The organism is Sporosalibacterium faouarense (assembly GCF_016765695.1).
GTDB classification, from domain to species: Bacteria; Bacillota; Clostridia; order Tissierellales; family VENL01; genus Sporosalibacterium; species Sporosalibacterium faouarense.
On sequence record NZ_JAETGO010000089.1, the window covers coordinates 57,672 to 115,342 of the forward strand.

A 57,671-nucleotide genomic window follows, 5' to 3' on the forward strand; every position below is an offset into this window, starting at 1 on the left:
AATTGCAATTCAAAGTAGAAGTATCGTTTCATTAGAAGATAGTGAGGGAGTTAATCAATTATCCTATGATGGAAATGATAAAATAGAACTAGGAGAGATAGCTTTTGACTTTGAATATATTGATGATGAAACAGATAATGAATCTATAAGGGATGAAAGCTTTAGATTGGACTTAGATAATAGAGTTTTAATCCATGATGGGAAGGAAGTAGGTAGATACATAAACAATGTTAAAGTTAATCCAATCCCAAGTGGTACTGAGTTTTCTAAGGCAAGGGGATTAAATATTGTTATAGAAATGTCTGAGGATAATAATACAAAACGTATTGAGAGTCAGGTATATTTTAGAAATTATGAAGAGTAAAGGAGGATGGTGCAAATGTTTAGCAATCTAAAAAAGTACAAGCTATTACCTATAATTGCTCTAGTATTCATGCTTTTATTATCACAAATTAATATTAACACAGTAATGGCAACTAGCAGTTCACAAGGAGAAGATAATAAGACTGAGGAAGCTATATTAAAACCTCTAAGACAAGCAATTGGACTTCAAGAAAAAGATGGAGAGTTAATAGAAGTAGAAAAAAATGAATTTAAAGAAGGAGAGGAATTTATACTAGATTATAAAATACAGCCAAGGGATATACAATTAGATGAAGTATCTGAGGATGACACTTCTATTGATAAAGAAATTGTATTGGTTATGGATGTCTCTGGTAGTATGGCCGATGAAATAGAGTTTACATTTAATGAGGATAATGATTCAGAAGAAAACGAATTTACCGGATTTTATGAAGGGAACAGTGTTAAAAATCTAGAAATACTATTAAAAGGGAATCAGCATGGAAATAGAATCACTGATTTTAAAGTAGACTTTGATAAACCAGATGATATGAGTAGAGGAATGTCATACTTTATTTGTTATTCAAAACAGGATCCTGAAACTGTAAAAGATGAGCTATATAGATATAATGGTTATTTTAGTTATCTATCACCCTATAGAGGAAAAATTGTAAACAGAAATACTAAAACATATCAATTTTCTAATATGACAACGCTATTCGGAAATTATTTCCATGAAAATAATGATTATAATGTTTATATTGCAACTTTAAATAGAAGAGATGAGATAGTAGGACTTGCTATGTCCTCTTCAACATCTCAAGCTAATCATGACAGACACTCTAATAATGAAAGAAATGAGTATAGTAAGTTAGAAGTAATGAAAATAGTTTCAAAGAATTTTATTGACAAATTAAAAGGTGACTCTACTGTAAAGGTATCTGTAATTCCTTATAGTAATAGGGCAACCACTGAAAAATATAGTGGGAATAGCTTTGCTAGACCAATTGTGAACAGTCAGTATGATGAAATAATTAATCAGATAGATGGATTTAATGCTGATGGCGGTACAAACATAGGTGATGGACTTAGAAGGGCCTTATATACTTTAAGTAATGAAAGCACAAGTAAATATGTAATTCTAATGACCGATGGTGTACCTACTGCGTTTTCTTTTGATGATTTAGATTATTCTGACTATTGGTTTTACTCCGCAATAGGATTAGTTTATCATGGAAATAATTATGGAACGGCTACCCATATTGATAATGCAGATTTTCTATTAGGAGATGGAAGAGCAGAAGATTATTTCGTAAATTATGGTAGTGAAGATGAGCATAGTTATTCAAAAAATTATTCAAAAGAAATCGCAGCTATGTTGAAAGAGTCAAATAAGGATATAAAGACCTTTATGATAGGATTTAGTAATGGAGCAGATCCAAGTAAGCTTAATGAAATTGCCAATTCTGCCGATGGATATTATAAGGAAGCAAAAAATGGTAACGCTTTAGACGAAGTATATCAACAACTTGCAGATGCAATAAGTGCTAGCTTCTCAATACCAGAGATAGAATTTGAAGAGACTATTCCAAAAGGAATGACAGTAGTAGATACTGAGGGACTTACAGATGTGAAAATCAATAAAGATTCTCAGGATAACACAGTTGTAAGAGGAAAGGCTCCAAGTGTGGCTTTTAATCTAGTAGAAAAAGTAGATCAAGCAACAGGAGAGATTATTAGATATTATCATGCAAAACCCACTGGTTTTAGAATAAAATTAAAGGCTGATGCAGGTAAATATACTTTAAGTCAAGACAATCTTAAGTCCTATATTGAGTATGAAGATATTGATGACTCAGGACTTAGAAGAGAAAATATATCGAAACAAGAAATCAATGTATACAATGAAGAACCTGCAATGGTATCAGTGTCATTAATTGAGAATGAAGATGGAAGCTATGACTTAAGTGTAACAATAGATAATCCCGTAAACTTTACTATAAAAGATGATAAAGAAAATGAATTAATGAAGAAAGATACCTTTGACGAATCACATCAAGGTCAATACGAGACCTATGATGAGCCTAAAACATTTACAAAGAAATTTACTATTAGTGGAGAAAATCTAGCTGAATTAATAAATGAATCTTCAAAGTTGTTCTTTACTGGTACTGATACATCGGGTAATCTAATTGAACAACCAATTTCACTTATAAATACTGAGATTTCAGAGGCAAAGGATTATATCCATGATGATAATATGAGACCAGTGACTCTTAAAATAGCAACCGATGAAGGAGCTGTTGTTGAAGATTTAATAATTAACGGTTTATCAGACAGTGACTTTATTGAACAAATAACTGATAAGGGTGTATATAAACATAATAATGCATTCTTAAAAGATGGTGATAATGATATTGAAGTTACAATTAGAAATAGCTATGGTAATGTCACTACTCAAAGATTTACCTTAGATTTGGATGCAGAATCTCCTTTAGTGGATTCCTCTTTTGACTATGATAAGAGTAATGATAAAATAGAATTGAAGTTAAGTTTTAATGAGAGGGTCAATGAAGTATCTTTGATTGAGTATGTGGAAAAAGGCGATGGAAGTGGTGAGCTAGAAGAAAGAATTTTATCTCAAAAGACTATTGAGGATATGGGAGAAGAAGGATCTCTTACTTCTACTATTTTACTAGATGAAGAAAGGTATGAAAAAGAACTATATATTAAGGCTAGAGATATAGCTGGAAATATAAGAATTTCTTCTATTCCAAATCCTGATACGGCTCAATTAAATTCAAGTAATCTTATAAGTCATAGTATCTATACTGGATATGATTTAGAAGAAGGCGAAGAATTAAATATTGTAAGTGGTTTCAAAACTAAGTTTAGAGTGAGTATGGTGCTATCAGATATCGAAACTAATTTAAAAATAAAACTTAATAGTGAAAACAATGAAAATATTTCAGAAATCAAAAGCGTCAAGTTTTCTCTATATAGGGCAGATGATATGGATCTGATAGAAGATAGTTTAAATGTAATAGTTGATGAAAATAACGATAACTATTATAACTTAGAGATAAGTCTTAATGAAAGTTTGACTGATGAAAATTTAATTCTTGAGTATGAATTTGTTCCAGTCTTAAGTAATGAAGTGGATGACGCCGAAAAAGTAGAGCTTATTAATAGTGTTGGTTTTGAAAATTCTGCAGATGAATTAGAGGGTAAGGTTAATGTGGTTCCTTTGCCAATTATAGACTAAAAAACAACTGGGAGTGATGCCTGTGAAACTTCATAATTATATGGAAAATACTGTTTTTCATGTACTTAATAACTTATTGTTAAAACGTAATGATATATGCACCTGTGAGAAGTGTAGAATGGATATTGCTGCTATTGCTTTAAACAATCTTCCTACTAGATATGTTGTGACTGAAAAAGGAGAGCTTTATACTAAGCTCAATGAAATGGAAATACAGTTTGAAGCAGATATAATTAAAGAATTAGTTAGGGCAATAGAGAAGGTTTCTAGGGCTACTAAACATGATGTGGAATAAGAGGATATTATGAGTAAAAATGTAGTTCTAATTGGATTTATGGGAACTGGTAAGACTACTATAGGCAAGATAATTGCTCAAAAAATTAACTATGATTTTATAGATACTGATAGATATATTGAAGAAAAATTCAATATATCTATCAAGGGTATCTTTGAAAGTTATGGAGAAGAGTATTTTAGAGAGCTTGAGAAAAGAGCTATTGAAGAGATTTCTTCTAGAGAATTTAGTGTGATTTCAACTGGTGGAGGAGTAATACTAAATAATGATAACATAATTAATTTAAAAGAAAAGGGAATAATTTTTTTATTAAATGGGAGTGTTGAAACAATAGTCAATAATTTAAGTAACTCTAGAAACAAGCGTCCTCTTTTATCAGAGAATAATTGGACTGAGAAGCTAGTATGCTTGTTAGAGAAACGTAAGAATATGTATATTAGTAGTGCAGATTATATAATTGATATTAATGATAAAAGCTTAAATATGTTGGCACAGGAAATAATAAACCATTTTAATTGATTTAGTTATTAAAAAGACTTCCATTAGGGAACAATATACTGGAAGTCTTTTATTGTATAAGTTTGTCTATTCAAATAATAAAAAATATGTTATTATATACTAGGAATAATGCCGGAAAGATTTAGTTTAATTGGAAAATATGTAAATTAATTATATTTGAGGAGGTAAAATAATGATTTCAGCAGGAGATTTTAAAAAAGGCATAACCTTTATGATGGATGGAGAGCTATGCCAAGTAATTGATTTTCAGCACGTTAAGCCAGGAAAAGGAGCAGCATTTGTAAGAACTAAAGTTAAAAATGTTAAGACTGGAGCTATTAGAGAAACAGCCTTTAACCCTAACGATAAATTCCCTAAGGCTTTTATTGAAACAAAGGAAATGCAGTATTTATATAGTGATGGTCAACTTTATTATTTTATGGATAATGAAACATATGAGCAAATACCTTTAAATTATGAACAAGTTGAAGAAGCAATTACATATATAAAAGAAAATGAGCATGCAATTATTAGATTCCATGAAGGAAAACCTTTTGATGTTCAGGCTCCTAATTTCGTTGAGCTAGATGTTACTCATACTGAGCCAGGAGTGAAAGGTGATACTGCAACTGGAGCAACAAAACCAGCTACAGTTGAAACAGGTGCCACTGTAAATGTGCCACTATTTGTTAATATTGGTGATAAAATTAAAATTGATACAAGAACAGGTGAGTATTTATCTAGAGTTTAGGCAATAATATAAAAGTATTTAAAAAAATTAAAAGGAGGGGCTTTTAATGGAACATTTATATGAAAGAATTTCTTATCTACAAGGTTTAGCTGAAGGCCTAGGAATAGAGGAAAATAGTAAAGAAGGAAAGTTATTACTACATATTATTGATGCATTAGAAGACTTTGCAGATGCAATAGATGACCTAAGTTTTGAACAAGAGGAACTAGGTGAATATGTAGAATATATTGATGAAGACTTAACAGATGTTGAAGACGAAGTGTTTGGTGAATGCGATTATGAAGATGACCTCGAAGATTATGATGAGTATGAATTTGAAGATGACATTGATTATGTAGAACTAGAATGTCCACATTGTCAAGAAACATTATATATTGAAGAAGATTTACTTCATGAAGATGCAACTTGTCCAAACTGCTTAGAATCTATAGTTTGCTGTGAAGAGGAAGAAGAATAATAAGAAAAAAATATTTGAAGATTAAAGACCCAAAATCAAAAAATGATTTTGGGTCTTTTTTTTATTTATATAGCATATTATTCATATAATGACAATAGTTATATATAAAGGAGGGACATGTTATGGAGAAACAAATGAGTAATAATTTTATTAGAAAAAGGATAGAAAACAAATCCAGTACTTTTAATAAGGTGTTGAATTATTTAGACCCTAACATTTCATCTATATTAAATAGGATACCTGAAGATATTAAAGATAGGATAGAGGAAATAAGAATTAGATCAGGTAAACCATTAATGATATGTATGGAAGGGTCTGACTTTTTTATAAATAGAGTTGGTAAACCTGAAATAAATAGCAATAACGTATATATCACTACAGAAGAAAATGTTGCTAAATCATTTCAAATTATAAGTAACTATTCTGTCTATGCAATAGAGGACGAGTTAAAGAATGGCTTTATAACTATTAAAGGTGGTCATAGAGTAGGAGTTTCTGGTAAGGTGGTATATGGGAAAAATGGCTTAGAGACTATAAAGAATATTTCTTCTTTAAACGTCAGAATCGCTAGAGAAAAAATTGGTGTTTCTAATACAATAATGCAGGATATTATAAAAGAATTGAATACAATACATCATACTTTGATAGTCTCACCTCCTCAATGTGGTAAGACGACATTGCTTAGAGATATAATTAGAAATCTTAGTAATGGTATGCCTAATTATAACTTTAGAGGTATAAAGGTAGGTCTAGTTGATGAGAGGTCTGAAATTGCTTCTTTATATAATGGACAACCACAGAATAATATTGGAGTCAGAACAGATGTATTAGATGGCTGTAAAAAATATGATGGAATGATTTTGCTTATAAGATCAATGTCACCCCATGTTATAGCAACAGATGAGTTAGGGGATGAGAAGGACATTAAAGCAATTCATGAAGCTTTAAAAGCAGGTGTTAAGGTTATAGCTACAGCTCACGGTGAAGGGATTGAAGATATAAAAACTAAACCAAATTTAAAGGAGATAATAGAAGAGAAAATTTTCGAACGAATTTTCATATTAGATAACTCTAATGGAGTAGGAACAATTAGACATATTTTAGATGGAAAAACGTTTAAACCTATTAGTAGGGGAGAGAGGAAGAACTATGTTTCTATTAAAAATACTAGGAAGCTTAATAGTAATAACTTCTTCTAGTCTTATAGGGTTCACCTATGGAAGCTACTATTCCAAAAGACTAAAGAATCTAATGCTTTTATCAAATAGTATTCAATTACTTGAAACAGAGGTTATGTTTACTGCAACCCCAATTCCTGAAGCATTAGAGAATGTATATAAAAAAGGGAATAAAAGAGTATCATATATTTTTTTAGACATTAAGAAGCATTTAAATAAAAGCTTTAGTACTAATGATAGTTTTAATTCAGTAATACCTACTTTAAAACAAGATCTTAATCTAAATGAAGAAGATATAGAGATTTTCTTATCGTTGGGTAAAGTTTTAGGTAAATCAGATAGACAAGATCAGCAGAAGCATTTCAAAACTGTTATTACACAATTAGATAGGCAACAAAAAGATGCTGAAGATAGTAAGAATAAGAACGAGAAGATGTGTAAAAGTCTAGGAGTACTAGGGGGTATTCTTATAACCATAATACTTTTTTAGAAAGGAGAAAACTAATGAGCGTAGATTTAATATTTAAAATTGCTGGTATAGGGATATTAGTGGCAGTTTTGAATCAAGTATTAGACAGATCTGGTAAAGGGGAATATGCAACAATGGTAACCCTAGCAGGAGTAGTTATAGTTCTAATGATGGTTATAAACATGATAAGTAAGCTGTTTGATAGTGTAAAAACAATTTTTCAGCTTTACTAATAGATAAGGGTGTATATTATGGAGATTATGCAAATAGCTGGAATTGGTATAATAGCCACTATTCTAGCAGTTATATTAAAAGAACAAAAGCAAGAAATAGCATTACAAATTAGTATTGTAGCAGGATTAGTAATTTTTCTATTTGTAATAACAAAGTTAGAGTATGTAGTAGAAGTTTTAAGTACTTTAGCAGATCGAGTTGATTTAGATTTTATATATTTTTCTACAATATTAAAGGTAATTGGAATTGCATACATAGCAGAATTTGCAGCGCAAGTATCGAGAGATGCTGGTGAAGGAGCAATAGCTTCTAAAATTGAACTAGGAGGCAAAGTTCTTATTATGGTTGTTTCAATGCCTATTTTAATGGGTTTACTAGACTTAATTATGAAAATAATGCCTTAGGTTGTGATATACATTATGAAAAAAGTATTTTTGATTATAGTTATAGTGCTTATATTCCTTCAGAATTTTATTATATTTGCAGATGATGGAGGAATAAATAGTCCAATAGATCAAGAGGAGATTGCTGAGAAGCAACTTGAATATCTAAAAGTTGAAGAACTACAAAGGTTAATCAATAAAATAAATGAAGATTCCGATGAATATCTTCCCAAAATTGATTTTAGAGGATATATTATAGCTTTGATAAAGGGAGAAGAAGTAATAGAAGGTGAAAATATAGTCAATGGATTAATGAAAATAATCTTTAAAGAAGTAATAGCAAACTCAACATTATTATTACAAATACTAGTATTAGCAGTTATATGTGCTGTTTTAACCAATTTGCAAAGTGCTTTTGAAAATGATTCAGTTGGACAATTGGCCTTTTATGCGTGTTATTTAATATTAATAACAATTTCCATTAAGGCCTTTGCTATTACTGTAGAAGTAGGTAGACAAGCAATTAACGATATGGTGATTTTTATTCAAGCTCTATTACCGACATTAGTAACTCTCCTTTTAGCTATGGGAGGATTTGTTTCATCAGCATTATTTCAATCTCTGATATTAGGAGCAGTTAGCGTTATAAGTACTTTAATAAAAGATATTTTATTTCCACTTATATTCTTTTCTGCAGTTATTGGTATTGTTAGTAAAATATCTGATAAAGTTCAAATCTCAAAGATTTCTAGTTTACTAAGACAGATTGCAGTGGGAATATTAGGGGTCACTTTAACAATTTTTATTGGTATAATTTCAATTCAAGGAATTACTGCTGCAAAAGTTGATGGTATAACACTAAAGACGGCTAAGTTTGCAGTAGATAAGTTTGTACCAATAGTTGGTAAGTTCTTATCTGATGCAATGGATACTGTAGTAGGATGTTCAATGCTACTAAAAAATGCAGTAGGTGTTATTGGGTTAATAGCTTTATTTATTATTTGTGTTATGCCAGTAATAAAAATCACCTCAATAATTTTAATTTTTAAAGTAACCAGTGCAATCATAGAACCAATTTCTAATAGTAGAATTGTAGATTGTTTGAATGAAATTAGTAAATCTCTCATATTTATAGTAGGAACAGTCTTAGCAGTAGGAATGATGTTCTTTATAGCTATAACTATAGTGGTTAATGCCGGTAACATGACCGTCATGTTAAGGTAGGTGAAAATTTTGATTGATTTTTTAAGGAGTTGGGTCATAAATATAGTAGTATTAGTAATATTTTTATCATTCCTAGATATGATACTACCAAAAAGTAATATGAAAAGGTATATCAATATGATAGCTGGATTACTGATTATAATAGTACTCATAAATCCTTTCATAAACTTATTAACTAAAGATATAGACATAGAAAGAGAAGTTTTTTCAAATATTATTGAATCAAATAATATTGGTGAAAACACTAATGAAAATATATCTAAAATACAAGATCAACAAGTCATTGAAATCTATAAAGGAACTCTAAAAAAAGAAATAAGTGAGCTAATAAACACTAAAACTGAATATGTACTATCAGATATAAGTATAGATATAGAAGAAGATAAAGAGGCTGAAAGTTTTGGGAAAATTAAGAAAGTAAGTCTAATATTAAGTAACAATAAGAGATCTCAATCAGATGAAGATATCAAGGTCAAGGTTGATAGCATCAAAGATGTTTCAGTAAACGTTGACACCAAAAAAATGTCTGATACATCAAGCTCTTCAAAGGAGTTTGAAGAGGTGCGGAAAATAATATCAGACTCCTATAGCATACCACAGGATCAAATTTTAGTAGGAAAAAACTAAGTAAGAGGGTGAGGAGGGAGTAAGGTGAACATACAAGAAAAATTAATGGAATTTTTTAAGAAGGAGAATTCGAAAAAATTCTTAACTAATTTAGTTATAATTTTAATTATTGGAGTCATGATTTTAATAGCAGCTAGTACGTTTATGGATAGCGATAAGGAGAAAAACGTAACTACAGGAAATAATAATAATGAAACAACTTCTGATAAACAAAGTACTGCCTTAATTGATGATTATGCTAATAATATTGAGAAGAAATTAAAAAATATACTAGGTATGATAAATGGTATCGGAGAAGTTGAAGTTATGGTGACACTGGAAGATACTGCTGAGAAGATACCAGCTATAGATACTACTGAGAGTAAAGAAACTACAAATGAAAAGGATGCTCAAGGTGGTACAAGGGAAGTGATAAAAGATGACTTAACAAAAAAGATTGTAACTAGTAACGGTAATGGTGAGGAATCACTAGTTGTAATTAAAGAAATAAAACCATCAGTAAAGGGTGTAATCGTTGTAGCTAATGGAGCTAACGACCCTGTACTGAAAGAAAAAATATATAGAGCTGTAAAAACTGTACTTGGAATTCCAGGTAACAGAGTTGAAGTGTTTTCTAGTAATTAGGTTTAAAGGGGGAAAATAATATGATGGTTATTAAGAAAAAAACACTTTTATTAACTGGGTTAGTATTTTTATTGGTAGTAGTTGGTTATGCAAATCATAGATTAAATAAGCAAGCACTTCTTGAAGCATCAAATGAATATGAAAAATATGAAGAAGACCAAATGGCGAAAATGAATGAAAAGGACACCGATGATTCTATAGCAACAAATTCAGAAGGAATGAATCAAGCATTGGCTAGCAGTTTAAGTATAGTTGATAGTAAAACTGATATAATAGATCAATTAACACAATTAACTAATAGTAATATTGAAAAAAAGATGGAAAATGAAGAGAGTGTTGAAACCACTAACTATTTTGTTGAATATAGATTATCTAGGGATCAGCTTAGGTCTGAATTAATAGAGAGATTGAATGGAATTATAAATAATGAACAAACTACTAATGAAGTAAGATCTTTAGCGCAAAAAGAAATCCTAAGAATGGGTAATATTTCCGAGGATGAATTATATTTGGAAGGATTGATAAAAGGTAAAGGTTTCGAAGATGCCATAGTTTTTCTAAAAGAAGATAGTGCAAGGATAATAGTTGACACTCAACAATTGACTGAACAAGATCAAATGAAAATATTCGAAATTGTAAAAAATGAAACTAATGTTGAGCCAGTTAATATAAAAATCATGAAAAAATATTAGTTTTATTGTAAATAAATAAGTCATTTGATATAATGTCCTTATAAGTGAGGAAATTCATGGGAGGTGATTTCATGTCAGAGGATATTAAAAGAGAAGAAATGGTAGAATCAGGCCAAATAAAAATAGCTGATGAAGTTGTAGGTATAATTGCAGGATTAGCTGCCACAGATGTGAAAGGTGTAGCAGGAATGAGTGGAGGAATCGCAGGAGGAATTGCTGAGATTCTTGGTAGGAAAAACCTTTCAAAGGGAGTTAAGGTTCAAGTTGGAGAATCAGATGCTGCAATAGATTTATATATTATTGTTGAGTATGGTGCAAAAATACCAGATGTATCTTGGAAGGTACAAGAGAGTGTTAAAGATGCCGTCGAAACAATGACTGGTTTGAATGTGCTTGAGGTTAACATACATATTCAAGGTGTCAATATCCAGAAAGAAAAAGAAGTGGATAGTAAAGAAGAATAGCTTTGATAAAGGTTAACCCTCTGAATTCAGAGGGTTAACTTTAGGTTTTTTTGACTTAAATCCATACATATATTGTTTGATTAAAAGAAACAATAATAAGCATAAGGAGGAGAAAGATGGGTAGAAAAATAGCAAGGGAAGATACAATGAAATTATTGTTTCAAATGGACATAACTGAAGATTATAGCGAGGAAAAAATTAAGAAATATCTAGAGGAAAATAGCCATAATCCAGAAGAAGATAGTTACATTTATGAAGCATCTAGTTATATAGTAACAAATAAGGATGATATAGATAATAAAATTGAAAAATATGCAAGGGGTTGGAAAACAAAAAGATTTGCAAAGGTTGATTTAGCTGTGTTGAGAATAGCAATTTATGAAATAGTAAATAGGGATGATATTCCGATTGAGGTTTCTATAAATGAAGCTTTAGAAATTAGTAAAAAGTATAGTACAGGAGAATCAAGTAAGTTTATAAATGGAATTTTAGGAAGCCTAGTAAGAGGAATGAATAAATAAATGGAAAAACTGTTTATTGGTTTTGATACTAGTGCTTATACTACTTCAATCGGAGTAGTTGATCAATTTGGAAACGAAGTATTAAATTTAAGAGAAATTCTTAAAGTAAAGAAAGGTAATAGAGGATTAAGACAGCAAGAGGCAGTTTTTCAGCATATAAATAATTTGCCTAAAATGATAGAAGAATTGACAACTAAGATTGACATAAAAAATGTGGAGGCAATATCAGCCAGTGGATCACCGCGAAATATAATAGGTTCCTATATGCCTGTTTTTAAAGCTGGAAAAGGACAGGCTTTTATATTGTCTAGTATACTTGATAAAAGGTATTTTGAATTTAGTCATCAAGAAGGACATATTGGGTCATATTTTATAAATAATAAGAAGATTAATTCAAATGAATTTTTAGCTTTACATATATCTGGTGGAACCACTGAGTTATTGAAGGTTGCAAAAGAAAGTAATGGTTTGGATATAGAAATTATTGGTGGTACAAAGGACATTAGCGCAGGTCAATTAATAGATAGAATAGGGATTAAATTAGGCTTAAATTTTCCTTGTGGAAAAGAAATTGATGAATTATCTAGTACTGGTGAAAGGCTAGATAGAAATATTCCTATAAGTACTAAAGAAACTTGGATAAATTTTTCAGGAACTGAGACTTATTTTCAGCGTCTAATTGATAATATGAATTACGATAACAGTAATATTTCTAAAAGCTTGCTTTATGCTGTAACTAAATCCATTGGAAATATAATATCGGAAGGACTTGAAGAATATAAAATTGATAATGTTTTAATAACCGGTGGAGTAGCATCAAATTCATATATAAGGAATAACCTTGCTAACTATATAAAGAATAATAGTAATATAAAAATTCATTTTCCAAATATAGAGCATTGTACTGATAATGGTGTAGGAATTGCTTATCTTGGCAGCCAAGAATGGATTGGAGGCATATAAATGAAATTAAAAGCCTTAAAGGTTTGTGAAGTAAATCAATATATTAAGAGAATACTTGTCAGTGACCCTATACTGTATAATATTAATGTAGAAGGGGAAATCTCAAATTTTAAGCATCATTATAACGGACATATGTATTTTACTTTAAAGGATGAAAGTAGTAAAATTAGGTGTGTTATGTTTAATGGAGATAATAGAAATATAGACTTTTCTCCTAAAGAAGGTATGAAAGTAATAATCACAGGTTATATTTCTGTTTATGAGAGAGATGGGAGCTACCAGCTATATGCAAAAAAAATAAAGCAAAAGGGAGTAGGAGATTTATATGCTGCCTTTGAAAAATTGAAGAAAAGACTTGAAGCAGAAGGTATGTTTGATAATGTCTTTAAAAAGAAACTACCATATTTACCGAAAAAAATAGGTGTTGTAACTTCTTCTACTGGAGCAGCAATTAAGGATATAATTACAGTCATACAAAGAAGATTTTCATCTGTAAATATAGTGATTTATCCAGTTCATGTTCAAGGGGAAAAAGCCCCTATGGAAATTGTTGAAGCCTTGAGATATTTTAATACTAGAGATGATATTGATCTTATTATAACTGGTAGAGGTGGAGGTTCAATAGAAGAACTGTGGGCATTTAATGACGAAGAAGTGGCAAGAACTATTTTTAAATTAAAAATCCCTATCATTTCAGCTGTAGGGCATGAAACAGATTTTACTATTGCAGATTTCGTTGCAGATTTAAGGGCACCAACTCCTTCAGCTGCTGGTGAATTAGCTACTCCTATTTTACATGAATTAAAAAGTAGACTTGAAGACAATCTGATTAGATTAGAGTTTGTTATGAAGAATAGTCTAAAGGATAAAGAGAATAGTCTTAAAATGCTAAGAAATAATCTTAAGACCTATTCTCCAGAGAATAAACTCAAAGCCAGTAAGGAGAGGCTAGACGTTCTATATAAGGATATAAGAAGAGTAATGAAGTCTGTCCAGGATAATTCAAATAATAAACTTGAGAACCTTATAGGAAGGCTGGACGCATTAAGTCCTTTATCAACATTAAATAGGGGATATTCTATTCCTTTAGATCAAGAGAGTAAGGTTATTAAATCCGTGAAAAGAGTTAAAAAGGACGACATCGTTGATATATTATTGAAGGATGGAAAAATAACTGGAAAAATAATAAGCATAAATGAGAGTCATGAATAGAAAGGGGTAAATTTATGAAAAATGAAAAAGAAAAATTATCCTTTGAAGATGCTATTGAGAAATTAGAAGGAATTATTGCAAAGCTAGAAGAAGGTGATTTATCACTAGACCAATCCTTAGAAGAATTTCAAAAAGGTATCGAATTGTATAGACATTGTAGTAATGTGTTAGTTGACGTTGACGGGAAGATAAAAGTTATTTTAGATAATGGAGCTGATACACCAGAAGAAGTAGATTTTGAAGAAGATCTTTAGGAGGATTATATGGTTATTAAAGATGAATTGACTAAGTTTAAAGCGATAATAGAAGATTACTTAGATGAAGTATTGCCTGAAGAAGAAGGCTACCAAAATGAGATTTTTAAGGCTATGAGGTATAGTGTATTTGCTGGGGGAAAAAGATTAAGACCTTTTCTTACTTTAAAAACCTGCGAAATAATATGTGGGGACTATAAGCCTGCATTACCTTTTGCAGCTGCATTAGAAATGATACATACTTATTCATTAATACACGATGACTTACCAGCCATGGATAACGATGATTTTAGAAGAGGCAAACCAACTAATCATAAAGTTTATGGTGAAGGAATGTCAGTACTAGCTGGTGATGGTCTATTAAATTATGCCTATGAGATAATGACCAAATCATTAGCTGAAAATGGGGATAATTTAGATAGATATGTTAAGGCCTTATCTATTGTAAGCAATGCATCAGGGATATATGGTATGATAGGTGGTCAAGTAGCTGATATACTTTCAGAGGATAAAAAAGTTGATAAAGATACTTTAGATTTTATTCATAAAAATAAGACATCCGCTTTAATTGAGGCAGCAGTCTTAGCAGGTGGGATAATTGGTGGAGCAACTGACGAAGAAATAGTTGCATTAAAGGAATACGGACAATCAATTGGTTTAGGCTTTCAAATTAGAGATGATATACTTGATAAAATAGGCACAATGGAACAATTAGGTAAGGATATAGGTAGTGATGAAGGAAATAATAAAGCAACGTATTTATCTCTGTATGGCTTAGACTTTTCAATAAATAAAACTAAAGAATTAAGTAATAAAGCTAAAAATGCATTGAAAATTATTGGTAATAATGAGATAATTGTTATGCAAGAGCTTGCTGAATACTTAGTTTCAAGAGAAAGTTAATAGAATTTGAAATAATGAGTTTTATGTGCTATAATGAAATTTAGTCTAGAGTGGTGCAGTATTCTAGTCAGTACAGCTAATTTTGAAGGCGGGCCTAAAAATCCGTCAAAGGGCGTATCGATGAAGTTCCTGGTTTCGGCTGCTGACGCCCAGTTGGGGGTCGATTCTGGGAGTAAGGAGGATGGGGCGATCTACAAAGGCATGTGGGCGATGACCCTACCTTCGTGGAGACTCATTAATAGCATAATATATAGGCGCATGTTAATGAGAGTAACCTACACTGTGGTGCAAGCTACGTGTAGTGTAGCCTGCCTTGAGTGAAATAGGTGGAAAACAGGTGTAACTCTGCCTCTATGGGCCCATAGAAGAACGGGTTTTGCTGTTGAAACCTATTTTGCAAAAGAGGCTAAGAATTAGCATGGCTGTTGAGGAAAACTCCTAGACTGTTCTACGAGAAGTATATTAAGGATTACAGTGCGTACTAAGTGGTAATCTAGCCCTACCTTTGGCAACAAGGTAGAGATGAAATTAAAGGGAAACCGCTGTTATTGGTGACAGGCAGTTTTCATCTGGGAAATCCTGCTAGACCTAAGCCGCAAGATTTACTTAATATACTACCACTCTAAAGGCTGATAGCATTGCTATCAGCTTTATATTTATACATAATTGGAGGAGTTGTTTTGTCGGATAGTTTAAAAAACAAAAAAAAGGAAAAAAAGAATAAAAAAATGCCTAGTTTTGAAAAGTATAATTTAAAGTGGGTTATTTTAATTACTCTTTGGACTTTTTTACTTGCAATATGTGTTAGTTTAATATCTGAAAGTCTTATGAGGAACCTAGAATATATTGCAGCATTTTTGGTATTAATATTTATTATTTCCTTTGGCGTATTCTTTGATACGATAGGAATAGCAGTGGCAGCTTCTAATGAAAAACCTTTTCATTCAATGGCTTCTAATAAAGTTGCAGAAGCAAAGTATGCCATAAGATTAATTAGAAATGCTGGTCCTGTATCTAATTTTTGTAATGATGTAATTGGAGATATAAGTGGAATAATAAGTGGTGCAGCTGGTACCATGATTGTTTATAAACTGATAGATGAATTTGGTTTTATTGATGGAGCCATCATAAGTATAGTAATGAGTGCTTTTGTTGCATCTTTAACTGTTGGTGGAAAAGCATTGGGTAAAGAGATAGCAATGGATAAATGCGATAGCATTATTTTTTATGTTGCAAAGGTAGTAATGGTTCTTGATATTAAGCTTGGAATAAAGATATTACCGGATATAAGAAAGAAAAGAAATAAAAAAAACCAAAGAAAGAGAGAGGGCAAAAGTGGGAGAAATTCTAAATAAGATTGAAAATACTCGTTCATTAAAGAACTTAAATATATTTGAAATGAATAAATTAGCTAGTGAAATTAGAGAATTTATAATAGAAACTGTTTCTCTAACTGGGGGACACCTTGCATCTAATCTTGGAATTGTAGAGCTTACTATAGCTCTTCATAAAGTTTTTGAGAGTCCCAAAGATAAAATTATATGGGATGTAGGACATCAGGCCTACGTTCATAAAATTTTAACTGGAAGGAAGGATGATTTTCATACCCTTCGCCAATTTGAAGGAATTAGTGGATTTCCTAAGCGATCTGAAAGTCCCCATGATTTGTTTGAAACAGGACATAGCTCTACTTCAATTTCTGCAGGTATGGGTTATGCTTTAGCTAGAGATTTAAAGAAAGAAGATCATGAAGTTATAAGTGTTATTGGCGACGGAGCTATGACAGCAGGAATGGCATTTGAAGCCATGAATCATATTGGTGACTTGGGTACTAAGCAAATTGTAGTATTAAACGATAACGAAATGTCAATATCCCAAAATGTCGGTGGATTATCTAAGTATCTAAATGAAATTAGAACAGCCCCAACATACTTTAGAATGAAAGAAGATGTCGAGTCTATACTGAATAGTATTCCAGCAATAGGGAAAAAAGTTTTTAAGACAGCTGAAAGGGCAAAGGATAGTGTAAAATACTTTTTTGTACCAGGAATGTTATTTGAAGATTTAGGCTTTAAATATTTAGGTCCCGTTGATGGTCATAATATAAAAGAACTGATGAATGTTATGGAAAGGGCTAAAAAAGTCAATGGACCTACTTTAGTCCATATTTTAACTAAGAAAGGTAAGGGATATAATCCTGCCGAAAATAATCCAGATAAATATCATAGTGCTTCTGCCTTTGACATTAAAACGGGCAAGCCCTTAAAGAAATCAGATAAAGTAAAATACTCAAACGTTTTTGGCGAGACAATAAGTAAACTTGCTGAAAAAAATGATAAAATTGTTGCTATAACGGCGGCTATGCCTGCAGGCACTGGCCTTACTAAATTTATAGAAAAACATCCTGATAGGTTCTTTGATGTAGGGATTGCTGAACAGCATGGTGTAACCTTGGCAGCAGGATTAGCAGCTGATGGCTTGAAGCCTTTCTTTGCTGTTTATTCTACATTTCTACAAAGAGGATATGACCAAGTTCTACATGATGTCTGTATTCAGAAGTTACCTGTTGTTTTTGGCATAGATAGGGCAGGTTTGGTTGGTAATGATGGAGAAACTCATCATGGTGTTTTTGATTTATCTTACCTTAGTCATTTACCTAATATGACTATAATGGCTCCAAAAGATGAATTTGAGTTTAAGGAAATGATTGAGTTCTCTACTAAATATAATGAAGGACCTATTGCTATTAGATATCCTAGAGGTTTTTCTTGTGATTTAAAAGATTATTCTAATAGAGATAAGATTTCATATGGAAAAGCTGAAATATTAAATCAAGGTAATGATATAGCCATTATTGCCATAGGTAAAATGGTTGAGTTTGGATGTGAAGTGGTTAATAGGTTAAAATCAGAAGATAAAAATATTACTTTAGTAAATGGAAGATTTGTAAAGCCTTTAGATGAGGACCTTATTTTAAACATTGCTAAAAATCATAAAACTATTATTACTTACGAAGATAATGCTATCATAGGTGGTTTTGGAAGCATGGTCAATGATTTATTGATTAAAAATGGATATGATGGCGTTGTTAAAAATATTGGCGTACCAGACCATTTTATAGAACATGGTAGTGTAGATAAACTATATAGTCTATATAATATGGATGTTAATGGTGTGGTGAAATTAATAAAAGAACTTTAGGAGTTTTTATATGGATAAAGAAAGGATAGATATACTGTTAGTTGATAGAGGATTAGTAGACAGTAGATCTAAGGCTAAACAATATATAAAGCTAGGACATGTATATTTAAACGGTAAGAAAGTCAATAAGCCAAGCTTAAAGGTATCGAGAGCTGAATCTATAGAAATAAAAGGTAATCCTATTCCCTATGTAAGCAGAGGAGGATTAAAGCTTGAAAAAGCTATAAAATTTTTTGATTTATCAGTGAAGGATAAGATAGCTTTAGACATTGGAGCATCTACAGGTGGATTTACTGATTGTATGCTTCAAAATGGTGCTAAGAGAGTTTATGCAATAGATGTAGGAACGAATCAATTGATTAAAAAGCTTAAGATGGATAACCGAGTTATATCAATGGAAAAAACAAATGTAAGATATATGACTGAAAATGATATTGATGAAAAGGCTAATTTTGTTTCAATAGATGTATCTTTTATATCTTTAAGACTTATTTTACCAGTAGTTAATTTATTGACTACTGAGAATGTTGATATTGTGGCTCTAATTAAGCCTCAGTTTGAAGCTGGTAAAGATAGAATAGGAAAGAATGGTATTGTGAAAGATATAAAGATACATATTGATATTATAAAGGAGTTGCATGAGTTTTGTAATTCTATATCTTTATTTTTTGTCAATCTTACCTATTCTCCAGTAAAGGGTGGGGATGGCAATATAGAGTACTTAGTTCATTTGTCAAAAAGTAAAGAAGATGAAAAAAATTTAGAAGTACATATTAATAATATAGTAAGGGAGTCCCATAGTTATCTATAGCCATTTTATGAACTTCCGACGGGATTAGAATTTGATTCCAATTATGGAAGTTTTTATTATTAGTTTGAAATAAGTGTTTTTTTATATTTATACATTTGATATAATAGACATATAAAAAATATGATAAATATTTATCAAGTGTCTTATTGGGAGGATAGCTATGAGAAAATATTCGCGACATGCTAAAATTCTAGAAATTGTTGAAAATAATGAAATAGAAACTCAAGATGAATTATCTGAGCAATTGAAAAGAGAAGGTATTGAAGTAACTCAAGCAACAGTATCAAGGGATATAAGAGAGTTAAGATTAGTCAAAGTACTATCCAAAAGTGGTAAATATAAATATGCGGCTATGGGTCAGCATCAGGAAGGAACCACAGAAAGATTAATTAAGATATTTAAGAATTCTATTCTATCTATTGATGTTGCAGGGCATTTATTAGTAATTAAAACATTACCAGGGGCAGCTCAAATATCAGGTTCTGCTATTGATGCATTAGGGATAGAGGAAGTGGTTGGAACAATAGCTGGTGACGATACGGTTTTCGTTGCTATAAATAATAAAGATAGAATTGATCATATTTTGGATATGTTTAACAATATCTTAGATTAGTGGAGGTATCAAGTATGCTTCTAGAACTAAACATTGAGAATTTCGCCATTATTGATAATGTTAATATTCATTTTAGTGATGGTTTTAACGTTCTAACTGGAGAAACAGGAGCTGGGAAATCTATAATAATTGATGCAGTTAGTATGGTATTAGGAGGAAGGGCAGCTAAAGAGTTTATAAGAACTGGTGCTGATAAATCAGTGATTGAAGCTGTTTTTTCTCTAAAGAAAACCTATGATGCTAGAAAAACTCTTAAGCACTACGGCATAGATGTAGGTGAGGATAACACTCTAATAGTTACAAGAGAGATTTATAGTACTGGTAGAAGTGTTTCTAGAGTTAATGGGAGAACCGTTACTTTAAATATGCTAAAGGAGCTTACAGACAAATTAGTAGATATTCACGGACAGCATGAGCATCAATCTCTTCTGAATCAGGAAAGTCATATTAACTTTATAGATTCATTAGGAAAAAATATTATTAGTGATACTAAGGAAAATATTCTAAAGGATTATAATAAGGTTAAATCTTTAAAGAGCAATTTAGGTGGACTAGCCTTCGATGAACAGGAGAGAGAAAGAAAAATTGATTTATTAAAATTTCAATTAAATGAAATTGATGAAGCAGAGCTTAAGCCCAATGAAGAAGAAAAACTTATGAATAATTATAAAAAAATTTCAAATGTTGAGAGTATAAAAAAATCTATTGGCAGTATTATTGAGACAATGAATTCATCAGATTATAATCAAGTATCTGTACTTGACAAGTTAAATTCTATTTCTGGACTTTTAGTAAATGCATCTAAATCAGATGATAACATTGAGAAATATAAGGAGACTTTTGATTCTGCTATATATCAACTTCAAGAAGTAGTTAGAGATTTGAGAGATTATGAAGATACTTTAGAATATAATCCAGAAAAACTCCAGGAATTAGAAGATCGAATTGCAATTATAACTAGATTAAAAAGAAAATATGGTAATACTATAGAAGAGATATTACAATATCGAGATGATATAGATTCAGAGTTACAATCAATTATTAATAGTGAAAAAGAAATTATCCGTATTAACAATGAGATAAAAGCTATAGAAAAACAAATATATGAAAATTGTTATATTCTTACAAAGGAAAGAAAGAAAATAGCTGCTGCCATAGAAAAGGATATAACAAAAGAATTAAAGGAATTAAATATGCCTAATGTCACCTTTAAAATTAGTTTTAAGGAATTAGATACTTATACAAAAACGGGCATAGATAATGTTGAGTTCCTAATATCTACTAATATTGGAGAGCCAGTTAAATCACTGTCAAAGATTGTTTCTGGTGGAGAAATGTCAAGGATTATGTTAGCTTTTAAAACTATATTAGCTCATGTGGATCATATTTCTTGTTTGATTTTTGATGAGATTGACACTGGAATAAGTGGAAGAACTGCTCAAGTTATTTCAGAAAAAATTGCTGAAATTGCTAGAACACATCAAGTATTATGTATTACTCATTTACCACAAATTGCAGCTATGTCAGATACTCATTTCCAAATTAGTAAGGTTGTACATAATAGAAAGACTAATACTAGAATTAAGAAATTAACTGATATAGATCGAATCAATGAATTATCTAGATTATTAGGTGGTGTAGATTTAACAAGCACTACAAAAATGCATGCTAAGGAAATGTTGGAAATGTCTGAAAAAATAAAAAGAAATTGGAAATAAATGCATCAATTTGAAACATCCTTTATTTAGTAAAGGATGTTTTTTTATGCAAAAAAATAGTGTATAAAGGTGTTTAATTTTCAAAAAATAAATTTATTATGATTTTTATCAATTTTCTATTCTATTTTTCGGTAATAATGAATTTCCTTAGCAATTCAATAAATATTTATGTAGAATAAATACCTTTTAAAATGGCTAAATTAAGGTTACACAACCTATTTGATGGAGGTGAAGAAAAAGCTAATGGGAAAATTGGGAGTGTGATAGTTTTTGAGAAAATTTAATAGAAGAACTGCTACTTTTTTGGTAGTTATGTTAATCGTTACTGCAGTATATGTAGTACAGATATATAATATTATCAGTTTCCCTTCACAAATGGATATATTTAGAGGAGAAAATGAAACTATAGATATTTTATTTCCTTTTACAGTAAAACTGCATGATAACAACAATAAAAGGGAAGTATTAAAATTTATTGAGGATAGGGAAGAAGATGAGAGTCTAAAGGTTAGTGTAAGAAATTCATATAAATTTAAATCAATCGAAAATGGAGAAGCTAAATTAGAATTTAAGCTACTTGGGTTAATACCAATAAAAAATGTTAATATTAACGTCGTAGATAATCTTTATTTAGTTCCTGGTGGAAATACAATTGGAGTAAAGTTAGAAACAAAGGGAGTTCTTGTAGTAGCGTTATCAGATGACTTAGTAGGTATTGATGGGAAAAAGCATAGTCCATCAATAGATGCAGGTATAAAAGTCGGTGATGTTATTACAAAGATTAATGATACAAATGTTAAGAATGCTTCTCATGTAATAAGATTACTCAATGAGGTTGGAGAAAGCAAAGTTAAAATCACTTTAGAGAGAAATGAGTATGAATTTACCACTGAAGTTCAACCAGTCAAATGTAGTCAAGATAATTCCTATAGATTGGGACTATGGGTTAGAGATAAAACTGCAGGAATAGGCACTCTAACTTTTTATCATCCAGAGAGTAGAACTTTTGGAGCATTAGGTCATGGAATAACAGATGTGGATACAGGTTCTTTAATGCCGATATCTAATGGTGAAATTTTAAAAGCCACAATATCATCAATAGAACAAGGTAAAAAAGGGGAGCCAGGAGAATTAAGAGGAGCTTTTTTTGAAACAAGTGGTTCAATAGGAAAAATATTTGATAATAGTCCATTTGGTATATATGGAACATTAGGAAGAAATTATGATAAAATACCTTCTAATAAGGCAATTCCAATCGGACTTCAAAATGAAGTTAAGACTGGAAAAGCCTATATTTTATCTACAATTGAAAATGATAAAATTGAAAAATTTGAAATTGAAATACTAAAGGCACAACCTCAAAGCTCACCTACTCAAAAAAGTATGGTAATTCAAGTAACAGATAAAAAACTTTTGGAAAAAACAGGTGGAATAGTGCAGGGAATGAGTGGAAGCCCAATAATACAAGATGGCAAACTAATTGGTGCAGTGACTCATGTTTTTGTTAACGATCCTACTAAAGGATATGGTATTTATATTAACTGGATGATTAAAGAAGCAGGAATTTCTTTAGATAAAAAAACTTTGCCAAAAGCAAATTAAAAAAAATGTTGTTTTTCAGAGAATCTTAAAAGAAGAGGTATTTTTTTATAAAATATCTCTTCTTTTTTGAAAATAATTCAAAAAAATTTTAAAAAAGTTACGATAATAGAAAAATATAGAAGGAAATAAATAGCATTTGTCGAATGTTTAAATTAATAAAGTCTGACAAATTTTTTTACGAAAAAGTGAATCAGATTTATAGAATAAAAAGGATTTTAGGGGGTTAATAAATTGAATAATGAAAAAATTAGTGTTTTGATAGCAGATGATAATAGGGATTTTTGTGGTATTTTAAAGGAATACCTTACTACTCAGCCCGATGTAGAAGTTGTGGGAGTTGCAAAGGACGGTCTAGAGGCGCTTGATTTAATTACAGAGAAGGCACCTGATGTTTTAGTTTTAGATATAATTATGCCTCATCTTGACGGATTAGGTGTTTTAGAGAGACTTAACACTTTAGATCTCGACACATTTCCAAAAACTATAGTATTATCTGCTGTTGGTCAAGACAAGATAACACAAAGAGCAATTAATTTAGGCGCAGATTATTATGTGGTAAAACCTTTTGATTTTGAAATTTTCATGAAGAGAATTAGACAGGTTACAGGGACATCACCTACTAAAGTAACTAGAAGAAGAATACCAAACACTACTTCAACTTTAGTAAATACTAATAATGCACCAAAAACTTTAGAAGCAAAAATCACAAATATAATACATGAGATTGGTGTACCTGCTCATATAAAGGGCTATTTATATCTTAGAGAAGCTATTAGTATGGTTGTAGATGAAATAGAACTTCTAAGCGCTGTAACTAAAGAACTCTACCCAAATATAGCTAAGAAGTTTAATACTACTCCTAGTAGGGTAGAAAGAGCTATAAGACATGCTATAGAGGTTGCATGGAGTAGAGGTAAGATAGACACTATAAATCAGCTGTTTGGATATACTGTACATACTGATAAAGGTAAGCCAACTAATAGTGAGTTTATAGCAATGGTTGCAGATAAATTAAGACTAGAGCAACCGGTAAGCTAAGTAACATTAAATGTACTTTTATGAATTGCGTACTAAACACCTTCTTCAAAGATTAAATAATCTATTGTTTGAAGGTGTTTTTATATTATAAGTTATAAATCATCAATAAAAGTCAAAAATTACTGTAATTTAACCAAAAAACCTTATTTGTATCATAAAAATCGTATATTATATCATAATAGATATTATCATAAATGATAATCTATACTATCTTAAAAATGAATACTTAAAAAATTAAAACAAATAATACTTACTATCATTGATAATATAAAAAGAAATAGTATAATAGATATATCAGCCTTTATTTCTAAAAAATACCATACTAAATAGTTAAGGAGGAAATAATGAACTCAGAAAATGCTTATAAGAAAGATACCACCGAATTACTTATTGATTATGATGTCGATAAGAATACAGGATTAAGTCTAGAAGAAGTAGAAAAAAGAAAGAATCTACATGGATTAAATAAACTCAAAACTCAAGAAGGAGAGAGTTTATTAAAGAAATTCTTTAATCAATTTAAAGATTTTATGGTCATTATATTGATTATAGCTGCTATAATCTCAGGTTCTCTTGGTGAGTTTAAAGACTCTATTATTATTTTAATAGTAGTAATACTAAATGCTATACTAGGATTAGTACAAGAAGATAAAGCAGAGAAGTCCTTGCAAGCATTAAAAAATATGACTACTCCTTTGGCTAAAGTACTAAGGAATAATAAAATTACTCAAATTAAATCTACAGAGATAGTTCCTGGAGATATAGTGATTCTTGAGAGTGGAGACTATATACCAGCCGATGGTAGATTATTAGAATCATCAAGTTTAAAGGTTGAGGAGTCTGCCCTCACTGGCGAATCTTTACCAGTTAATAAAAACACTGAAGTCTTACAAGGAGATAATGTTCCCCTGGGAGATAGAAAAAATATGGTTTTCTCAACTAGCATGGTAACCCATGGTAGAGGTAAAATACTAGTAACTGATACAGGTATGAAAACTGAAATTGGAAAAATAGCTGAATTAATTGGCTCACAAGAAAAACTAAAAACACCTTTACAAATTAAGCTTGAAGAGTTAGGTAAGTGGTTAGGAATAATTGCATTATCAGTATGTATAATTATATTCTTAATCGGATACATGCAAGGAAGAGATCCCCTAGAGATGTTTATGCTAGCGGTGTCATTGGCTGTTGCAGCTATACCAGAAGGATTACCTGCTATAGTAACTATTGTTCTTTCATTGGGAGTACAAAGAATGATAAAAAGAAATGCTATAATAAGACGATTGCCAGCAGTTGAAACATTAGGAACAGCTTCAGTAATTTGTTCTGACAAAACTGGTACTTTAACTCAAAATAAAATGACCGTAACAAAACTATATACATATAACGATTTAAAAGATGTAGAAAAAATTAATATAGAAAATCAATCTTCAAACTTAGCAATTAAGATTGGATTATTATGCAATGACTCTACTATAAATGAAGAAAAGGGAGAGAAAGAAGCAATAGGAGATCCAACTGAAGTAGCTTTAGTAGTACTAGCCCAAAAAAAAGGTCTTTTTAAAAAAGAGCTTGAAAGAAAACTCGAAAGAGTAAATGAAATACCCTTTGATTCTGAGAGAAAGCTTATGACTACTATTCATAAATCGGAATCAGGATATAAGGTTTTCACAAAAGGAGCACCAGATGTTTTATTAGAAAGGTGTAATAGAATATTAGATGATAATACTGTTAGAGATATAACCGATGATGATAAGAAAAATATATTATCCATTAATGAAACTATGGCAAATAAAGCATTAAGAGTTTTAGCTATGGCCTATGATGATTCTGATAGTAGCATAGATAATCCAACATCTGAAAACACTGAAAATGATTTAATATTTGTTGGTTTATCTGGAATGATTGACCCACCAAGAGAAGAAGTTAAAAAAGCAGTAGCTAAAAGTAAAAGTGCTGGTATTAGACCAGTTATGATTACAGGTGACTATAAGCTCACAGCAGTTACTATTGCCAAAGAGTTAGGAATATTAGACGAAAATGGTAAAGGTATTGATGGAAACGAGTTAGATAAACTATCAGATGAAGAACTTACAGAGCAAGTTGATAAATACTCAGTTTATGCTAGAGTCTCACCGGAACACAAAGTTAGGATCGTTAAAGCGTGGCAGAATAGAGGCAAAATAGTAGCTATGACTGGAGATGGAGTTAATGATGCCCCATCATTAAAGAGATCAAATATTGGTTGTGCCATGGGAATAACTGGTACGGATGTCTCTAAAGAAGCCTCAGATATGATACTAACCGATGATAATTTTTCAACTATCGTATCAGCTGTCGAAGAAGGAAGAAATATATATGCAAATATAAGGAAGTCAATTCATTATCTTTTATCTTGTAATATTGGTGAAATAATAGCATTATTTGTTGCCTTAGTTTTTAACATGCCGAGTCCACTAATTCCAATTCATATATTATGGATTAATCTTGTTACAGATAGTTTCCCTGCATTATCATTAGGTGTTGATCCAGCAGAACCAGGTATTATGGATAGAAAGCCTAGAGACCCAAATGAAAGTATATTTGCCAATGGATTAGGACTTTCGATTGGAATTAAAGGTTTAATTATTGGGGGAGTTACTGTTCTATCCTTTATAACTGGAAATAATATAAGTTTGGAAACAGGAAGAACAATGGCTTTTCTAACATTAAGTTTCTCACAGTTTGGAAACAGTCTTAGTGTTAGATCATTAGATAAATCCTTATTTAAAATTGGCATATTTAAGAATAAATATCTAATAGGAGCAATCCTTTTATCAAGTACACTTATGCTAAGTGTTCTATTTATCCCTTTCCTTAGAAATGTATTTGATTTAGAATTATTATCCTTAAGAGAAACTCTATACGTTGTTGGATTTTCAGCAATTCCATTGATTTCAGGAGAGATATTTAAAAAAATTAAAAGCATATTCAAAAAATAGATTGGTTTTCCAATCTATTTTTTTTTACTAATTTTTCAACACTAAATTTGGTATTTTTTAAAGGAATTGACCAATAATAAGAATAAAAGATTTTTTTGGAGGCTCTTTAATGAGTATTAATGGAATTGTAAAAAAGGATAGAAAAACTAAAAATCTTATTGGAAGATTGAGACCTGGAGATATAGCAGTTATTTCTCATTCAGATTTAGATGAATTAGCAGCTATAGGACTGGTAGAATCAAAAGTTAAATGCGTAATAAATACAGATAAAACTATAAGCGGAAGATATCCAAATAAAGGGCCCTCAATATTATTAGATGCTAAAATTCCGATCTATGAAGCAGGAAATGACTTCTTTTTAGAAATTAAAGATAATGAAAGTATAAAAATTGGCAATAATACTATAACATCCAGCAAAGGAAAACTTTATCCTTGTACTATTTTATGTTGCGATACAGTAACAAAACTTCTTGATATTGGTTATAAAAATACTGAAAAAGAATTAGATAAGTTCATAGAAAATACTCTTTTATATGCTAAGAAAGAAAAGGATATGGTGTTAGGTAAATTAAAAATTCCTAAGACAAAAGTAGATATAAAAGATAAACATGTTTTGGTTGTTGTAAGAGGTAAGGATTACAAAAAAGACTTAACAGCAATTAAAATGTATATAAACGAGATGAAACCAATATTAATAGGAGTCGATGGTGGTGGGGATGCTCTACTGGAATTTGGTTATACTCCAGATATCGTTATAGGTGATATGGATAGTGTTAGTGATAAATGTTTAAAAATAGCTAAAGAAATCATAGTTCATGCCTATAGCGATGGAAAAGCTCCAGGACTAACAAGAATAGAAAAACTTGGTTTAAATTCAACTATTTTTTCTTCTCCAGGAACTAGTGAAGATATAGCTATGTTACTTGCATATTCTAATGGTGCTGATCTAATAGTAGCAGTTGGATCCCATAGTAATATGATTGATTTCTTAGAAAAAGGTAGAAAAGGAATGGCCAGTACCTTCTTAGTTAGATTGAAAGTTGGATCAAAATTAGTTGATGCTAAAGGTGTAAATAAACTTTATAAAAATAAAATTGGAATAAAATATATTTTAGGCCTAGGAGTCGCTGCTTTAATACCGATTTTAGTCATTATTTTTATGTTTCCTCCCTTAAGAGAATTTTTTAAACTCATGGAAATAAGATTAAGGCTCTTTCTAGGTCTTTAAGGGGTGTTTAGTTTGGGATAAATATTAGATATTATATTATATCAATTATTTCTATTTTTCTTGCTTTAGGAATTGGTATGTTTATAGGTTTTATGTTCGATGCTCAAGAACTCTTAACATCAGAAAAAGAAGATATGGTTGAAAAGCTAGAATTAAAATTTGAAAACTTACAGACAGAGAATAAAGAAGTTAATACAAAATTAAATAATGCTCTTGAAAAAAATAGACAATATATTGATTTCACAGAAAGTATTCTTCCGGAATTAGTTGAAAATAGACTATTAGGGATTAATATTGTTGTTATTGAAACAAATAATGATTATAGTTATTCAGATGTTACATCAATACTCCAGCTATCTGGAGCTAATGTTAATAAAATAACTTTAGTTGATAAAAATATCATTAATAATATGTCTTTCTTAAAATCACAATTATTTGATGCGGATAGCAATTTAGATGACTCCGAAGTTATCCAAGCAATTATTCCTGAATTTGTTAATGATATTGTAAATGATAGAGTTAGTTTAATGTTAAATCAAATAAAAAAACGTAATTTAGTAATGGTAGAAGGAAGCACTTTAGAAAATACTGATTATTTCATAGTAGCAGGTGGTGCAAAAAAGGATAATGCACATAAAAGTCACACTATTAACAATACTATAGTTGACTATTTAATGATCAATAATTATCCTCTAATTGCAATTGAAAAAGATTACGTCAAAAGTTCGTTTACACAAAACTATCAGGATAGAAAGATTGATACTATAAACAATATTAATACTGCAATGGGGAAGGCTTCATTGGTACTAATTTTAGAAAATAATATTTTAAACAGTAAAATTCAAAGTACTATCGAGAGGGAGTAGAATATGTGCAATCATGAAGTTGTTGCAGTAATTCCTGTATATAACGAAGAAGATACAATTGAAGAAACTGTCAATAACCTTAGAAAGATAGACTTAATTAATAAAATTGTCGTTATAAACGATGGATCAACAGACAATACTGAGGAAGTAGTAAAAAATTTAGAAGTATTTTTGATAAATTTAGAAAAAAACCATGGCAAAGGATATGCAATAAAAACTGCTCTAAGGAATCTTCAATATGATTATATTATATTTGTAGATGGAGATTTAGGCAAAACATCTAAATACATAGAAGAACTAATTTATCCTGTAATTCAAGGATCAGCAGATGCTACAGTAGCCAAATTTAAGCCAGCAACTAGAAAAGGTGGTTTTGGATTAGTAAAAAATTTGGCTAAGTATGGTGTATATATTTATTGTGGTAAAAAAATCACATCTAGCCTTTCTGGACAGCGAGTCTATAGTAAAGCCGTAATAGATAAAATAAATTATATTCCTAATAATTTTGGAATCGAAATAGCTATGACAATCGGTACTCTAAGACATGGCTTTAAGCTTCAAGAGATTGATGTTGGCATGACACATCGTGAAAGCGGTAGAAATCTAAGTGGGTTTATTCATAGAGGAAGACAGTTCTTAGATATATCAAAAACATTATTGATGTTAATGTATAGGGGATAATGATTATGAAATATATAATTGTAATTGCTTTTCTATCAAGCATAATTGTATCTTATATAGTAATTCCATATGTCTATAGTATGTTAATGAACCAAAACTGTACTGAAAAAAATTATAAGTCTCAAAACATTCCAATAGGTATGGGATTAGTCTTTGTTATAAGTCAGACTATAATATGCCTATCTATTAGTATATTCTACAATAACTATAGGATGTTAACATTGGTTTATTTAATTATTGTTCTTCTTATAGCTTTTATAAGCCTACTTGATGATCTTATTGGAAACAAGAATATTAAAGGTCTTAGAGGACATTTCAAGTCATTAATTAATGGAACTCTAACAACTGGTGGACTTAAAGCAATTATGGGGATATTTTCCGCTTTAATTGCTTCACTAATAATTTCTGTTTCACTTTTAGATATAGTTATAAATTTATTAGTAATAAGTCTATTTACAAATTTAATTAACCTTTTTGATTTGCGTCCTGGTAGAGCGATTAAGGTTTTTTTTATATTGACTTTAATTTTATTAATCACCTCACAATTATCGACAATGAATTTTATACTTTTCTCAGCAATAGGAACAATGTTAGTATATTTCCCATATGATATAAAGGCAAAATCAATGATGGGGGATATTGGTTCTAACTCTTTGGGTATAACATTAGGCTTTTACTGTGGAGTTTCTAATCCAATTAAAATAAAATTGGTTTATTTAGCTATACTTGTCTTGCTTCATATAACAGCAGAAATAGTTTCATTTACTAAGATAATAAATAAAAATAGAATGTTAAACTATTTTGATAATCTAGGAAGATAGTTTCAGCGGAGGTGAACAATTGATAAGTTTAAAAGAAGGCATTATAATAGAAATAATTAACTGTGATGATGAAATAGACTGGATTAAGGTAAGTATAGAAGGAAATAATTATAAAGCTGTCAATTATAGTAAACTAACTGGTAATGTATCAATAGGAGATAAGGTTATATTGAATACTACCGCAGTTGAATTATCCTTAGGAACAGGGGGATATCATTTTGTCGTTCATAATCATAATTATAAGCAAAAAAGCGATTCAAAAAAAGGTCATATAATGAAATTAAGGTATACACCTATGCAGATAAAATGTTTGGCAGCAGAAGAACAGTCTAGTCCACATCATGAGAAAATAAAAAGTTTCACAAGTTTGAGTAATTATATATTTTTAACAGGCTCATTACATAGTATGGTTGCACCTATAGCTTCTATGATTAAATACTTAAGACCTAAAACTAAAATTAATTATATTATGACTGATGGAGGAGCACTACCCCTCCAATTTAGTTTAACAGTAAAGGAGTTAAAAAAGAAAGGCATTATTGATAATACAATAACCATAGGACATTCCTTTGGCGGTGATTTCGAATGTGTTAATATATATACGGGTTTAATCACTTCTAAGGAGGTATTAGAGAGTGATATAACAATAATTGCCATGGGACCGGGAATAGTAGGTACTGGTACTAGATATGGCTATAGTGGAATAGAGCAGGGAAGTATTCTTGATGCTGTTAATGCATTAGGGGGTAAAAGCATTGCTATACCTAGAATTACTTTTTCTGACAATAGAGATAGGCATAGAGGAATAAGTCATCATACATTAACTGTTTTAAATAAAATCACTTTCTCTAAATGTGACCTTGTGTTACCTATACTATCAGAGGAAAAGAATTTATTTATTGAAAAGCAAATAAATAACACAAAAATAAGCTCTAAGCATAATATTTTGTACCAAGAGGGAGAAAATATAAAAGAAGCTTTAGATTTTTATAACCTAAAAACAACTACCATGGGTAGGAACTATAATCAGGATAAAGACTACTTTATTTCATTGGGTGCCGTGGGTAAATACGCTGTTGCTTTAATTGAAGGTCATCAATAGCCTCTTTAAGAGTACCATACTTTAAAGATAAATATTTAATCCTTCGAAAAACATCATCAGCCTTGCCTACTAAGCATATATTCTTGCCTGAAACAATATTAATCATATATTTCCTCCCTTTCTAAACTTTACAAACTACTGAAGAGTTATATAATAGTATTAAGAAAACATATTTTATAATATGTTTCAAATAAATTTTTTATACCAATATTTTTAGAAAATTGGGGAGGTTTTTTTAATGATTTATGAAGAGAAAACTATGAAGAGTGAAAAAATATATGAGGGAAGAATAATAAACTTAAGATTAGATACCGTAGAACTACCAGACAAAAAATATACTAAGAGAGAAATTGTTGAACATCCTGGAGCTGTAGCTATTATTCCTGTGACCGAAGATAATGAAGTGGTACTTGTTAAGCAATACAGAAAAGCTGTAGAATCAGAGTTGCTAGAAATACCAGCCGGAAAGGTAGAGATAGGTGAGAATCCTGTAACCTGTGCAGTGAGAGAATTGAAAGAGGAAACGGGCTATTCAGCTAAGGAAATCCAGTTCTTATTTGAATTTTATACTTCTCCTGGCTTTTCCAATGAAAAATTACATCTATTTTTAGCTAAAGGATTATCAGAAGGAGAAGCAGAACCAGAAAACGATGAATATATTGAGGTGTGTAAAATAAAGCTTGAAAGTCTTGTTGAAATGATTAATAATGGAGAACTTTTAGATAGTAAAACTGTTGTTGGAGTACTCACATTAAATAATATTTTAAATAAGGAAGATGAAAAATAATATCTCAAAAGTGAAATGTAATATTGTCCCCTTCTCTAGCATACTATTTTGTAAGAGCTTGTATAGAGAGGGGGATTATTTATGTTGATTAAATTAAGCGAGCTATTTAATCGTCATTTTAGAGAGAATTTTTTTATATATTTTGTATCCATTTTATCATTAATGATTGGGGTATCTGTAGGGGCCATTACTATTAAAATTTTGAATACTAATCAAAAACATGAGCTAATCAGTTTTTTGGATTCTTTTTTTAAGGTTCTCAACGAAAGTAGTATTAGTAGCTTAGATTTACTTAAGCAATCCTTATTTAATAACCTTCAGACTGTGCTATTAATTTGGATATTAGGCATTATTGTCATTGGTATACCTGTCATAATAGGAGTACTAATTATGCGAGGATTTGTAATCGGATTTACGGTAGGTTTTTTAATTGAAGGCTTTGGTTTTAAAGGTTTTCTATTTGCTATTTTTGCAGTTTTACCTCAAAATATTTTTATAATTCCTAGTATACTTATAATCTCAGTTATTGCTTTCAAATTTTCTATTGTAATAATTAAAAATAAAATAAAGAAAGCACCTAGATACAACTTTATGAATCGAGTATCTAAGTACTCAATAAGTATCCTTATGATTTCATCCTTAATGGTAATAGGCAGTATTGTAGAAGCCTACATAACACCAATATTTATGAGATTAATCTCTTCTTATATATCTTAGCTAGGCTGGTGAATTTATTTGATTAATTTTAAAGAAGTTTTAACTATGAGCTTTAAAATTTTTATTTTACTTCTTATTATTGGAATCATATTACCACACTTAATTAATATGTTTTTAGAGCTTTTACCTATGAGAAACACTATTGATAATCCTAAAGATAATTCAACTCTTGTGATGAAACCATTAGTAGTAAAAAACGATATAAGATATAATTTAAGAAAGATAATATATCAGTTTATTTCTCTATAAAATAAAATAATTTAAAAATTTTGAAGGATTTTATAACTTTATGTTGAATTGTTTCCTTAGAAACACTATTAAAGGAGAAATGACATGGAAGTAATTATTAATAAGTTCGTTGACTATCTTAAAACTGATAGGGAATTGGCAGATAACACATTAGAATCTTATAATAGAGATCTTAATCAGTTCTGTGAATATGCATCTAATAATAGCATAGATAATATTTCTAATGTGAATAAAACTCTAATCATTACATACTTGATGTATCAACAGAAAAAGGGGAAGGCAGCTTCAACAATTTCTAGAAGCTTGGCATCTTTAAGATCTTTCTTTCAATATCTATTGAATGAAGGTCTAATTTCTAAAGATCCAACCGTTAATTTACAGGCTCCAAAGCAAGAAAAGAAGCTACCTAGTATCTTAACCCCTGAAGAAGTTGAAATATTGCTAAGCCAGCCTAATCAAAATAATGCTAAGGGAGTAAGGGATAGAGCAATGCTTGAATTGCTTTATGCTGCTGGTGTTAGAGTATCTGAATTAATATCCTTGGATATTAATGATGTTAATATGGACATGGGTTATATAAACTGTTCTAAAGATAGTCAAAATGAGAGGGTTATCCCAATAGGTAAAATAGCCATAGAAATATTATCTATATACATTAATGAATATAGAAATACTTTTATTAAAGATGATAGTGAAGTGTCTTTATTTGTTAATCATCATGGTCGAAGATTAACTAGACAGGGCTTTTGGAAAATAATAAAATCATATACTAAAAAGGCTAATATAAACAAAAAGATAACTCCTCATACCTTAAGACATTCCTTTGCAGCTCATTTATTACAAAATGGAGCGGATTTAAAATCTGTACAAGAAATGCTAGGACATTCTGATATATCTACTACTCAGATATATACTCAGATAACTAATAATAGGATTAAAGATGTCTATAAGAAATCTCATCCAAGAGCATAGTTTTGTAAAAAGCCCACCTAATTGGTGGGTTGGTTTTTTCTTAATTTATTATTTAAATTATTGGTAATAATATAGTAGGTGCATATTTTAGAGAAATTATGATTAAAGAAAGGAGTTTATATATGAATTTATTAGAAAAGATTAAAGAAACAAGTAGATTCGTTGAAAAGAAAACATCTGTTAAACCAGAGATTGGTATAATTTTAGGGTCAGGATTAGGTCCACTAGCAGAGGAAATCGAAGATGCCGTAAGAATTAAATACAGTGATATCCCTAACTTTCCAGTATCAACAGTTAAAGGTCATAAAGGTCAGTTAGTAATAGGTAAGCTTAATGGAAAAAGTGTAATTGCTATGCAAGGTAGATTTCATTATTATGAGGGATATCCATTATCTGAAGTTACATTTCCTGTTAGAGTCATGAAAGAGTTGGGAATAAATAAATTAGTAGTTACTAATGCAGCTGGTGGAGTTAATGAAGACTTTGATCCAGGAGATCTAATGATTATTAGTGATCACATTAATTTTGCTTTTGATAATCCTTTAATGGGGAAAAACTATGATGAATTAGGACCAAGATTTCCTGATATGTCTAGTGCATATTGCCCTAAGCTTATAGAAAAAGCCAAAGAGGCAGGTACAAAGCTTAATATTCAATTAAAAGAAGGTACATATATGTTTAATTCTGGGCCAACTTATGAGACTCCATCGGAAGTAAAACTTGCTAGATTTATTGGTGCTGATGCAGTTGGTATGTCTACTGTTCCAGAGGTTATAGTTGCTAAACATGGTGGAATTAATGTTTTAGGTATATCTTGTATCACTAATATGGCAGCAGGAATATTAGACCAACCATTAGACCACAAAGAGGTAATCGAAACCTCTGAAAAAGTTAAGACTAGATTTATTACGCTTGTAAAAGAAATAATTAGTATTATTTAAAGGGAGGAAAATTATGGCGAATTTATTGGAAAAGATAATAGAGACTTCATCATACATAGAAAAAATTACGGACTTTAAACCTGAGATAGGATTAATTTTAGGCTCTGGTTTAGGTACTTTAGCCGATGAAATTGAAAATCCTATTAAAATTGAATATGAGGATATACCTAATTTCCCTATCTCAACAGTAGAAGGCCATGAAGGTCGTCTCGTATTAGGTACCCTTGAAGGTAAAAAAGTAATAGCTATGCAAGGTAGATTCCATTACTATGAAGGCTATTCCATGAAAGAAATAACTTTCCCTGTTAGAGTTATGAAGGCATTGGGAGTTGAAATGCTTTTAGTAACTAATGCTTGTGGAGGAATGGATAAAAAACTTTATCCTGGAGCTTTAATGATAATAGAAGACCATATCAATTTCACAGGAGACAATCCTCTAATAGGTAGAAATTTTGAAGAGTTAGGACCAAGATTTCCTGATATGTCAACTGCTTACGATAGAGATTTGGTCAAATTAGCTCATAGTGTAGGGGATAAGCTCGATATTAAAACTGAACAAGGAATTTATGCAGCTATAAGTGGTCCATATTATTTTTCTAAAGCAGAACTACGAATGTTAAGAAATATTGGCGGAGACGCCATAGGGATGTCAACGGTACCTGAGGTTATTGTTGCAAAACACACGGGGTTAAAGGTTTTAGGAATCTCATGCGTAACTGATATGGCAATTGCTGATGAAATTGAATCAATAAGTCACGAAGAAGTTATTGCAGTTGCTAATGAAACTAGACCTAAATTCATAAAATTAGTTAAAGGAATATTATCTGAGGTGAATTTATAATGAGAATGTATGACATAATAATGAAAAAAAGAGAGGGGAAAGAGCTCTCAAAGGAAGAAATAGAATTTTTTGTTAATGGTTATACAAAAGGAGAAGTTCCAGACTATCAAGCATCGGCTTTACTAATGGCTATATTTCTTAAAAAAATGAGTAAAAGAGAAACAGTAGACCTTACTAAAGCAATGTTAAATTCTGGTGAGATAATCGACTTGTCTTCAATAGAAGGCATTAAAGTAGATAAGCATAGCACAGGGGGAGTTGGTGATAAAACCTCTCTAGTCCTTGGACCTATGGTTGCAGCTTGTGGTTTGCCAGTTGCGAAAATGTCTGGTCGTGGTTTAGGGCATACAGGAGGAACCTTAGATAAATTAGAGTCCATTAAAGGATTTAAAGTAGCATTAGATAAACAAGAGTTTATTGATAATGTTAATAGACATAAGCTTTCTATATGCAGTCAGACAGCAGATGTAGCTCCAGCTGATAAAAAGTTATATGCTCTAAGGGATGTAACTGCTACTGTCGATAATATTTCCCTTATAGCTGGAAGTATAATGAGTAAGAAACTAGCCGCTGGTTCCAATGCTATTGTATTAGATGTAAAGGTTGGTAGTGGTGCTTTCATGAAGGATTTAGATGATGCTTTCGAACTTGCTAAGGAAATGGTAGATATAGGAAATAGCATGGATAGAAATACTGTAGCTGTAATCTCTAATATGGATGAGCCTTTAGGTTATGCTGTAGGAAATGCTCTAGAGGTTAAAGAATCAATAGATGCTTTATTGAATAAAGGACCAGAAGATTTAATGGAACTTTGTCTAGCTTTAGGATCCAGACTGTTAGTTCTTGGAGAAGTTGTTAGCAGTGCTGAAGAAGGTCGTAAAAAGCTTATTGAAGTTGTTGAAAATGGCAAAGCCTATGAAAAACTATTAGAGTTTGTTGAGTCCCAAAATGGAGATGTTGATTATATAAAAACACCTTCTAAACTACCTACCGCAAATCACATTGTTGAAATCAAAAGCAAAGACTCTGGGTATATAAAATCTATAAATGCTGAAGATGTTGGTAAAGCAGCCCTTTCATTAGGTGCAGGAAGAGAGACTAAGGAAAGTAAATTAGATTTATCAGCAGGAATAGTTTTAGCCAAAAAGATTGATGCAAAGGTTGAAAAAGGAGATATCTTAGCTTATATTCATGGTAATGATAAAAGTAAAATTGAAGAAGCTACACAAATACTTTATGATGCATACACAATCGGTGCGAAAAATACAAATGCAAAAAAATTAGTATTTGGCGTAGTAGATTCTAACGATATTAAGAGGTTTTAAATAAACCTCTTTTTTTCTTTTTTGTTACCATGTTTGCATAACTTAAATATCCTCAGGACAACATAATTGTATAGACTGCAAAGAAGGAGGATTTTAGAGATGACAAAAAAAAGAATGTCTATCTTTATGTTGATTTTAATACTTAGCTTTTCTTTCTGTATAACCCCTGTATTTTCAGCAGAAACAATGCTAGTTAAAGAAGAACCTTTTGATGTTGAAGGCGAGTCAGCCATTTTAATTGATGCTTCATCTGGAAAAATACTATATGAAAAGAATATTCATGAGAAGCTTTTTCCAGCAAGTGTAACAAAAATAATGGTGTTATTACTTGCTATGGAGGCAATAGAAAATGATAGAATTTCATTAGATGATGATGTATTAATTAGTGAAAATGCATCTGGAATGGGAGGTAGCCAAATGTATCTTGAGGCAGGTGAGATACAGAAGGTAGAGCATCTTATTCGTGCAATAGCATTGAGATCAGGAAATGACTGTTCTGTTGCTTTAGCTGAACATATAGCTGGTAGCTATGAATCATTCATAGATATGATGAATGAAAAGGCTACAGAATTAGGAATGAATAATACTCATTTTGTTAATTCCACAGGTCTCCATGATGAAAATCATTATACTACTGCATACGATATAAGCTTAATGTCTAAAGAGTTATTAAAGCATACTGAAATACATAAATGGTTAAGTATGTGGATGAGTACAGTTAAGGTTGGAAAAGAAAAGGATGTAACTCAAGAGATGGTTAATACTAATAGACTTATCCATGATTATCCTGGAGCCAATGGTATTAAAACAGGGTATACAAGTAATGCAGGATACTGCCTTTCAGCTTCGGCAACAAAGGGCAATCTAACACTAATAAGTGTAATACTTAAGTCACCTTCGTCTGCTATAAGAAATAAAGAGTCAATGAAACTTTTGAACTATGGTTTCGCTAATTATGATTCAATACCAGTAGCAAAAAAAGGCGAATTAATTAAAACCATACCCATTTCTAAAGGAAAATCTGAAAAAATGGATGTAATAGCAGAAGGAGATTTGAGTTTATTAGTTGATAAAGGACAAAATAAAGAAGTTGAGAAAGAAATTTTATTACCAGATAAGATTGAAGCCCCTGTAGAAAAGAATAGTAAGGTTGGAGAAATAGTATATAAAATCGATGGAGAAGAAAAAGGTAGATTGAGCCTTCTAGCTAAAGAAGAAGTAAAAAAAGCATCACTGCTAGATATGATGGGGAAAGTTTTTAGTAGGTTAATTGGAAAATAAAATTTATATCTACCATCAATAGATTTGAACTGAGAGCATTGAATTAATTACTTAAATTCAATGCTCTCAGTTCTTTTTTTTATTTATAATTATATAAGACAAGCCGTAATCCTATTGAAATAAATTTGTAATATTTTTTTAATGAAGATAATTATCATTATTAAGATATAATGGTATTTAGAGGGGGATAGTCAGGACCAAGATACCTTTACATTTAAATAAACAATGTAAAACCTACCTAAATTAGAAATACATAACTCCCTCAAAACACTAATCAAATAGACAAAACAAATAGTAGTTATATGCAATATGAGATAAAAACAAATTATAATAAGATTGGGAGGAGAACATGTTGAAGAAAAAAAAGATTGTTACAGGATTATTGACAGTAGTTTTAACTTTTAACACTTTTATTTCCTTTCCTTCAGCCGATGAGTTCGTAGATATCTATGAGGAAAGGGCATCAGAAAATATATCAAAGGGTGTAATTCATGAGAAAGTATTGAAATTTACCAATGAAGGTTGGCTAAATATAAACGTTATGAGAATTAACCTTGAAGACAAGTATACTTCACTAGAGGTACTAACAAATGCAAATGGTATATCAAGGGGAGATTCCTTAACTAATCTTACATCTAAAAATGAATCCTCAGATAAAATCATTGGAGCTATTAACGGTGATTTTTTTGATACAAATGCTATGTCTACAATTGGATCCATAGTAAATAATGGTGAGCTTGTAACATCATCCAAAGCTCTACCCGAATTTGCTTCCTTTAACATAGACAATAATAATATTCCATTTATTGATTATTGGAGTACAAATAAATTAACTCTCAGAAATAATAATAATGATTCTGTTCTTAATATAGCTCATAAGAACAAATCATATGTTGGAAATAGTGTTATTCTCTTAGACAAAAACTGGGGGGATTTTTCCTTTGGTAATGAGAAACATGGAAATATAGTTGAGATGGTTATTTTAAATAATAGAGTTGTGGATATTAGAAACAATCAAAAAGCTGTTGAAATCCCAGAAGATGGATTTGTAATTGCAGCTACAGGATCTTCAAAAGACTATATCTTAAATAATTTTTCAGTAAATGATAGTATAGCTTTAGAAGTATCTTCGGATCCAGATTATGAGAAGCTCTCTTTAGCTATTGGAGGAGGAGCAGTAATATTAAAAGATGGAAAGATACCAGATGAATTTTCACTAAAAGTTCCAGGACGTAATCCTAGGACAAGTATTGGAATTAGTAAGGATAAAAAAGAAATAATACTGATGACTATTGACGGAAGAACATCATCCTACATAGGTGTGACTCAAAAGGAACTAGCAGAAATTCTAATAGACTTAGGAGCTTATGATGGAATTAATCTTGATGGCGGTGGATCTTCTGAAATGGTGGTAAAAGGTTTAGGAAAAGATAATATTGATATAGCAAACAATCCATCTGATGGATTTGAAAGAAGTATCATGAATGGCCTTGCGGTACTAAATAATAGTCCGAAGGCTTCCTTAAAAGGTATTAATATTCAATGTGAAGATGATATAGTGTTTCTAGGAGCTCACAGAACTTTTGATTTAAAAGGTTATGACGAAAACTACAATCCTTTAGAAGTTAATCCAGGGGATGGAGACTGGACTGTCAGTGGAGTAGAAGGAAAATTTATAGACAATAAGTTTATACCGGAGACAACTGGAAATGGAACCATTGAGGTTTCATATAATGGCAAAATTGCTTCTATAGATATAAAAGTAATAGACAATCCGATAGAGCTTTCAATATCTCCTTCAGAAATGACTCTACAAAAGAATAGTGAAGTGCCTTTATATGTAGAAGCAGTAAATGATGATGGGTATAAATCAAAAATTGAAGTAAGTGATTTACAATGGACTATCCCTAAAAATATTGGTGAAATAGAAGGAAGTACCTTTGTATCCTCTGATAAAGTAGCAGCAGGAATCATAAAGGGATCCTTTAATGGCATTGATTCTTATATAAAAGTATCAACAGGCTATCATGAGCAAATCTTAGATGATTTTGAAAGACAAAGAGGAGAATTTGTTTCATATCCTTCTACTATTAAAGGTGCTTTTTACCTTTCATACAATGCTAAGAAAGGTAAACGTTCTGGTCAATTAAGCTATGATTTCACAAATATTGATAGTTCTAAAGCTACCTACATTGTATATAACGGTAAGGGACTTCCTCTTACAGAAAAGCCTGATAAAATAGGTCTATGGGTATATGGTGATAATGGAAATAGTCATTGGCTTAGAGGTAAACTGATAGATTCAAGTGGAGAGTCCTATAATATCACTTTTGCAAGAAATGTTGACTGGAAAGGATGGAAATTTGTTGAAGCTTCCATTCCTGATAATGCAGTAGCTCCTTTAAATCTTGAGAGACTATATTTAGTCGAAACTGAACCTACTCAAGAGGACTATGGTCAAATTTATGTAGATGATTTGACTGCATTTTATAAACCAAAATTTGATGGAGTAATTCCAGACAATGATACTGTTTATTCTGATAAAAGAAATGTAGAATCGGAACTAAAAAATGAAAACTCCTTTAGATTTTTAGCCCATGGTAGTATTAGTAATTTAAATACAATATTAGATAGAATCGTGACAAATAAAATTGCTAGCATTGCTAATACTATGGACTTAAGTCTTTATACCAATAATGTTAGTGAAAAATTTCAAGAAAAATTAGTAGATACTCACATTGTTGGAGATTCAGGATATTCCCTTACTACCTTTAAGAATAGTTCTTTTATAAAATTAGATAATAGTAAAGGTAGCATTAGGGAAACTGATTATAATCAATGGATATGGCTTTTAAATACTGTCAAAGATATAGATACTAAAAGTCTCTTTGTTGTACTGCCTAATCAGTTAAATTTCGATGACAAGCTAGAGGAAAAATTGTTTTTCGATACCTTTAAAGATTTAAAGGAAAACAAGAATATGGATGTTTGGATTCTCAGTGAAAATAGCAATGATGATTTTCAAATAAAGGCAATAGATGGAATTAGATTTGTCAATTTAAAATCATATCCTAACACTAGCCATATTGACATTTACAATGATCTTAAATATATGGTTTTCACTGTTAATGATGGATATGTGACATACGAAATTAAAAACATGTATGAGAAAGAGTAGAAAATATATTAAGCAAAACTTCCAAAGTTTCTTCAACATAGGGACCCTTTTAGGGTCCCTTGTTGTATTATTTAAATAATGAAGATTTTTTTCTAAGTAAAAATATGTTATAATACATAATAGACTTTACATAATTTATTAGAAAGAAGTGATAAAAATGGATTTTTTAGGTGGACTTGATAGTCTAATTGCAGAAAAGATTAAAATGTTGCCTATGATTTTACCAGGTATTATTATTGCTATAACCCTTCACGAGCTTGCACATGGATATGTAGCTTATGCTTTAGGAGATACAACTGCAAAAAATAAAGGTAGATTGAGTTTTAATCCTTTAGTTCATATCGATATAGCAGGTTTTTTATTTCTAATCATTGCAGGTTTTGGTTGGGCCAAGCCAGTGCCTATTAATCCAATGAATTTTAAAAATAGGAAATTAGGTACTATACTTGTTTCTATAGCTGGACCTGTGACTAACTTTTTAATCGCAATAATTACGATTCTAATTTTAGCCATAGTTCCTATTAATAATAGTTTGATTTTAAATATCGTAATTTCAATTGCTATATATAATATTATTTTAGGAATTTTTAATTTATTGCCTTTTCCACCTTTAGATGGTTCAAAAATAGTAGCTAGTTTATTACCTACTAAATATGAGATTCTTTTTTACAAATACCAAAAGTACCTTTATGGTATATTACTTATTTTAATTTTAACTAACGGCATTGATAGAGTACTAGGACCAGTATTAGATTTTAGTTACAATATCATAGTAAGAGCCATATTTTTTTAATAAAATTAGTTTGGGAGTTTAATAGATGGAATATAAAGTTGTATTAGAAACCTTTGAAGGGCCATTGGACTTGTTGTATCATTTAATTGAGAAAAACAAAGTTGATATATATGATATTCCAATAGCCAAGATAACCGATCAATATGTAGAATATATAGAGACAATGCAAGAACTAGATATGAATGTAACCAGTGAATTCTTAGTCATGGTAGCAACTCTTTTGGAAATAAAGTCTAAAATGCTTTTACCTGCCACGAAAAATGATGACGAGAATACCGATGAAGATGGGGTGGACCCTAGAGAAGAACTTGTCCTAAGACTTCTAGAATATAAAAAGTATAAAACTGCTGCTGAAGAGTTGAAGAATAAGGAAATGGTTCAAAGTAAAGTATTTAATAAACCTCAAGAAGAAATTGAGCATTTTATTGATGGTGATCAGCCAAAATTAGAAGGTATAGACTTAAAAGATCTTCTAAAGGCTTTTTCTGAAGTAATGAATAGACAAAAAAAGTATGACGAAGAATTTGACTTTCATGAAATTGAAAGAGATGAAATAACTATAGAAGATGCTATAGATGAGCTTCTTCATATTATTAGTAAGGTTAAAAAAATTAAATTTCATGATTTATTTAAAATAGAATATAGTAAAGTAAAAATTGTAGTTACTTTTTTATCTGTATTAGAATTGATTAGATTAAATACTATTACGATTCATCAGGAAAGAAATTTCGATGATATTGTCTTAATATACAAGGATTCAAAAGGTGACAAAACGGAGGAATTAAATGGATAAAAGAGAAATAAAGTCAATAATAGAAGGCTTACTATTTATATGGGGTGAACCTCTTTTAGCTTCTGATATCACAGAGGTACTCGATATAAAAGAAAATGAAGTACATCTTATTCTAAAAGAAATGATGAATGATTTTAACTATAATAGAAGAGGTCTACAAATTAAACAGACTAATAATAGCTACCAGCTTACAACTAGAGCCGAGCATTTTGATTGGATAAGCAAATTATGTACACCCAGAAATGACAAAAAGCTTTCCAATGCTGCATTAGAAACACTATCGATTATAGCATATAAGCAGCCAATAACAAGGATGGAGGTTGAAGCTCTCAGAGGAGTTAAGTGCGATAGATCAATAAATACCTTGGTCCAAAAAGAATTGGTAAAAGAGGTTGGGCGATTAGATAAGACCGGTCGACCAATTTTATATGGTACTACAGATGATTTTCTTCAGTACTTCGGATTAACATCCTTAGAGCAATTGCCTCAGTTAGAAGATTTCACAAAATTGGATGAGGATGGACAGCTTGAATTAGAGTTTGATTAAATCAAAATAACACTTTATGTGTTATTTTTTCTTTTTTTGGGAAAAATAGTTATTAAAAATGTGTTTTGTTTTCAGTCTTTGAGGTGAAAAATTTGATTTATGCTATTGTTGCCATAATCCTTATTCTTTTCTTAATTTTTATCCCATTCTACATAAATATTGAATTGCTTAGGAAAAATAATAATGATTACTTAAAGTTTAAATTTATAATTATAAAAGGTCTAATTAAATTTGATTTAGAAATTCCTTTTATAGATATTATAAAAAATAATAATAAGTTTTCATTAGAAATTCAAGATAAAATTGAAAAAGGGAAAAAGGAGAAGGATGTTTCGAAAAAAAAGAAAGTTATACCAATCGATAAAATTTTGAAAAAAATTAAAGAAACCCTTGCATATGATGAAATGATTAAAACCATATCAAAATATATGCTAAAAAAAATTAAGATTAATGAAGTTAATTGGGAAACTAAAATTGGATTTCATGATTCTTCAGTTACAGCTGTTCTTACAGGATTTGTTTGGTCAATAAAAAATATAATCTTATCTTTTTTAGTTTCTACATACGATAAGAAAATAGAGAAAATGCATCTTAATGTACTTCCTGCATTTAATGAAAACATATTTGAAACCCATTTGAATTGCATAATTAAGTTAAAAATGGCTTATATTATTATTGCAGGATTAAAAGGTTTAAAAGTAAAGATAAGAGGTGGTGTTAAAAATGAGTGATCATCCTATTGAAGGTTTAATGCAAACTACAATGGAAAGTATCAAGGAAATGGTAGATGTTAATACAATAGTTGGAGACCCTGTTGAATCTCCAGATGGATTAGTTATTATACCAATATCTAAGGTATCTTTTGGTTTTGCATCTGGTGGTGGTGAATACAGTACTTCTAAAGATTCTAGCAACGAAGATGGAAAAGGTGGAAAACTTCCTTTTGGAGGTGGTAGTGGAGCAGGAGTCTCATTACAACCTGTTGCATTTATAGTTGTAGGTAATGGACAAATTAAGCTTATGCCTGTAGATCAAGGTTCAAATCTTTTAAATAATATTATAGATACAATACCAAACCTTACTAATGGGCTACAGAATATGATGAAACAAAAAAAAGATAAAAAGATAGTTGCAAGAAAATTTAAAATTGAGAAAGAAGAAGATGATGAATGCCAAGAATAAAAATAGGAGCAGGAATACTGCTTCTTTTTTTACTTAATTTACAGAAGTTAGATAATCAAGTATTGAATTAAATCATGCTATATAGAAATACTAAAAATATAGTGAATATTTAATGGAGTGATTAAATTGAAAGTAAATAAAAAACTTTTTATATTCGTATTATGCTTTATGCTAGTATCAATAGTAGAGTTTTCAATTGCCTCTGAGTATAATGCACCTCCTGTAAATGGGAAATCCGGCATTTTGCTTGAATCTGAATCTGGCAGAATACTATATTCAAATAATGAACATCAAAGACTACCTATTGCAAGTACAACGAAAATAATGACAGCTTTACTTGCATTAGAGCATGGAAATCTTGATGAAAAAGTAAAGGTAGATAAAAAAAGCATTGGAATTGAAGGATCAAGTATTTATCTTGGATATGATGAGGAAATTTCATTAAAAGACTTAGTTTATGGACTGATGCTTAGATCAGGTAATGATTCTGCTGTAGCTATTGCTATCCATGTGGGAGGGTCTGTTGAAAACTTTATAGAAATGATGAATGAAAAAGCCAAAGAAATAGGGGCTAATAACACTAATTTTACTAATCCCCATGGTCTTCATAATGATAATCATTATTCAACAGCTTACGATCTAGCTTTAATAACTAGGGAAGCTATGAAAAATGATGAGTTTAAAAAAATATGTAAAACAAAATTATGGGTTGCTGAAAGGGATATAAATAAGTATTTCTATAATAAAAATAAAACTCTTTGGCAATACGAAGGTGGAGACGGTGTTAAAATTGGATATACAACCAAAGCAGGCAGATGCTTAGTATCCAGCGCTACTAAGAATGGTATGCAGCTTATATCAGTTGTATTAGATGATTATTCATGGTTTAATGATTGTTATAAACTGTTTGATTATGGATTTGAGAATTATAAACCTATGGTTTTTTATGATAAGGAACAATTTATAAAAAATATAAATGTTCCTAATGGAAAAATAGAAAAATTACCAGTAATAACCGAAAATTCACTTGTACTGCCCCTTACTGAAGATGAACTAGATGAAGTCAAAATTATAATAGATTTGCCTGATAATATTAAAGCTCCAATTAAAAAAGGCACTGCTATCGGTAAAATAAAAGTATTTAAAGATGGGGAACTAATGACAAGTGAAAATCTTTTAGCTAAAAAAAACATATATGAAAAAGGCTTTTGGGATAAAGCAGTAAAATTCTTTAAAGAGAAAAAATTAAAGAAATAAAACAAAATATTTTCACTATTTCTAAAAAGAGCACATAATTTGTGTTCTTTTTTTTATGCTGGTATAAATTTGATTTTATTATTTTGTAACAAAAAGTATTTAAATAAATATTTTAATATTATAGGAAATTTATAAGGAGGGAGGCATATATATGCCTGAAAAAAGGCTTGAATGCGTAGATGTAGGAAGTGAATTTTGCCCATGCTATCTTGCTGATACTAATGATTGTATCACTTGTTCACATTTACAGGGCAAAGATTTTTGTGATTGTAATTGGAGGGGAGTATGCGTATATCAAGAATATGCAATGAATGGATATAAGAGCAAGAATAGTCGCGAAGAATTCATAAGTAAAATCGAAGATAAAAAAAGGATAAGTGATAACTGCACTTTATTAAAATTAAAAGTAACTAAGACATTAGCTAGGCAATTAAGGGAGCCTGGAGCTTATGTATTTTTGAGGTGTAAAAATTCTAATCATTATTTCAATGTTCCAATGTCTATAATGGATACTGATGAGGTCAATGGATATATTTATATTGTTTATCAGATTCTTGGTTCAAAAACAAAAATGCTAGATAAAGCTGAAAATGAAATTTTAATAAGAGGACCATATTGGAATGGTCTATTAGGCATTAAGTATTTAAAAGCAATTAAAAATGGACATTGTTTAATTGTAGCTAAAGGAGTAGCCCAGGCTCCTGCAGTTTTAGTTATAAAAAAACTTCTTAGAAATAACAATAAAGTTGACTTTATAGTAGATAAAGGAAATATTAATAGACTTTTTATTAGAGAGCGTATATCTAATTTAAATTCTGATTTATTAAATATCATTGAAGAAAACATCTCTAGTAATACTGGGAACGAAATAATAAAAGGTAAGCTGGAAAATGAGGATATAGACTTAGTATTCAGTGGTGGCTCCGATGTATTACATGCAAACTTATTATCAATTATAGATGATTTAAATTTATCTCCATTTATGGTTGCCACTAATAACAATGAATTTTGTTGTGGAGAAGGGATATGTGGGTCATGTTCAACATACTTAAAGGATGGTAGAAGCGTTAAAACATGTAAAACCCAATTAAGTGTTAGAGAAGTAGTTGAAGGGAGGATTATACGTGACTAAAGTTGTTATAATAGGAGGTGGATGGGCAGGTTGTGCCGCTGCTCTTTCTGCTAAAAAAGCTGGTGCAGATGTTCTACTTATTGAAAAAACTGATATGCTTATAGGCTTAGGTAATGTTGGGGGTATAATGAGAAACAATGGAAGATATACTGCAACTGAAGAAAATACATTACTGGGAGCTGGAGAGCTTTTTGATATAACTGATAAAGTTGCAAGACATAAAAATATTGAATTCCCAGGACATAATCATGCTACACTATATGATGTATGTAAGGTTGAGCCTACGGTAAGAAGGCTATTGCTGGAGAAAGGTATTGAAATATTATTAAGAAATAGGGCAGTAGATGTTGTTCAAGAGGGTAATACTATAAAAGGAATAGTTCTTGCTAATGATGATATTATCTATGGTGATGTGTTTATCGAAACTACAGGATCTACTGGACCAATGGGAAATTGCTTGAAATATGGAAATGGATGTTCAATGTGTATTTTAAGATGTCCTTCCTTTGGACCAAGAATTAGTATAAGTAAAAGAGCAGGAGTAGAGGATATATTAGGACAAAGAGGGGACGAATCCTATGGAGCTTTTAGTGGATCTTGCAAGTTGAATAAGGACTCATTAAGTGAAGAAATCAAAGAAACATTAAATACTAAAGGAGTTTGTATTTTACCAGTTCCTAAAGAAGATGTTAAGCTTGAAAAACTAGATATGAAGGTTTGTCAGCAGTATTCTTTAAAAGAATTTGCAGAAAATATTATTTTATTAGATACTGGCCATGCTAAGCTTATGACACCCTTTTATCCATTAGAAAAATTAAGAAAAATAAAAGGATTAGAAAATGCTAGGTACGAAGATCCTTACTCAGGAGGACTAGGCAATTCAATCAGGTACTTATCTATTGCACCTAGAAGTAATTCAATGAAAGTTAATGGGATAAATAATCTATTATGTGCAGGGGAAAAGTCTGGATTGTTTGTTGGTCATACAGAAGCAATTTGCACTGGAACATTGGCAGGACATAATAGTGTAAGATTAAGTCTTGGTATGCCTCAACTAGAATTGCCAAGAAATTTAGCAATTGGTGATATAATAGCCTATGCAAATGAACAGAGTAAGACTAAGGAAGGCCTTAAGAAAAGGTATACATTTGCAGGGTCTGAATATTTTAATAGAATGAAATCACTAGGATTATATACAACAGATACAGAAAGTATAAAGAGAAAAATTCAAAGAATGGACCTTTTAAACATTTATAATGAGAAGTTAATTTAATTTTTATAGTAAAGTAAGCTATAATATATTTATACTTAAGATTTAGAAAGTAGGGATACATATGATGAGATTACAAAAATATATGGCTAAATGTGGTGTTGCATCTAGAAGAAAATCTGAAGAGATAATTCAAGCCAATCGAGTTAAAGTAAATGGCCATATTGTTAACGAGCTAGGTGTAAAAATAAATCCTAAAGAAGATACAGTTATGGTTAATAATCAAATAATAACATTAGAGGAAGAAAAAGTATATATTGTCCTTAACAAGCCTGAGGGATATGTTACTACAGTTTCTGACCAGTTTGATAGACCTACAGTTTTAGATATAGTTAAGAACGTTGATGAGCGAATATATCCAGTTGGAAGACTTGACTATGATACCTCTGGCCTATTATTGCTTACAAATGATGGTGATTTAACTTATAGGCTTACTCATCCAAAGCATGAAGTAAATAAAACATATATTGCTAAGGTAAGGGGAACTCCAAATAGTAATGAATTAGACCAATTTAGAAATGGATTAAATATAGGTGATTATATAACATCTAAGGCTAATATTAAAATATTAAAAAAATTTAAAGATTCTTCTTTAGTAGAAATTGAAATACACGAAGGAAGAAATCGTCAAATAAGAAGAATGTGTGATGTGATTAATCATCCAGTAATATCTTTAAAAAGGATAGCTATGGGTAAAATAAAACTAGAAAACCTACAAAAAGGAAGTTGGAGATATCTTACAGATAATGAAATAAACTATTTAAAGAATAGCTAAATAACTTAAAAATCGCATCTTTTAACTTAAATGAATTAAAAATAGAATTTTAATATACGATTTCCTTAAATATTAAAGCATTATGGGTTTTCCATAATGTTTTTCTTTTTTGGGGTTTTAAAAAATATATATTTCTATTATAATGAAATTGTTTGGAAATGAATATGAAAGGAAGTTAATTTTATATGATTTTAGGAAGAAAAATCAATGTAGATAAAGACCTCTCAAAAATAAATAAGATACTCAAAAATAATAATATTGATGATCTAGAAGCCATTAAATCAATAGATAGTATAAACAAAAATGATATTATATATGTGCTTGAGGATAAAAATAGAATAATAGGAGTATGCAAAATAACAGTTCATAAAGATTTTGGAATTTTCAATTATATAGTTATATCAGATGAACATAGAGGTGAAAATCTAGGAGACGGACTTGTAAGAGCAATATTTAATTATTGTCTTCGTAACTGCATCAAAACAATAATATATTTTGGTGATAACAAATATATTATTCAAAGAGGGTTTGAAAAAATAGGTTATAGTAAATTGCCTGAAGACATTATATCAGTATTAGAACAAAAAATTACGGGTGAAGAATTATATATATGTGATCTAGAATACTTTTTCTCAAAGGGTTGCAAATGTAAGGAGAGATAATAGATGCAAAGTAAGTTTTTTATAAAATCAACACAAATAGCTAAAACAATCATGGAGATGAAAGTTAGTCATGGAAATACTGTATTAGATGCTACCATGGGTAACGGACATGATACTGCATTTCTTGCAGATTTAGTTGGCGATGAAGGTATAGTATTTAGCTTTGATATTCAAGATATTGCCCTCGAAAATACTAAGAACAAATTAAATGAACTTGGTTTATTAAATAGAGTTAAACTAATTAAAGATAGCCATGAAAATATTGATGATTATATTAATGATAAAGTTGATTTAGCTATTTTTAATCTTGGTTATCTTCCTAGCGGTAATCATAGTATAATAACAAAACCAGATTCAACATTAAAAGCTATAAAAAAAGTCTTGGAATTACTTAGTAAACATGGTATTCTACTTGTAGTTGTATATTATGGACATCAAGGTGGTAATGAAGAGAAAAAATGTGTTGAGGATTTCTTAAAATCCTTAGATCAACGTGAATTTAACACCTTAAAGTTTGATTTCATTAACCAAAAAAATAATCCACCAGTCCTTATTGGTGTTGAAAAGAAAGGTTAGGAGGGTTTATTAAATGTCAAAAGTAAAAATAACAGAAACAGTACTTAGAGATGGACATCAATCATTAATTGCAACAAGAATGAAAACTGAAGAAATGCTACCAATCCTTGATAAGCTTGATAAAGTTGGATATCATGCCCTTGAAGTTTGGGGAGGAGCAACTTTTGATGCATGCTTACGCTTTTTAAATGAAGATCCATGGGAAAGGTTAAGAGCTATAAGAAAAAGAGTAAAGAATACAAAACTTCAAATGCTATTAAGGGGTCAAAACCTTTTAGGATATAAGAACTACCCTGATGATGTTGTTGAAGAGTTTATAAAGAAAGCTATTAAAAATGGTATAGATATTATTAGAATATTTGATGCATTAAATGACATTAGAAACCTAAAAACAGCTATAAGAGCAACTAAAGAAGCAGGTGGTCATGCTCAATGTGCAATTTCTTATACTATAAGTCCTGTACATAACATTGACTACTATTTAAAGGTTGCTAAGGAAATGGAAAATGAGGGTGCTGATTCTATCTGCGTTAAAGATATGTCAGGTATCCTATTACCATATGAAGCAGTTGAGTTAGTTAAAGAACTTAAGAAAACTGTAAATATACCAATAGAACTTCATTCTCATTTTACAAGTGGAATAGCAAATCAAACCTATATGAAGGCTGTAGAAGCGGGAGTAGATATAATAGATACCGCTCTATCACCTTTTGGTAATGGAACAAGTCAACCAGCTACAGAGCCAATGATAGCCTCATTGCAAAATTCTCCTTACGATACCGGTTTAGATTTAGAGCTAGTAAATGAAATTGCTGAGTATTTTGCTCCAATTAGAGATAAGTATATGCAAGAAGGTATATTAAATCCTAAGGTTATGGGAGTAAATGCTAAAACACTGATTTATCAAGTTCCAGGTGGTATGCTTTCTAATCTTGTATCTCAGTTAGAGCAACAAGGATCTATGGATAAATTTGAAAAGGTATTAGAAGAAGTTCCTAGGGTAAGAGAAGATTTAGGATATCCACCATTGGTGACTCCTATGAGTCAAATGGTTGGAACTCAGGCAGTATTTAACACAATATTAGGTGATAGATATAAAATGGTTCCATCAGAGATTAAAAATTATGTTAAAGGGCTATATGGAAAACCTACAGTTCCAATTTCTGATGAAATTAAGAAAAAAATAATTGGTGATGAAGAAGTATATACAGGAAGACCTGCTGACTTACTTAAACCTCAGCTTGGTAAATTTAGAAGTGAGATAAAAGAATATATTGAACAAGATGAAGATGTACTATCTTATGCTTTATTCCCTCAAGTTGCAGTTAAGTTCTTCCAGTATAGACAGGCAGAAAAATATCAAATTGATACTTCATTACTTGATAGTGAAGAAAAAACATATCCAGTTTAAAACTTTTAAGTTATTAAAACGGAACTACTGAAAAAGAAGGGTATCGTTTATAAAAAACGGTACTCTTCTTTTTATTGTTTATATTATCTCTTTATCTCTTTTTTATTTTGCCTCTTTACACTTAGTATCAGTTTCACCCTGTAATGATTCAACAGTACAGGATGAATGTACATATATTGTAGCTTCCCTATTACTTGTATACTTAATTATCCTTACTTTTGAGTTATCTTCAATTGGTTTTCCACATTTAAGACATAAGTAGTTAGACTTCTCTATAATATCATAGGATATTTCAGTCTTTAGATTTCCATACTTAGCCCAGCTCTTCCATCCTGTCTTACAAAGCTTAGTCCTGTTCTCATAGTCAGAATATACCCATTTCAATAAAGTATGAAAGTGAAAAGGATATTTAGTATATCGTATATAATCCTTAGGTAAGCCTAATGAAATAGTATATTTTTCAAATGTATCTTCGATTTTAGTTTGGAGAGGGTCTGTTATAGTAACACTTTCATAGTTATAGTTTTCATTCTTAAACCATTTTCTTAGCTTATCAAACATGTAACCTCTACAAACTTCAATTTTTTCATCTCCACCAACCTCTAGCTCCTTAAAACATCTTTGAACTATTTCGATAACATAGTCTAAGTATAATTTTTTTCTAAAAGCATTTTTTGAATAAAGTTCAATAGGCAATATCTCATAATAAAATTCACCTGTTTCTACTCTCATTGCTCCAATACAAGTTCCACCAATTAAACTACCGCTTCCAGCATCATCTATTTGAATCAAATTTATCACTCCTATATTTACAACATACTTTGAATATAATAATATTATTTACTGTAAGGAATAATTATATTAAAGAGGAGAGATAAAATTGAGAATTTTAATCACTAACGATGATGGTATTAATGCAATAGGTATCAGAATGCTAGTAAATAGCTTAAAAAAACTAGGAAAGATAACTGTTGTAGCTCCAGATAGAGAAAGAAGTGCTACAGGTCATGCTATTACTATGCACCATCCTCTCAGAATAGAAAAAGTACAATACGAAGATCCAAATGTAGAAGCATGGAGCATAAATGGAACTCCAAGTGATTGTGTTAAAATAGCAGTCGAATCAATTTTAGAAGAAAAGCCTGATATTATTGTATCTGGAATTAATAATGGAGCTAATTTAGGGACAGATATATTATATTCAGGAACAGTTTCTGCAGCTATAGAAGGAGCTATACATAATATACCTTCAATTGCTCTTTCAGTTTATGGTAAAAGAGGAGAGTTAATATATGAAGGAGCATCATATTATTCTTGCAAATTAATAGAAATGGCAGTTAATAATAAATTGCCAAATAATATTGTTATGAACGTAAATTTCCCTTCCTTAAATAGTAATGATATAAAAGGTATCGAATTTACAGAACTAGGCATTAGAAGGTATCAGAACAGTTATGAACAAAGAAAAGATCCTATGGGAAAAAACTATTACTGGTTATCAGGAAGTTTAATTGAACTAAAAAACAATGAAAATAGCGATGTAGAATGTGTAAAAAATGGCTATATTTCCGTTACTCCTCTACATTTTGATTTAACTGACTATAATTACTTAAAAGAAATGAAAAATTGGGTCACTGAAAAGTAACATAAAACTAAAATTTTGCATAAAATGAAATTAAACTTGCAAAATTAAAGAAAGTTTTAAAATTATGAAATAAAAATTGCAAAACCAATATCATTCTGTTATGATTTAGTTAAAGAATTTTTTAACAATTCATATATTTATAAAAATCAGAAGGGGGACTTAAAGTGACCGCGTCAAAGGAGAAAAAACTTTATGTCAAAAAAGATTGGTGTAAAGGCTGTAATATCTGTGTAGCCTTTTGTCCAATGAATACTTTAGAATTGAAGGATGGTAAAATTAATATAAAGGATATTGAGTCATGTACACAGTGTGGTCGATGTGAACTTCTTTGTCCTGATTACGCAATTTACTTAGGGGGTACAGAAGATGGCAAAAAATAACGTAAAACTTATGCAAGGTAATGAAGCATGTGTAGAAGGTGCCTTAGCTGCTGGTATGAAATTCTTTGCTGGTTATCCAATTACTCCATCAACAGAAATTGCTGAAATTTCTTCTCTTAGATTGCCTAAGGTTGGAGGAAAATTCATACAAATGGAAGACGAAATAGCAGGTATGGCAGCAATTATTGGAGGATCTTTAGCAGGATTAAAATCAATGACTGCTACAAGTGGTCCAGGATTTTCATTAAAGCAAGAGAACTTAGGATATGCAGCAATTGCTGAGGTTCCATGTGTAATAGTAAATGTACAAAGAGGAGGTCCAAGTACTGGATTACCAACATCTCCAGCTCAAGGAGATATTATGCAAGCTAAATGGGGAACCCATGGAGATCATCCAATAATAGCATTATCACCTTCTTCAGTCAGAGAAACTTTTGATTTAACAGTTAAGGCTTTCAACTTTGCTGAAAAATATAGAACTCCTGTTATATTACTTACTGATGAAGTTATTGGTCACATGAGAGAGAAAATCGAAATACCAAGTCCCGATGAAATAGAAATTATTGATAGAGTACAACCTAAAAGTGGATTAGAAGAATATAAGCCATATGAAGTAAATGAGGATCAACTTGTACCAGATATGGCTCCTTATGGTGGAGAATATAGATTCCACGTTACTGGATTAGTTCATGATGAAACTGGATTCCCAAGCAATGATTCTAATGTTGCTGAAAGTCTTTTAAATAGAATAATGAAGAAAATAGATAATAATATTGATGATATAGCTCTTTATGAAGAATATAAGCTTGAAGATGCAGAAGTTGCAATAATAGCTTATGGAAGCACTGCAAGATCAGCAAAAAGTGCAGTAGATATGGCAAGAGCTGAAGGAATAAAGGCTGGACTTTTTAGACCTATGACAATATGGCCTTTCCTTGATAAACAAGTAACTGAAGTATCAAAGAAAGTTGACAATGTTATAGTAGCAGAAATGAACTTAGGGCAATATGTTATTGAAGTTGAGAGAGCAGGGAATAAACACACTAAAGTTTCTAAGTGTTGTAAGGCAAACGGACAGTTAATAACACCTGACGAAATATTGGCTAAAATTAAGGAGGTCTAAAAGTGACTAGCACATTAGTTGAAAATCATTTTAGAATTGGTAAACTACCTCATATATGGTGTCCAGGATGTGGCCATGGAATCATTATGAGATCAATTGCAGTAGCTATAGATGAATTGGGATATGATAAAAATGATGTTTGTGTCGTATCAGGAATCGGTTGTTCTTCTAGAGCACCTGGTTATATGGATTTTAATACTCTTCATACTCTTCATGGTAGAGCGTTAGCCTATGCCACTGGAGTAAAAATGGCTAATCCTGATTTGAAGGTAATCGTTATCACAGGCGATGGCGACTGTGCAGCTATAGGTGGTAACCACCTTATACACGCATCAAGAAGAAATATTGATATCACAACTGTTGTTTTCAATAATAATATTTACGGTATGACAGGTGGACAATATTCACCAACAACACCAACAGGAGAAAAAGGTACAACAGCTCCATTTGGAAATATAGATAGGAACTTCGATTTATGTAATTTAGCTAAGGGAGCAGGTGCTACTTATGTAGCAAGATCTACAGCTTACCATGCAAACATGGTTAAGCAACAAGTTAAAGCTGCCTTAGAGAATAAAGGATTCTCTTTTGTTGAAGCTGTAAGTATTTGTCCAACATATTACGGAAGAAAGAATAAAAAAGGTGATGCAGTAAGTATGATGGAATATCTTAAAAATAGTACAGTAAATGTAAAGGCTGCTGATAAACTACCTAAAGAAAAGCTAGAAGGTAAGTTTTTAGTAGGTGAATTCTATAAATCTGAAGAACCTGAATACACTGAAGAATATAAAAAAATAATCGACAGTTTTCAAAAGGAGAGATAATATGTCAAATCAATGTGAAATTAGATTAAGTGGTTCTGGAGGTCAAGGTCTAATTTTAGGTGGAATTATCTTGGCTGAAGCTGCATTAAATGATGGAAAAAATGCAGTTCAATCTCAATCCTATGGTCCAGAAGCAAGGGGTGGAGCTAGTAAAGCAGAAGTTATTATTAGTGATAATGATATAAATTATCCTAAGGTAAGAGAGTGTGATATACTACTTTCATTGACTCAACTAGCATGTGACGAATACCTTCACACTTTAAAAGAAAATGGAGTATTAGTTATAGATGAAAGTGTTAAAACTCCTGATAGAGATGATATTAAAGTATACTCTTTACCTATTTTAAAAACTGCTTCAGAAAAGATTAGAAAGCCGATGGTGGCTAATATAGTAGCTTTAGCTGTTATTAATCAGATTACTAAGGTTACAACTAAAGAGTCTCTAGAAGGTGCAGTATTAAAAAGAGTTCCAAGGGGAACTGAAGATATCAATACAAATGCATTAAAAGAAGGTTTCAATTTAGTAAATGCCTAAAATAAGGAATGATATTATGGAAGCTGAAAAAAAGGACTTATTAAAACTAATACAAGAAAATTTTGCTCACCTAAGCAAGGGACAGAAGCGCATAGCTGAGTTTATTATGAACAGCTACGATAAAGCTGCTTTTATGACTGCTGCAAAGCTTGGTGAAAAAGTAGGTGTTAGTGAATCTACAGTAGTTAGATTTGCTAATGCTTTAGGTTTCGAAGGATATCCTAGTCTGCAAACTGCATTACATGAATTAATAAAGAATAAGTTAACCACTGTCCAAAGGTTAAGTATGTCAGATGATTTTTCCAATAAAGAAGCAGAAGGACCTGCTTTAAAAAAAGTATTAAAATCTGATATAGATAATATTAGAACTACTATAGATGAAATAGATATGGATATGTTTAACAAGGTAATAGATTGTATTTTTGAAGCAAAAAGAATTTATATAATTGGTTTGAGA

The 57,671-nt window shown here is 30.6% G+C and carries 62 protein-coding genes (2 of these 62 cut by a window edge); 60 read left to right on the plus strand and 2 right to left on the minus strand.

What is annotated here, in order from left to right:
• From JMO20_RS16770 to JMO20_RS16930, 33 genes are all read left to right on the plus strand, one after another.
• Positions 1-364: the 3' portion of a PilW family protein gene (locus JMO20_RS16770; protein WP_202710858.1), read on the plus strand. The gene continues 200 nt to the left of window position 1, outside the view; only the last 364 of its 564 coding nucleotides appear in the window; its start codon lies beyond the left edge, outside the window; the stop codon is at positions 362-364.
• A gap of 15 nt (positions 365-379) precedes the next feature.
• Complete coding sequence (locus tag JMO20_RS16775) at positions 380-3,607, plus strand: vWA domain-containing protein (protein WP_202710859.1); 3,228 nt, start codon at positions 380-382, stop codon at positions 3,605-3,607.
• Between the two features lie 40 nt (positions 3,608-3,647).
• Positions 3,648-3,902 (plus strand): late competence development ComFB family protein, encoded by a 255-nt coding sequence (locus JMO20_RS16780; protein WP_243414818.1) that lies wholly within the window; start codon positions 3,648-3,650, stop codon positions 3,900-3,902.
• Between the two features lie 9 nt (positions 3,903-3,911).
• On the plus strand, positions 3,912-4,421 hold the full coding sequence (locus JMO20_RS16785; RefSeq protein WP_202710861.1) for a shikimate kinase: 510 nt from the start codon (positions 3,912-3,914) through the stop codon (positions 4,419-4,421).
• Between the two features lie 172 nt (positions 4,422-4,593).
• Positions 4,594-5,151: an elongation factor P gene (gene efp / locus JMO20_RS16790; RefSeq protein ID WP_202710862.1), complete on the plus strand. Its 558-nt coding sequence runs from the start codon at positions 4,594-4,596 to the stop codon at positions 5,149-5,151.
• 46 nt (positions 5,152-5,197) lie between these two features.
• Complete coding sequence (locus JMO20_RS16795) at positions 5,198-5,608, plus strand: CD1247 N-terminal domain-containing protein (protein WP_202710863.1); 411 nt, start codon at positions 5,198-5,200, stop codon at positions 5,606-5,608.
• A gap of 122 nt (positions 5,609-5,730) precedes the next feature.
• Positions 5,731-6,807 carry a stage III sporulation protein AA gene (gene spoIIIAA / locus JMO20_RS16800; RefSeq protein ID WP_243414820.1) on the plus strand — a complete coding sequence of 359 codons (1,077 nt, stop codon included), beginning with the start codon at positions 5,731-5,733 and terminating at the stop codon, positions 6,805-6,807.
• A complete protein-coding gene (gene spoIIIAB / locus JMO20_RS16805) occupies positions 6,758-7,276 on the plus strand; it encodes a stage III sporulation protein SpoIIIAB (protein ID WP_202710864.1) in 519 nt (172 codons plus the stop codon). Before spoIIIAA ends, spoIIIAB begins: the two co-directional genes overlap by 50 nt.
• Before the next feature lie 14 nt (positions 7,277-7,290).
• Positions 7,291-7,488, plus strand: coding sequence for a stage III sporulation protein AC (gene spoIIIAC / locus JMO20_RS16810; protein ID WP_202710865.1), 198 nt, complete (start codon positions 7,291-7,293; stop codon positions 7,486-7,488).
• A gap of 18 nt (positions 7,489-7,506) precedes the next feature.
• On the plus strand, positions 7,507-7,893 hold the full coding sequence (gene spoIIIAD, locus JMO20_RS16815; RefSeq protein WP_202710866.1) for a stage III sporulation protein AD: 387 nt from the start codon (positions 7,507-7,509) through the stop codon (positions 7,891-7,893).
• Positions 7,894-7,908: 15 nt separating this feature from the next.
• Positions 7,909-9,096: a stage III sporulation protein AE gene (gene spoIIIAE, locus JMO20_RS16820; RefSeq protein ID WP_202710867.1), complete on the plus strand. Its 1,188-nt coding sequence runs from the start codon at positions 7,909-7,911 to the stop codon at positions 9,094-9,096.
• Entirely contained in the window at positions 9,097-9,723 is a 627-nt protein-coding gene (gene spoIIIAF / locus JMO20_RS16825) for a stage III sporulation protein AF (RefSeq protein ID WP_207753541.1), read from the plus strand. It abuts the gene before it with no gap.
• A 24-nt stretch (positions 9,724-9,747) separates the two neighbouring features.
• On the plus strand, positions 9,748-10,347 hold the full coding sequence (spoIIIAG, locus tag JMO20_RS16830; protein ID WP_202710869.1) for a stage III sporulation protein AG: 600 nt from the start codon (positions 9,748-9,750) through the stop codon (positions 10,345-10,347).
• A 20-nt stretch (positions 10,348-10,367) separates the two neighbouring features.
• Positions 10,368-11,039, plus strand: coding sequence for a SpoIIIAH-like family protein (locus JMO20_RS16835; RefSeq protein ID WP_202710870.1), 672 nt, complete (start codon positions 10,368-10,370; stop codon positions 11,037-11,039).
• Positions 11,040-11,110: 71 nt separating this feature from the next.
• Positions 11,111-11,503 carry an Asp23/Gls24 family envelope stress response protein gene (locus JMO20_RS16840; RefSeq protein WP_202710871.1) on the plus strand — a complete coding sequence of 131 codons (393 nt, stop codon included), beginning with the start codon at positions 11,111-11,113 and terminating at the stop codon, positions 11,501-11,503.
• Between the two features lie 116 nt (positions 11,504-11,619).
• On the plus strand, positions 11,620-12,024 hold the full coding sequence (nusB, locus tag JMO20_RS16845) for a transcription antitermination factor NusB (RefSeq protein ID WP_202710872.1): 405 nt from the start codon (positions 11,620-11,622) through the stop codon (positions 12,022-12,024).
• Complete coding sequence (locus tag JMO20_RS16850; RefSeq protein WP_202710873.1) at positions 12,025-12,987, plus strand: Kae1-like domain-containing protein; 963 nt, start codon at positions 12,025-12,027, stop codon at positions 12,985-12,987.
• The gene (xseA, locus tag JMO20_RS16855) at positions 12,988-14,199 is read left to right on the plus strand and encodes an exodeoxyribonuclease VII large subunit (RefSeq protein ID WP_202710874.1); all 1,212 of its coding nucleotides are present in this window, start codon (positions 12,988-12,990) and stop codon (positions 14,197-14,199) included. It abuts the gene before it with no gap.
• 14 nt (positions 14,200-14,213) lie between these two features.
• Positions 14,214-14,453: an exodeoxyribonuclease VII small subunit gene (locus tag JMO20_RS16860; RefSeq protein ID WP_202710875.1), complete on the plus strand. Its 240-nt coding sequence runs from the start codon at positions 14,214-14,216 to the stop codon at positions 14,451-14,453.
• Positions 14,454-14,462: 9 nt separating this feature from the next.
• The gene (locus JMO20_RS16865) at positions 14,463-15,356 is read left to right on the plus strand and encodes a polyprenyl synthetase family protein (RefSeq protein WP_202710876.1); all 894 of its coding nucleotides are present in this window, start codon (positions 14,463-14,465) and stop codon (positions 15,354-15,356) included.
• A 680-nt stretch (positions 15,357-16,036) separates the two neighbouring features.
• Positions 16,037-16,711: a hypothetical protein gene (locus tag JMO20_RS16870; RefSeq protein ID WP_243414822.1), complete on the plus strand. Its 675-nt coding sequence runs from the start codon at positions 16,037-16,039 to the stop codon at positions 16,709-16,711.
• Positions 16,692-18,557: a 1-deoxy-D-xylulose-5-phosphate synthase gene (gene dxs / locus JMO20_RS16875; RefSeq protein WP_202710877.1), complete on the plus strand. Its 1,866-nt coding sequence runs from the start codon at positions 16,692-16,694 to the stop codon at positions 18,555-18,557. The genes JMO20_RS16870 and dxs overlap by 20 nt, the downstream gene beginning before the upstream one ends.
• 10 nt (positions 18,558-18,567) lie before the next feature.
• Entirely contained in the window at positions 18,568-19,368 is an 801-nt protein-coding gene (locus JMO20_RS16880; RefSeq protein WP_202710878.1) for a TlyA family RNA methyltransferase, read from the plus strand.
• A 160-nt stretch (positions 19,369-19,528) separates the two neighbouring features.
• The gene (locus JMO20_RS16885) at positions 19,529-19,981 is read left to right on the plus strand and encodes an arginine repressor (RefSeq protein ID WP_202710879.1); all 453 of its coding nucleotides are present in this window, start codon (positions 19,529-19,531) and stop codon (positions 19,979-19,981) included.
• Between the two features lie 14 nt (positions 19,982-19,995).
• Positions 19,996-21,699 (plus strand): DNA repair protein RecN, encoded by a 1,704-nt coding sequence (recN, locus tag JMO20_RS16890; RefSeq protein ID WP_202710880.1) that lies wholly within the window; start codon positions 19,996-19,998, stop codon positions 21,697-21,699.
• A gap of 270 nt (positions 21,700-21,969) precedes the next feature.
• Positions 21,970-23,301: a SpoIVB peptidase gene (gene spoIVB, locus JMO20_RS16895; protein ID WP_243414823.1), complete on the plus strand. Its 1,332-nt coding sequence runs from the start codon at positions 21,970-21,972 to the stop codon at positions 23,299-23,301.
• Positions 23,302-23,532: 231 nt separating this feature from the next.
• Positions 23,533-24,339, plus strand: coding sequence for a sporulation transcription factor Spo0A (spo0A, locus tag JMO20_RS16900; protein ID WP_202710881.1), 807 nt, complete (start codon positions 23,533-23,535; stop codon positions 24,337-24,339).
• A gap of 344 nt (positions 24,340-24,683) precedes the next feature.
• Entirely contained in the window at positions 24,684-27,320 is a 2,637-nt protein-coding gene (locus JMO20_RS16905) for a calcium-transporting P-type ATPase, PMR1-type (protein WP_202710882.1), read from the plus strand.
• Between the two features lie 109 nt (positions 27,321-27,429).
• Entirely contained in the window at positions 27,430-28,548 is a 1,119-nt protein-coding gene (steA, locus tag JMO20_RS16910; protein ID WP_202710883.1) for a putative cytokinetic ring protein SteA, read from the plus strand.
• A 23-nt stretch (positions 28,549-28,571) separates the two neighbouring features.
• Complete coding sequence (locus JMO20_RS16915) at positions 28,572-29,414, plus strand: copper transporter (protein ID WP_341534054.1); 843 nt, start codon at positions 28,572-28,574, stop codon at positions 29,412-29,414.
• 3 nt (positions 29,415-29,417) lie between these two features.
• On the plus strand, positions 29,418-30,095 hold the full coding sequence (locus tag JMO20_RS16920) for a glycosyltransferase family 2 protein (protein WP_202710884.1): 678 nt from the start codon (positions 29,418-29,420) through the stop codon (positions 30,093-30,095).
• 5 nt (positions 30,096-30,100) lie between these two features.
• Positions 30,101-30,916, plus strand: coding sequence for an MraY family glycosyltransferase (locus tag JMO20_RS16925; RefSeq protein ID WP_202710885.1), 816 nt, complete (start codon positions 30,101-30,103; stop codon positions 30,914-30,916).
• Between the two features lie 19 nt (positions 30,917-30,935).
• The gene (locus tag JMO20_RS16930; protein ID WP_202710886.1) at positions 30,936-32,018 is read left to right on the plus strand and encodes a DUF3866 family protein; all 1,083 of its coding nucleotides are present in this window, start codon (positions 30,936-30,938) and stop codon (positions 32,016-32,018) included.
• Here JMO20_RS16930 and JMO20_RS16935 read toward each other — a convergent pair.
• Positions 31,960-32,124, minus strand: a complete 165-nt coding sequence (locus tag JMO20_RS16935) for a hypothetical protein (protein WP_202710887.1) — start codon at positions 32,122-32,124, stop codon at positions 31,960-31,962. The genes JMO20_RS16930 and JMO20_RS16935 overlap by 59 nt on opposite strands.
• A 132-nt stretch (positions 32,125-32,256) precedes the next feature.
• Between JMO20_RS16935 and JMO20_RS16940 the strand changes: the two genes are divergently transcribed.
• The 21 genes from JMO20_RS16940 (at position 32,257) to JMO20_RS17040 (ending at position 52,707) form a co-directional block, all read left to right on the plus strand.
• Positions 32,257-32,805, plus strand: coding sequence for an NUDIX hydrolase (locus tag JMO20_RS16940; RefSeq protein ID WP_202710888.1), 549 nt, complete (start codon positions 32,257-32,259; stop codon positions 32,803-32,805).
• A gap of 81 nt (positions 32,806-32,886) precedes the next feature.
• Positions 32,887-33,522: a stage II sporulation protein M gene (gene spoIIM, locus JMO20_RS16945; protein WP_202710889.1), complete on the plus strand. Its 636-nt coding sequence runs from the start codon at positions 32,887-32,889 to the stop codon at positions 33,520-33,522.
• A gap of 45 nt (positions 33,523-33,567) precedes the next feature.
• Entirely contained in the window at positions 33,568-33,771 is a 204-nt protein-coding gene (locus tag JMO20_RS16950) for a hypothetical protein (RefSeq protein WP_202710890.1), read from the plus strand.
• Between the two features lie 84 nt (positions 33,772-33,855).
• Positions 33,856-34,743, plus strand: a complete 888-nt coding sequence (gene xerD / locus JMO20_RS16955; RefSeq protein WP_202710891.1) for a site-specific tyrosine recombinase XerD — start codon at positions 33,856-33,858, stop codon at positions 34,741-34,743.
• Between the two features lie 122 nt (positions 34,744-34,865).
• On the plus strand, positions 34,866-35,684 hold the full coding sequence (locus JMO20_RS16960; RefSeq protein ID WP_202710892.1) for a purine-nucleoside phosphorylase: 819 nt from the start codon (positions 34,866-34,868) through the stop codon (positions 35,682-35,684).
• Positions 35,685-35,697: 13 nt separating this feature from the next.
• Positions 35,698-36,525, plus strand: coding sequence for a purine-nucleoside phosphorylase (locus JMO20_RS16965; RefSeq protein WP_202710893.1), 828 nt, complete (start codon positions 35,698-35,700; stop codon positions 36,523-36,525).
• Positions 36,525-37,850, plus strand: a complete 1,326-nt coding sequence (locus tag JMO20_RS16970; protein ID WP_202710894.1) for a pyrimidine-nucleoside phosphorylase — start codon at positions 36,525-36,527, stop codon at positions 37,848-37,850. The genes JMO20_RS16965 and JMO20_RS16970 overlap by 1 nt, the downstream gene beginning before the upstream one ends.
• A gap of 99 nt (positions 37,851-37,949) precedes the next feature.
• Positions 37,950-39,131 carry a D-alanyl-D-alanine carboxypeptidase family protein gene (locus JMO20_RS16975; RefSeq protein WP_202710895.1) on the plus strand — a complete coding sequence of 394 codons (1,182 nt, stop codon included), beginning with the start codon at positions 37,950-37,952 and terminating at the stop codon, positions 39,129-39,131.
• A 352-nt stretch (positions 39,132-39,483) separates the two neighbouring features.
• A complete protein-coding gene (locus JMO20_RS16980) occupies positions 39,484-42,309 on the plus strand; it encodes a phosphodiester glycosidase family protein (RefSeq protein WP_202710896.1) in 2,826 nt (941 codons plus the stop codon).
• A gap of 157 nt (positions 42,310-42,466) precedes the next feature.
• Entirely contained in the window at positions 42,467-43,102 is a 636-nt protein-coding gene (locus JMO20_RS16985) for a site-2 protease family protein (protein ID WP_243414826.1), read from the plus strand.
• A gap of 25 nt (positions 43,103-43,127) precedes the next feature.
• Positions 43,128-43,895, plus strand: coding sequence for a segregation and condensation protein A (locus tag JMO20_RS16990; protein WP_202710897.1), 768 nt, complete (start codon positions 43,128-43,130; stop codon positions 43,893-43,895).
• Positions 43,888-44,442 (plus strand): SMC-Scp complex subunit ScpB, encoded by a 555-nt coding sequence (gene scpB, locus JMO20_RS16995; protein ID WP_202710898.1) that lies wholly within the window; start codon positions 43,888-43,890, stop codon positions 44,440-44,442. The genes JMO20_RS16990 and scpB overlap by 8 nt, the downstream gene beginning before the upstream one ends.
• Positions 44,443-44,534: 92 nt before the next feature.
• Positions 44,535-45,173, plus strand: coding sequence for a DUF2953 domain-containing protein (locus JMO20_RS17000; RefSeq protein ID WP_202710899.1), 639 nt, complete (start codon positions 44,535-44,537; stop codon positions 45,171-45,173).
• Positions 45,166-45,624 (plus strand): GerW family sporulation protein, encoded by a 459-nt coding sequence (gene ytfJ, locus JMO20_RS17005; protein ID WP_202710900.1) that lies wholly within the window; start codon positions 45,166-45,168, stop codon positions 45,622-45,624. Before JMO20_RS17000 ends, ytfJ begins: the two co-directional genes overlap by 8 nt.
• A 126-nt stretch (positions 45,625-45,750) precedes the next feature.
• Positions 45,751-46,881, plus strand: coding sequence for a D-alanyl-D-alanine carboxypeptidase family protein (locus JMO20_RS17010; protein WP_243414828.1), 1,131 nt, complete (start codon positions 45,751-45,753; stop codon positions 46,879-46,881).
• Positions 46,882-47,032: 151 nt separating this feature from the next.
• On the plus strand, positions 47,033-48,013 hold the full coding sequence (locus JMO20_RS17015; RefSeq protein ID WP_202710901.1) for a sulfide/dihydroorotate dehydrogenase-like FAD/NAD-binding protein: 981 nt from the start codon (positions 47,033-47,035) through the stop codon (positions 48,011-48,013).
• Positions 48,006-49,286: an FAD-dependent oxidoreductase gene (locus JMO20_RS17020; RefSeq protein ID WP_202710902.1), complete on the plus strand. Its 1,281-nt coding sequence runs from the start codon at positions 48,006-48,008 to the stop codon at positions 49,284-49,286. Before JMO20_RS17015 ends, JMO20_RS17020 begins: the two co-directional genes overlap by 8 nt.
• A 64-nt stretch (positions 49,287-49,350) precedes the next feature.
• Complete coding sequence (locus JMO20_RS17025; RefSeq protein ID WP_202711004.1) at positions 49,351-50,058, plus strand: pseudouridine synthase; 708 nt, start codon at positions 49,351-49,353, stop codon at positions 50,056-50,058.
• A gap of 185 nt (positions 50,059-50,243) precedes the next feature.
• Positions 50,244-50,720 carry a GNAT family N-acetyltransferase gene (locus JMO20_RS17030; RefSeq protein WP_202710903.1) on the plus strand — a complete coding sequence of 159 codons (477 nt, stop codon included), beginning with the start codon at positions 50,244-50,246 and terminating at the stop codon, positions 50,718-50,720.
• A 3-nt stretch (positions 50,721-50,723) separates the two neighbouring features.
• Positions 50,724-51,296: a tRNA 5-(aminomethyl)-2-thiouridylate-methyltransferase MnmM gene (mnmM, locus tag JMO20_RS17035; RefSeq protein WP_202710904.1), complete on the plus strand. Its 573-nt coding sequence runs from the start codon at positions 50,724-50,726 to the stop codon at positions 51,294-51,296.
• Positions 51,297-51,309: 13 nt separating this feature from the next.
• On the plus strand, positions 51,310-52,707 hold the full coding sequence (locus JMO20_RS17040; RefSeq protein WP_202710905.1) for an oxaloacetate decarboxylase subunit alpha: 1,398 nt from the start codon (positions 51,310-51,312) through the stop codon (positions 52,705-52,707).
• Positions 52,708-52,809: 102 nt separating this feature from the next.
• On the opposite strand, the gene JMO20_RS17045 is transcribed toward JMO20_RS17040, so the two are convergent.
• Positions 52,810-53,499 (minus strand): hypothetical protein, encoded by a 690-nt coding sequence (locus JMO20_RS17045; RefSeq protein WP_202710906.1) that lies wholly within the window; start codon positions 53,497-53,499, stop codon positions 52,810-52,812.
• A gap of 88 nt (positions 53,500-53,587) precedes the next feature.
• Between JMO20_RS17045 and surE the strand changes: the two genes are divergently transcribed.
• From surE to JMO20_RS17075, 6 genes are all read left to right on the plus strand, one after another.
• Positions 53,588-54,352, plus strand: a complete 765-nt coding sequence (gene surE / locus JMO20_RS17050) for a 5'/3'-nucleotidase SurE (RefSeq protein WP_202710907.1) — start codon at positions 53,588-53,590, stop codon at positions 54,350-54,352.
• A gap of 164 nt (positions 54,353-54,516) precedes the next feature.
• Positions 54,517-54,732, plus strand: coding sequence for a 4Fe-4S binding protein (locus tag JMO20_RS17055; RefSeq protein ID WP_202710908.1), 216 nt, complete (start codon positions 54,517-54,519; stop codon positions 54,730-54,732).
• Positions 54,719-55,855, plus strand: a complete 1,137-nt coding sequence (locus JMO20_RS17060; RefSeq protein ID WP_202710909.1) for a 2-oxoacid:acceptor oxidoreductase subunit alpha — start codon at positions 54,719-54,721, stop codon at positions 55,853-55,855. The genes JMO20_RS17055 and JMO20_RS17060 overlap by 14 nt, the downstream gene beginning before the upstream one ends.
• 2 nt (positions 55,856-55,857) lie before the next feature.
• The gene (locus tag JMO20_RS17065) at positions 55,858-56,679 is read left to right on the plus strand and encodes a 2-oxoacid:ferredoxin oxidoreductase subunit beta (RefSeq protein WP_341534052.1); all 822 of its coding nucleotides are present in this window, start codon (positions 55,858-55,860) and stop codon (positions 56,677-56,679) included.
• Position 56,680: 1 nt separating this feature from the next.
• Positions 56,681-57,214: a 2-oxoacid:acceptor oxidoreductase family protein gene (locus JMO20_RS17070; RefSeq protein WP_202710910.1), complete on the plus strand. Its 534-nt coding sequence runs from the start codon at positions 56,681-56,683 to the stop codon at positions 57,212-57,214.
• Positions 57,207-57,671 carry the 5' portion of a MurR/RpiR family transcriptional regulator gene (locus JMO20_RS17075; protein WP_279380167.1) on the plus strand. Its footprint extends 447 nt past the window's final position, so only the first 465 of its 912 coding nucleotides appear in the window; it begins with the start codon at positions 57,207-57,209; its stop codon lies beyond the right edge, outside the window. The genes JMO20_RS17070 and JMO20_RS17075 overlap by 8 nt, the downstream gene beginning before the upstream one ends.

Bases quoted from the DNA above. Each gene is read 5' to 3' on its own strand.
- spoIIIAC (WP_202710865.1), top strand. From the start codon at position 7,291: ATGAGCGTAGATTTAATATTTAAAATTGCTGGTATAGGGATATTAGTG.
- scpB (WP_202710898.1), top strand. From the start codon at position 43,888: ATGGATAAAAGAGAAATAAAGTCAATAATAGAAGGCTTACTATTTATA.
- spoIIIAD (WP_202710866.1), top strand. From the start codon at position 7,507: ATGGAGATTATGCAAATAGCTGGAATTGGTATAATAGCCACTATTCTA.
- JMO20_RS16975 (WP_202710895.1), top strand. From the start codon at position 37,950: ATGACAAAAAAAAGAATGTCTATCTTTATGTTGATTTTAATACTTAGC.
- JMO20_RS16990 (WP_202710897.1), top strand. From the start codon at position 43,128: ATGGAATATAAAGTTGTATTAGAAACCTTTGAAGGGCCATTGGACTTG.
- JMO20_RS16950 (WP_202710890.1), top strand. From the start codon at position 33,568: ATGAGCTTTAAAATTTTTATTTTACTTCTTATTATTGGAATCATATTA.
- JMO20_RS16985 (WP_243414826.1), top strand. From the start codon at position 42,467: ATGGATTTTTTAGGTGGACTTGATAGTCTAATTGCAGAAAAGATTAAA.
- nusB (WP_202710872.1), top strand. From the start codon at position 11,620: ATGGGTAGAAAAATAGCAAGGGAAGATACAATGAAATTATTGTTTCAA.
- JMO20_RS16940 (WP_202710888.1), top strand. From the start codon at position 32,257: ATGATTTATGAAGAGAAAACTATGAAGAGTGAAAAAATATATGAGGGA.
- JMO20_RS16795 (WP_202710863.1), top strand. From the start codon at position 5,198: ATGGAACATTTATATGAAAGAATTTCTTATCTACAAGGTTTAGCTGAA.
- JMO20_RS16835 (WP_202710870.1), top strand. From the start codon at position 10,368: ATGATGGTTATTAAGAAAAAAACACTTTTATTAACTGGGTTAGTATTT.
- JMO20_RS16925 (WP_202710885.1), top strand. From the start codon at position 30,101: ATGAAATATATAATTGTAATTGCTTTTCTATCAAGCATAATTGTATCT.
- JMO20_RS16780 (WP_243414818.1), top strand. From the start codon at position 3,648: ATGGAAAATACTGTTTTTCATGTACTTAATAACTTATTGTTAAAACGT.
- JMO20_RS17030 (WP_202710903.1), top strand. From the start codon at position 50,244: ATGATTTTAGGAAGAAAAATCAATGTAGATAAAGACCTCTCAAAAATA.
- JMO20_RS16905 (WP_202710882.1), top strand. From the start codon at position 24,684: ATGAACTCAGAAAATGCTTATAAGAAAGATACCACCGAATTACTTATT.
- JMO20_RS16850 (WP_202710873.1), top strand. From the start codon at position 12,025: ATGGAAAAACTGTTTATTGGTTTTGATACTAGTGCTTATACTACTTCA.
- JMO20_RS17060 (WP_202710909.1), top strand. From the start codon at position 54,719: ATGGCAAAAAATAACGTAAAACTTATGCAAGGTAATGAAGCATGTGTA.
- JMO20_RS16775 (WP_202710859.1), top strand. From the start codon at position 380: ATGTTTAGCAATCTAAAAAAGTACAAGCTATTACCTATAATTGCTCTA.
- JMO20_RS16935 (WP_202710887.1), bottom strand. From the start codon at position 32,124: ATGATTAATATTGTTTCAGGCAAGAATATATGCTTAGTAGGCAAGGCT.
- spoIIM (WP_202710889.1), top strand. From the start codon at position 32,887: ATGTTGATTAAATTAAGCGAGCTATTTAATCGTCATTTTAGAGAGAAT.
- JMO20_RS16970 (WP_202710894.1), top strand. From the start codon at position 36,525: ATGAGAATGTATGACATAATAATGAAAAAAAGAGAGGGGAAAGAGCTC.
- spoIIIAB (WP_202710864.1), top strand. From the start codon at position 6,758: ATGTTTCTATTAAAAATACTAGGAAGCTTAATAGTAATAACTTCTTCT.
- xseA (WP_202710874.1), top strand. From the start codon at position 12,988: ATGAAATTAAAAGCCTTAAAGGTTTGTGAAGTAAATCAATATATTAAG.
- JMO20_RS16840 (WP_202710871.1), top strand. From the start codon at position 11,111: ATGTCAGAGGATATTAAAAGAGAAGAAATGGTAGAATCAGGCCAAATA.
- JMO20_RS16920 (WP_202710884.1), top strand. From the start codon at position 29,418: ATGTGCAATCATGAAGTTGTTGCAGTAATTCCTGTATATAACGAAGAA.
- recN (WP_202710880.1), top strand. From the start codon at position 19,996: ATGCTTCTAGAACTAAACATTGAGAATTTCGCCATTATTGATAATGTT.
- ytfJ (WP_202710900.1), top strand. From the start codon at position 45,166: ATGAGTGATCATCCTATTGAAGGTTTAATGCAAACTACAATGGAAAGT.
- steA (WP_202710883.1), top strand. From the start codon at position 27,430: ATGAGTATTAATGGAATTGTAAAAAAGGATAGAAAAACTAAAAATCTT.
- JMO20_RS16965 (WP_202710893.1), top strand. From the start codon at position 35,698: ATGGCGAATTTATTGGAAAAGATAATAGAGACTTCATCATACATAGAA.
- JMO20_RS16880 (WP_202710878.1), top strand. From the start codon at position 18,568: ATGGATAAAGAAAGGATAGATATACTGTTAGTTGATAGAGGATTAGTA.
- JMO20_RS16865 (WP_202710876.1), top strand. From the start codon at position 14,463: ATGGTTATTAAAGATGAATTGACTAAGTTTAAAGCGATAATAGAAGAT.
- JMO20_RS17015 (WP_202710901.1), top strand. From the start codon at position 47,033: ATGCCTGAAAAAAGGCTTGAATGCGTAGATGTAGGAAGTGAATTTTGC.
- xerD (WP_202710891.1), top strand. From the start codon at position 33,856: ATGGAAGTAATTATTAATAAGTTCGTTGACTATCTTAAAACTGATAGG.
- spoIIIAE (WP_202710867.1), top strand. From the start codon at position 7,909: ATGAAAAAAGTATTTTTGATTATAGTTATAGTGCTTATATTCCTTCAG.
- JMO20_RS17040 (WP_202710905.1), top strand. From the start codon at position 51,310: ATGTCAAAAGTAAAAATAACAGAAACAGTACTTAGAGATGGACATCAA.
- mnmM (WP_202710904.1), top strand. From the start codon at position 50,724: ATGCAAAGTAAGTTTTTTATAAAATCAACACAAATAGCTAAAACAATC.
- efp (WP_202710862.1), top strand. From the start codon at position 4,594: ATGATTTCAGCAGGAGATTTTAAAAAAGGCATAACCTTTATGATGGAT.
- JMO20_RS17025 (WP_202711004.1), top strand. From the start codon at position 49,351: ATGAGATTACAAAAATATATGGCTAAATGTGGTGTTGCATCTAGAAGA.
- spoIIIAA (WP_243414820.1), top strand. From the start codon at position 5,731: ATGGAGAAACAAATGAGTAATAATTTTATTAGAAAAAGGATAGAAAAC.
- JMO20_RS17070 (WP_202710910.1), top strand. From the start codon at position 56,681: ATGTCAAATCAATGTGAAATTAGATTAAGTGGTTCTGGAGGTCAAGGT.
- JMO20_RS16960 (WP_202710892.1), top strand. From the start codon at position 34,866: ATGAATTTATTAGAAAAGATTAAAGAAACAAGTAGATTCGTTGAAAAG.
- JMO20_RS16785 (WP_202710861.1), top strand. From the start codon at position 3,912: ATGAGTAAAAATGTAGTTCTAATTGGATTTATGGGAACTGGTAAGACT.
- JMO20_RS16860 (WP_202710875.1), top strand. From the start codon at position 14,214: ATGAAAAATGAAAAAGAAAAATTATCCTTTGAAGATGCTATTGAGAAA.
- JMO20_RS16885 (WP_202710879.1), top strand. From the start codon at position 19,529: ATGAGAAAATATTCGCGACATGCTAAAATTCTAGAAATTGTTGAAAAT.